General features: G+C 70.5%; 51 protein-coding genes and 1 tRNA gene (1 of these 52 running past the window's edge). 18 read left to right on the forward strand and 34 right to left on the reverse strand.

What is annotated here, in order from left to right:
- Positions 1-154: 154 nt before the first annotated feature.
- The 10 genes from tatC to ABZ642_RS30040 all read right to left on the reverse strand — a co-directional run bounded on the left by tatC (position 155) and on the right by ABZ642_RS30040 (position 8,602).
- Positions 155-1,099: a twin-arginine translocase subunit TatC gene (gene tatC, locus ABZ642_RS29995; protein ID WP_360489567.1), complete on the reverse strand. Its 945-nt coding sequence runs from the start codon at positions 1,097-1,099 to the stop codon at positions 155-157.
- Positions 1,100-1,146: 47 nt separating this feature from the next.
- Entirely contained in the window at positions 1,147-1,431 is a 285-nt protein-coding gene (gene tatA, locus ABZ642_RS30000) for a Sec-independent protein translocase subunit TatA (protein WP_360489568.1), read from the reverse strand.
- A 260-nt stretch (positions 1,432-1,691) separates the two neighbouring features.
- Complete coding sequence (locus ABZ642_RS30005; protein ID WP_360489569.1) at positions 1,692-1,886, reverse strand: hypothetical protein; 195 nt, start codon at positions 1,884-1,886, stop codon at positions 1,692-1,694.
- A 10-nt stretch (positions 1,887-1,896) separates the two neighbouring features.
- Positions 1,897-2,130, reverse strand: a complete 234-nt coding sequence (locus ABZ642_RS30010) for a hypothetical protein (RefSeq protein WP_360489570.1) — start codon at positions 2,128-2,130, stop codon at positions 1,897-1,899.
- Between the two features lie 86 nt (positions 2,131-2,216).
- Entirely contained in the window at positions 2,217-3,239 is a 1,023-nt protein-coding gene (locus tag ABZ642_RS30015) for a WYL domain-containing protein (RefSeq protein ID WP_360489571.1), read from the reverse strand.
- A gap of 19 nt (positions 3,240-3,258) precedes the next feature.
- A complete protein-coding gene (locus tag ABZ642_RS30020) occupies positions 3,259-4,212 on the reverse strand; it encodes a WYL domain-containing protein (RefSeq protein ID WP_360489572.1) in 954 nt (317 codons plus the stop codon).
- Positions 4,213-4,419: 207 nt separating this feature from the next.
- A complete protein-coding gene (locus ABZ642_RS30025; protein ID WP_360489573.1) occupies positions 4,420-4,791 on the reverse strand; it encodes an FKBP-type peptidyl-prolyl cis-trans isomerase in 372 nt (123 codons plus the stop codon).
- A gap of 74 nt (positions 4,792-4,865) precedes the next feature.
- Positions 4,866-5,867 carry an FKBP-type peptidyl-prolyl cis-trans isomerase gene (locus ABZ642_RS30030; RefSeq protein WP_360489574.1) on the reverse strand — a complete coding sequence of 334 codons (1,002 nt, stop codon included), beginning with the start codon at positions 5,865-5,867 and terminating at the stop codon, positions 4,866-4,868.
- Between the two features lie 104 nt (positions 5,868-5,971).
- Complete coding sequence (pafA, locus tag ABZ642_RS30035) at positions 5,972-7,333, reverse strand: Pup--protein ligase (RefSeq protein WP_030795508.1); 1,362 nt, start codon at positions 7,331-7,333, stop codon at positions 5,972-5,974.
- A gap of 9 nt (positions 7,334-7,342) precedes the next feature.
- A complete protein-coding gene (locus ABZ642_RS30040) occupies positions 7,343-8,602 on the reverse strand; it encodes an MFS transporter (protein WP_360489575.1) in 1,260 nt (419 codons plus the stop codon).
- Positions 8,603-8,690: 88 nt separating this feature from the next.
- Here ABZ642_RS30040 and ABZ642_RS30045 point away from each other — a divergent pair, with 88 nt between their 5' ends.
- Complete coding sequence (locus ABZ642_RS30045) at positions 8,691-9,761, forward strand: LacI family DNA-binding transcriptional regulator (protein ID WP_360489576.1); 1,071 nt, start codon at positions 8,691-8,693, stop codon at positions 9,759-9,761.
- A 78-nt stretch (positions 9,762-9,839) separates the two neighbouring features.
- On the opposite strand, the gene prcA is transcribed toward ABZ642_RS30045, so the two are convergent.
- The 6 genes from prcA to arc form a co-directional block, all read right to left on the reverse strand.
- Positions 9,840-10,598, reverse strand: a complete 759-nt coding sequence (gene prcA / locus ABZ642_RS30050; RefSeq protein WP_360489577.1) for a proteasome subunit alpha — start codon at positions 10,596-10,598, stop codon at positions 9,840-9,842.
- 71 nt (positions 10,599-10,669) lie between these two features.
- Positions 10,670-11,515, reverse strand: a complete 846-nt coding sequence (gene prcB / locus ABZ642_RS30055) for a proteasome subunit beta (protein WP_360489578.1) — start codon at positions 11,513-11,515, stop codon at positions 10,670-10,672.
- Positions 11,467-11,700: an endonuclease VII domain-containing protein gene (locus tag ABZ642_RS30060; protein WP_360489771.1), complete on the reverse strand. Its 234-nt coding sequence runs from the start codon at positions 11,698-11,700 to the stop codon at positions 11,467-11,469. Before ABZ642_RS30060 ends, prcB begins: the two co-directional genes overlap by 49 nt.
- A gap of 196 nt (positions 11,701-11,896) precedes the next feature.
- Positions 11,897-12,115, reverse strand: coding sequence for a ubiquitin-like protein Pup (locus ABZ642_RS30065; protein ID WP_351739822.1), 219 nt, complete (start codon positions 12,113-12,115; stop codon positions 11,897-11,899).
- Positions 12,116-12,310: 195 nt separating this feature from the next.
- Positions 12,311-13,822 (reverse strand): depupylase/deamidase Dop, encoded by a 1,512-nt coding sequence (dop, locus tag ABZ642_RS30070; protein WP_360489579.1) that lies wholly within the window; start codon positions 13,820-13,822, stop codon positions 12,311-12,313.
- Positions 13,823-14,066: 244 nt separating this feature from the next.
- Positions 14,067-15,833, reverse strand: a complete 1,767-nt coding sequence (arc, locus tag ABZ642_RS30075) for a proteasome ATPase (RefSeq protein WP_360489580.1) — start codon at positions 15,831-15,833, stop codon at positions 14,067-14,069.
- A 537-nt stretch (positions 15,834-16,370) separates the two neighbouring features.
- Here arc and ABZ642_RS30080 point away from each other — a divergent pair.
- On the forward strand, positions 16,371-16,676 hold the full coding sequence (locus ABZ642_RS30080; RefSeq protein ID WP_360489581.1) for a ferredoxin: 306 nt from the start codon (positions 16,371-16,373) through the stop codon (positions 16,674-16,676).
- A 47-nt stretch (positions 16,677-16,723) separates the two neighbouring features.
- On the opposite strand, the gene ABZ642_RS30085 is transcribed toward ABZ642_RS30080, so the two are convergent.
- The 3 genes from ABZ642_RS30085 to ABZ642_RS30095 form a co-directional block, all read right to left on the reverse strand.
- Complete coding sequence (locus tag ABZ642_RS30085) at positions 16,724-17,305, reverse strand: hypothetical protein (protein WP_360489582.1); 582 nt, start codon at positions 17,303-17,305, stop codon at positions 16,724-16,726.
- Positions 17,306-17,769: 464 nt separating this feature from the next.
- Positions 17,770-18,672, reverse strand: coding sequence for a tRNA (adenine-N1)-methyltransferase (locus ABZ642_RS30090; RefSeq protein WP_360489583.1), 903 nt, complete (start codon positions 18,670-18,672; stop codon positions 17,770-17,772).
- 50 nt (positions 18,673-18,722) lie between these two features.
- The gene (locus tag ABZ642_RS30095; protein ID WP_360489584.1) at positions 18,723-20,258 is read right to left on the reverse strand and encodes a site-2 protease family protein; all 1,536 of its coding nucleotides are present in this window, start codon (positions 20,256-20,258) and stop codon (positions 18,723-18,725) included.
- A 140-nt stretch (positions 20,259-20,398) separates the two neighbouring features.
- Between ABZ642_RS30095 and ABZ642_RS30100 the strand changes: the two genes are divergently transcribed.
- Both ABZ642_RS30100 and ABZ642_RS30105 read left to right on the forward strand, forming a co-directional pair.
- Positions 20,399-21,340, forward strand: a complete 942-nt coding sequence (locus ABZ642_RS30100) for a RecB family exonuclease (RefSeq protein ID WP_360489585.1) — start codon at positions 20,399-20,401, stop codon at positions 21,338-21,340.
- 15 nt (positions 21,341-21,355) lie between these two features.
- Positions 21,356-22,027 carry a response regulator transcription factor gene (locus tag ABZ642_RS30105; protein ID WP_020939010.1) on the forward strand — a complete coding sequence of 224 codons (672 nt, stop codon included), beginning with the start codon at positions 21,356-21,358 and terminating at the stop codon, positions 22,025-22,027.
- A gap of 104 nt (positions 22,028-22,131) precedes the next feature.
- On the opposite strand, the gene ABZ642_RS30110 is transcribed toward ABZ642_RS30105, so the two are convergent.
- From ABZ642_RS30110 to metH, 3 genes are all read right to left on the reverse strand, one after another.
- Positions 22,132-23,736 carry an ABC transporter substrate-binding protein gene (locus ABZ642_RS30110; protein ID WP_360489586.1) on the reverse strand — a complete coding sequence of 535 codons (1,605 nt, stop codon included), beginning with the start codon at positions 23,734-23,736 and terminating at the stop codon, positions 22,132-22,134.
- Positions 23,737-24,159: 423 nt separating this feature from the next.
- Complete coding sequence (locus tag ABZ642_RS30115) at positions 24,160-24,861, reverse strand: HAD family phosphatase (protein ID WP_360489587.1); 702 nt, start codon at positions 24,859-24,861, stop codon at positions 24,160-24,162.
- A 159-nt stretch (positions 24,862-25,020) separates the two neighbouring features.
- The gene (metH, locus tag ABZ642_RS30120) at positions 25,021-28,536 is read right to left on the reverse strand and encodes a methionine synthase (protein WP_360489588.1); all 3,516 of its coding nucleotides are present in this window, start codon (positions 28,534-28,536) and stop codon (positions 25,021-25,023) included.
- Positions 28,537-28,912: 376 nt separating this feature from the next.
- Here metH and ABZ642_RS30125 point away from each other — a divergent pair, with 376 nt between their 5' ends.
- From ABZ642_RS30125 to ABZ642_RS30150, 6 genes are all read left to right on the forward strand, one after another.
- Positions 28,913-29,677, forward strand: a complete 765-nt coding sequence (locus ABZ642_RS30125) for an IclR family transcriptional regulator (protein ID WP_360489589.1) — start codon at positions 28,913-28,915, stop codon at positions 29,675-29,677.
- Between the two features lie 376 nt (positions 29,678-30,053).
- Complete coding sequence (locus ABZ642_RS30130) at positions 30,054-30,848, forward strand: MIP/aquaporin family protein (protein ID WP_360489590.1); 795 nt, start codon at positions 30,054-30,056, stop codon at positions 30,846-30,848.
- An 81-nt stretch (positions 30,849-30,929) separates the two neighbouring features.
- A complete protein-coding gene (gene glpK, locus ABZ642_RS30135; RefSeq protein WP_360489591.1) occupies positions 30,930-32,468 on the forward strand; it encodes a glycerol kinase GlpK in 1,539 nt (512 codons plus the stop codon).
- Positions 32,469-32,521: 53 nt separating this feature from the next.
- Entirely contained in the window at positions 32,522-34,138 is a 1,617-nt protein-coding gene (locus ABZ642_RS30140) for a glycerol-3-phosphate dehydrogenase/oxidase (RefSeq protein WP_360489592.1), read from the forward strand.
- A gap of 224 nt (positions 34,139-34,362) precedes the next feature.
- On the forward strand, positions 34,363-35,034 hold the full coding sequence (locus ABZ642_RS30145) for a FadR/GntR family transcriptional regulator (protein WP_360489593.1): 672 nt from the start codon (positions 34,363-34,365) through the stop codon (positions 35,032-35,034).
- A 163-nt stretch (positions 35,035-35,197) separates the two neighbouring features.
- Positions 35,198-36,220, forward strand: a complete 1,023-nt coding sequence (locus ABZ642_RS30150) for a PAC2 family protein (protein ID WP_360489594.1) — start codon at positions 35,198-35,200, stop codon at positions 36,218-36,220.
- 133 nt (positions 36,221-36,353) lie between these two features.
- Here ABZ642_RS30150 and mshC read toward each other — a convergent pair whose 3' ends face one another.
- The 4 genes from mshC to ABZ642_RS30170 all read right to left on the reverse strand — a co-directional run bounded on the left by mshC (position 36,354) and on the right by ABZ642_RS30170 (position 39,851).
- On the reverse strand, positions 36,354-37,583 hold the full coding sequence (mshC, locus tag ABZ642_RS30155) for a cysteine--1-D-myo-inosityl 2-amino-2-deoxy-alpha-D-glucopyranoside ligase (RefSeq protein WP_360489595.1): 1,230 nt from the start codon (positions 37,581-37,583) through the stop codon (positions 36,354-36,356).
- Positions 37,584-37,686: 103 nt separating this feature from the next.
- The gene (locus ABZ642_RS30160) at positions 37,687-38,502 is read right to left on the reverse strand and encodes an SCO1664 family protein (protein ID WP_360489596.1); all 816 of its coding nucleotides are present in this window, start codon (positions 38,500-38,502) and stop codon (positions 37,687-37,689) included.
- On the reverse strand, positions 38,466-39,056 hold the full coding sequence (locus ABZ642_RS30165; RefSeq protein WP_360489597.1) for a DUF3090 domain-containing protein: 591 nt from the start codon (positions 39,054-39,056) through the stop codon (positions 38,466-38,468). The genes ABZ642_RS30160 and ABZ642_RS30165 overlap by 37 nt, the downstream gene beginning before the upstream one ends.
- A gap of 108 nt (positions 39,057-39,164) precedes the next feature.
- Complete coding sequence (locus ABZ642_RS30170; protein ID WP_360489598.1) at positions 39,165-39,851, reverse strand: histidine phosphatase family protein; 687 nt, start codon at positions 39,849-39,851, stop codon at positions 39,165-39,167.
- A gap of 173 nt (positions 39,852-40,024) precedes the next feature.
- Here ABZ642_RS30170 and corA point away from each other — a divergent pair, with 173 nt between their 5' ends.
- A complete protein-coding gene (gene corA, locus ABZ642_RS30175) occupies positions 40,025-41,029 on the forward strand; it encodes a magnesium/cobalt transporter CorA (protein WP_360489599.1) in 1,005 nt (334 codons plus the stop codon).
- Between the two features lie 30 nt (positions 41,030-41,059).
- Here the strand turns inward: corA and ABZ642_RS30180 are convergent, their stop codons facing one another.
- Together ABZ642_RS30180 and ABZ642_RS30185 are read right to left on the reverse strand one after the other, a co-directional pair.
- Positions 41,060-41,848, reverse strand: a complete 789-nt coding sequence (locus ABZ642_RS30180) for a ferritin-like domain-containing protein (RefSeq protein WP_360489600.1) — start codon at positions 41,846-41,848, stop codon at positions 41,060-41,062.
- Between the two features lie 224 nt (positions 41,849-42,072).
- Entirely contained in the window at positions 42,073-43,128 is a 1,056-nt protein-coding gene (locus ABZ642_RS30185) for an LLM class F420-dependent oxidoreductase (RefSeq protein ID WP_360489601.1), read from the reverse strand.
- A 254-nt stretch (positions 43,129-43,382) separates the two neighbouring features.
- Between ABZ642_RS30185 and ABZ642_RS30190 the strand changes: the two genes are divergently transcribed.
- Together ABZ642_RS30190 and ABZ642_RS30195 are read left to right on the forward strand one after the other, a co-directional pair.
- Positions 43,383-44,366 (forward strand): aldo/keto reductase, encoded by a 984-nt coding sequence (locus ABZ642_RS30190; RefSeq protein WP_360489602.1) that lies wholly within the window; start codon positions 43,383-43,385, stop codon positions 44,364-44,366.
- Positions 44,363-46,762 carry a helix-hairpin-helix domain-containing protein gene (locus ABZ642_RS30195; protein WP_360489603.1) on the forward strand — a complete coding sequence of 800 codons (2,400 nt, stop codon included), beginning with the start codon at positions 44,363-44,365 and terminating at the stop codon, positions 46,760-46,762. Before ABZ642_RS30190 ends, ABZ642_RS30195 begins: the two co-directional genes overlap by 4 nt.
- Positions 46,763-46,873: 111 nt before the next feature.
- Here the strand turns inward: ABZ642_RS30195 and ABZ642_RS30200 are convergent, their stop codons facing one another.
- The gene (locus tag ABZ642_RS30200; protein WP_360489604.1) at positions 46,874-47,599 is read right to left on the reverse strand and encodes a hypothetical protein; all 726 of its coding nucleotides are present in this window, start codon (positions 47,597-47,599) and stop codon (positions 46,874-46,876) included.
- A gap of 47 nt (positions 47,600-47,646) precedes the next feature.
- Between ABZ642_RS30200 and ABZ642_RS30205 the strand changes: the two genes are divergently transcribed.
- Positions 47,647-47,835: a DUF5703 family protein gene (locus ABZ642_RS30205; RefSeq protein WP_046732800.1), complete on the forward strand. Its 189-nt coding sequence runs from the start codon at positions 47,647-47,649 to the stop codon at positions 47,833-47,835.
- A 103-nt stretch (positions 47,836-47,938) separates the two neighbouring features.
- Here the strand turns inward: ABZ642_RS30205 and ABZ642_RS30210 are convergent, their stop codons facing one another.
- The 3 genes from ABZ642_RS30210 to ABZ642_RS30220 form a co-directional block, all read right to left on the reverse strand.
- The gene (locus tag ABZ642_RS30210) at positions 47,939-49,006 is read right to left on the reverse strand and encodes a chaplin family protein (protein ID WP_360489605.1); all 1,068 of its coding nucleotides are present in this window, start codon (positions 49,004-49,006) and stop codon (positions 47,939-47,941) included.
- 135 nt (positions 49,007-49,141) lie between these two features.
- Positions 49,142-49,375: a chaplin ChpH gene (gene chpH, locus ABZ642_RS30215; RefSeq protein WP_046732802.1), complete on the reverse strand. Its 234-nt coding sequence runs from the start codon at positions 49,373-49,375 to the stop codon at positions 49,142-49,144.
- A gap of 162 nt (positions 49,376-49,537) precedes the next feature.
- On the reverse strand, positions 49,538-50,863 hold the full coding sequence (locus ABZ642_RS30220) for a M20/M25/M40 family metallo-hydrolase (RefSeq protein ID WP_360489606.1): 1,326 nt from the start codon (positions 50,861-50,863) through the stop codon (positions 49,538-49,540).
- Positions 50,864-51,061: 198 nt separating this feature from the next.
- On the opposite strand from ABZ642_RS30220, the gene ABZ642_RS30225 reads away from it, so the two are divergent.
- Positions 51,062-51,149: transfer RNA gene (locus ABZ642_RS30225), tRNA-Leu, on the forward strand.
- Between the two features lie 54 nt (positions 51,150-51,203).
- Here the strand turns inward: ABZ642_RS30225 and ABZ642_RS30230 are convergent.
- Positions 51,204-51,440 carry a DUF397 domain-containing protein gene (locus ABZ642_RS30230; protein ID WP_360489607.1) on the reverse strand — a complete coding sequence of 79 codons (237 nt, stop codon included), beginning with the start codon at positions 51,438-51,440 and terminating at the stop codon, positions 51,204-51,206.
- Positions 51,441-51,443: 3 nt separating this feature from the next.
- The gene (locus ABZ642_RS30235; RefSeq protein WP_360489608.1) at positions 51,444-52,310 is read right to left on the reverse strand and encodes a helix-turn-helix transcriptional regulator; all 867 of its coding nucleotides are present in this window, start codon (positions 52,308-52,310) and stop codon (positions 51,444-51,446) included.
- Between the two features lie 241 nt (positions 52,311-52,551).
- Here ABZ642_RS30235 and ABZ642_RS30240 point away from each other — a divergent pair, with 241 nt between their 5' ends.
- From ABZ642_RS30240 to ABZ642_RS30250, 3 genes are all read left to right on the forward strand, one after another.
- A complete protein-coding gene (locus tag ABZ642_RS30240) occupies positions 52,552-52,995 on the forward strand; it encodes an ATP-binding protein (RefSeq protein ID WP_360489609.1) in 444 nt (147 codons plus the stop codon).
- Positions 52,996-53,375: 380 nt separating this feature from the next.
- Positions 53,376-57,245: a Pls/PosA family non-ribosomal peptide synthetase gene (locus tag ABZ642_RS30245; RefSeq protein WP_360489610.1), complete on the forward strand. Its 3,870-nt coding sequence runs from the start codon at positions 53,376-53,378 to the stop codon at positions 57,243-57,245.
- A 77-nt stretch (positions 57,246-57,322) separates the two neighbouring features.
- Positions 57,323-57,353 carry the start of a M1 family metallopeptidase gene (locus tag ABZ642_RS30250; protein WP_360489611.1) on the forward strand. Its footprint extends 1,343 nt past the window's final position, so the window shows 31 of its 1,374 coding nt (coding positions 1-31); it begins with the start codon at positions 57,323-57,325; the stop codon falls past the right edge of the window.

Here is a 57,353-nt window from a genome sequence, read left to right on the forward strand (position 1 = left end):
AAACACCCCGCCCACCCCCCATAAAAAAACTCCCATCAACACCATCACCCCCCCCCCCCCCCCCAACCCCCCCCCCCCCCCGGCCCGCCCCCACAACATGGGGGCCCCCCCGGGGGGGGCCCCCCCCACCTCTCGATGGCCGGTACGGACCCGGTCAGGTCACGTCGTCGTAGCCGTTGACCCGCTCCGGGGTCTCGGGCAGCGCGCGGCTGGCGGAGACGGTCTCGATCTCGCCGATGTCGTCGGGCGTGAGGTCGAGGTCGGAGGCCTCGTCGTCGCCGGGGGCCTCGGCCTCGCGGCGGCGCCTGCGGCGGTCGTTGACCAGCGAGAAGAGGACCGCGCCGAAGTACAGCACCCAGATCGGCCCGGCCAGCGCCAGCATGGAGAGCGGGTCGGTGCTCGGGGTGGCGACGGCCGCGAAGACCGTGATCCCGAGGATCATCGCCCGCCACCAGCCGAGCATCCGCCGGCCGCTGACGATGCCGGTGAGATTGAGCATGACCAGCAGCAGCGGCAGCTCGAAGGAGAGCCCGAAGACGATCACCATGCGGGTGACCAGCTGGAGCAGGTCGTCCAGCGGCAGCAGGTTGCTCACGCTGTGCGGGGTGAACTGGAGGAGCACCTTCGCGGTGGTCGGCAGGACCTTGTAGGCGAAGTACGCGCCGCCGAAGAAGAGCGGGACGCCGGTGGCGACGAACGCGTAGGCGTACTTCTTCTCGTTCCGGTGCAGACCGGGCGCGACGAAGGCCCACAGCTGGTACAGCCAGACCGGAGAGGCGAAGACCACACCTGCCATCAGCGAGACCTGGAGGGCCAGCGTGAAGGGCGCGAGCAGACCGTTGATCGTGATCTGTGCGCAGGGATGCGAGTCGGACTTGGCCCTGGCCAGTTCCCCGAAGGCCTGCTCACAACCGACCGAGTCGAGGACCGGCTTGGTGAGGAAGTTGATGATGTCGTTGTAGAAGAAGGCGGCGACCACCGTCACGATGACGATCGCCAGCATGGCCTTCGCGAGCCGGTTGCGGAGCTCACGAAGGTGATCTCCGAGAGGCATCCGCCCCTCGGGATCCTTCTCCTGTTTGCGGGCAGACTTGGGCAACCCACGTCCTCATCTCGTGCGGCAGGCCGGGGGTCACCGGCCTTGCGTCAGCGCTGGGTGGTGTCCGACGGCTCGTTGACCGGGCGGGAGCTGGTCACGTCGCCGGGGGCAGCCTGGATGGTGCGCTGGGCCTGGGCCTGCTCGCCGGAGGCAGGCGCCTGGGCGGAGGAGGTCGTGTTGCCCTCTTCCTTCATCGCCTTGGCCTCGCTCTTGAGGATGCGCGCGGACTTGCCGAGCGAGCGAGCCATGTCCGGAAGCTTCTTCGCGCCGAACAGCAGGATGACGACGACAAGGATGAGAATGATCTCGGGAGCTCCGAGCCTTCCGAACATAAGTCTTTACCTTCTCACCGAGGCGGCTGGGTGGGGTGCTGTCCGATCAGTCAGACATGTGTCCGAGTAATCGTGCTGACAGCGATCGTAACGCTCGGGGGTAAACGTCAGGCAATCCCCGTGCGTACGCCCGGTCCGCGGTACGGGCCTCGTTCTCCGCCCCGCGATCGCCAGCGTACCTGCCGGGGTGGTCACCGTGACAGGGCGAAGTGACGCAAACCGCTTACGGCTCACTACTCACATCGGTTCCACAGCAGGTCTCAGAGGGTGTCCACAGCGCGGGCGGCACCGGCCGCCGCCCGCTCCAGGTCCTCGGCGGCCCGGTTGATACGCCGTGCGGAGTCCGTGACCTGCGCGCCGAGGCGCCGCGCCTCCAGGAAGACCCGGACGGCGAGCACGCCGAGTACGGCGAGCCCCACGAAACCCACAGCTACCGCGAACATCGGCCAGAACATGCGGGTGAGCCTAGACGGTGGGGTGCAGCCGCAGGGTCCTGACCCCGCCGCCGGTGAGCAGCTCGATGATCCGCTCGCCCGCGGGCTTGCGGACCAGGACATCGCAGTCGGGGCAGGTGAAGGAGTAGAACGTGGTCTTGCTGGTGGCTCCGATGGCCAGCCGCAGGGCGCTCGCGGTGAGCTCGAAACTGCCCCGGCAGTCCGGGCAGCCGGCCTTGAACACCACGGGGACCACTCTTCTCATCCCGGCGAACGCGGCCGCGACCGTCACGTCCCTCGCGCCTGCGACACCGGAACCCGAAGACTCGTTCAGAACCCCCGAAGACTCGTTCAAATCCCTCGTGCCTGCCCTTCCTCGTCGCCGTGCGCGGCATGGTCGTCGTACGCCGCCAGAGCCTCACGGGCCGCCCGGCGGGCGCTGTCGGCCAGCTCGGGCGGTGACGCGATCCGGCCGTCGCCGCCGAGCCTGAGTGCCAGCCGGCGCAGGGAGGCCGGATCGGGGGTGCGCAGAGTGATACGCAGCCCGCCGTCGGGAAGCTCATCCGCGCTGTCGTGCGGGTAGTACTCGGCGACCCAGCGGCCGGCCGGGCCGACCTCGACGACCACCTCGGGGTCCTCGGCGGCGGGCTGCACCAGGGCCTCGGACAGGTCGCGCAGCTCGATCTCGGGGGGCGCGGACGGCTCGTCGAGGATCTTGATCTCGGCGACGCGGTCGAGGCGGAAGGTGCGCCGGGCCTCGGAGCGGCGGCACCAGGCCTCCACATAGGTGTGGCCGACGCTGACCAGGCGGATGGGGTCGATCTCGCGCTCGGTGACCTCGTCACGGGCCGGCGAGTAGTAGCGGATCCACAGCCGGCGGCGCTCGGAGATCGCCCGGTCGACGTCGGCGAAGACCCCGCCCTCGGACTCGAAGGTCACCGACAGCCGGGCGCTGGCGCCGGCCGCCTCGCCGGCCGCGGTCTCCACCTTGGCGGTGGCCCGCAGCAGCGCCTGCCGGTCGCCCTCGCGCAGTCCGGGCAGGGTGGACACCGCGCGGGCGGCCACCAGCAGCGCGGTCGCCTCGTCGGCGGCGAGCCGGAGCGGCTCGGCGGCCTCCTCGCCGAGCGCGGCGGCGTTGTGCCACCAGATGCGCTCGCCGTCGGTGTCGATGTCCAGCAGATCGCCGCCCCGGAAGCTGGTGCCGCACATGGGCAGCACGTCGAGGTCGGAGACCAGCTCGTCCTCGGTGATGCCGAAGGCACGGGCGACGTCCGCGATCCGGGCGCCGGGGCGCTCGCGCAGATAGGTCACCAGGGAGAGCATCCGCCGGGTCTGGTCGATGGCGTTCACGGGCCTGACCGGTTTGCCTGCCACTGTCTTGCTCCGCTCCCCCTCAGCCCTTGGCCACGGCACGCAGCCGGTCCACCACGTCCGCGCGCAGCTCGGCCGGCTCCAGGACCACCACGTCCGGCCCGAACTCCACCAGCCAGGCGTCCAGGCCGTGCCCGTACGGAATCTCCAACTCGTCCCAGCCGTCGCCGAGTTCCCGCACCGCCGTGGCCTTCGCCCGAAGGGGGTAGCCGGCGCCGGAGCGCAGCCGGATCAGCGCCGAGCGGTCGGCGATCTCACCCGCCCAGCCCGCGACGGTCTCTCGGACGGTGACCACGTCCGGGACGGGCGCGGTGAAGCGGGTGCCCCGGGAGCGGACCCGGCCGGTGATCCGGGACAGCCGGAAGACCCGCTCGGCACCCCGGTCCCGGTCCCAGCCCGCCAGGTACCAGTGGCCGCGCCAGCACTCCAGGGCCCACGGCTCCACGTGCCGGGGCTCGGGGCGGGCGGCGGTGGCCTTGCGGTAGTCGAAGAGGACCGGGCGGCGGTCGCGGCAGGCCAGCATCAGCGGCTCGAAGGCGGCCTCGTGCACCGGGATGCGCGGTTCCAGGGCGCTGTGCGCCTCGTACGGGTCGACGTCCTCGGGCAGTCCGGCGGCGCGCAGCTTCTGCAGGGCGCCGCTGGCCGCGCCGGCGAGGCGGGCCTGCTGCCAGACCTTGGCGGCCAGCCCCAGGGCGGCGGCCTCCTCGGCGTCCAGCGTGATCGGGGGCAGGCGGTTGCTGTCGCGGCGGGCCAGATAGCCGACCTCGCCGTCCAGGTTCTCGACGGTCTCGATCACGAGTCCGAGCTCGCGCAGATCGTCCTTGTCCCGCTCGAACATCCGGTTGAAGGAGTCGTCGGACCCGGCTTCGAGGTAGGCCTCGATGGATTCCCGCAGCTCACGCTTGCTGAGCGGCCGTCTCGTCCCCAGCAGGCACAGCGCCAGGTTCATCAGCCGCTCGGCCTTGGCAATGGCCATCGACGCCCTTCGCCTTCCCTATGGTGCTTCTGACCGATGACCGTACCGCTCCGGAGTGTCACGGCAAAAGCCGGTACGAACAACGAGGACCGAAACGGACAGGACCCGACAAACAACAAGGGCCCGCGCACACGGCACGGGCCCTCGTCCAGCCGGTTTCCGACCGGGACCGATCAGCGCCGGAACGGCGCCGACCAGGCACGGGGCTCAGACCCCGAGCAGGTCCACGACGAAGATCAGCGTCTCGCCGGGCTGGATCAACGGGGTCGGGCTCTGGTTGCCGTAGGCGAGGTGGGCCGGGATGGTCAGCTGGCGACGGCCGCCGACCTTCATGCCCTCCACACCCTGGTCCCAGCCCTTGATGACACGGCCGCCGCCCAGCGGGAAGCGGAACGGCGTGCCCCGGTTCCAGCTGGCGTCGAACTCCTCGCCCGTGCTGAACGCGACACCCACGTAGTGCACGGTGACGGTCTGGCCGGCCTTGGCCACCTCGCCGTCGCCCTCCCAGATGTCCTTGATCTCCAGGTCGGCCGGGGGCTCGCCGCCCGGGAAGTCGATCTCGGGCTTGTCGATGCTCACGTCTCTCGCTCCTGCTTGTGTACGACACGGAACCCGGACAGTCTTTCATCCTCGCCCGGCTACCGCCCGCACGACTACATCGCCGCCAGGATGTCCACCGAGAACACCAGCGTCGAACCCTTCTTCACCACACCGCCGCTCGGCGGGTTGTTCCCATAGGCCAGGTCCGGCGGTACGACGATCAGCAGCCGGCTGCCCACCTTCTTCCCGGTGATGCCCTGCGCCAGCCCCTTGACGACCTCCTGCATCTGCGGGACCGCGAACTGGGCCAGCCGCCCGCTGTCGTAGGTCTGCTCGAAGGCCTTGCCGCTGTCCCAGACCTCGCCCTTGAACTGGCACAGGACCGTCTGCGAGGACTTCACCTCCTGGCCGTCGCCCTCCAGGACGTAGTTCGACACCAGCGTCTTCGGCGGGTCGGCCTTGGGGATGTCGATCGACGGAGCCTTCCCGTCGGTGTTGGTGCCGACCTTGGGCAGCGCGGCGTCGCTCTGCGCGACCACCTTGCCGGTGCTGGAGCTCTTGGAGTTGAAGGAGTTCAGCACATCCACCACGAACACCAGCGTGTCGGTGCCCTTGATACCCGCCTGCGAGTTGCCGGCCGTGCCGTAGCCCCAGGTCGGCGGCACCGCCATCAGCACCCGGCTGCCGACCTTCTTCCCGGCCAGCCCGTACCGCCAGCCGTCGATGATGCTGCCCTGGGCGAGCTGCATGAGCAGCGGCGTACGGTCGTACGACTGGTCGAAGACCTTCGCCGTGGACCAGATCTGCCCGAGGTAGTTGGCCTGGATGAAGTCGTTCTCCGCGACCGCCTTGCCGCTGCCCGCGATCACCGTCTTGACCGCCAGGTCCTTCGACGGCTCCCCGGACCCCTTGGCCACCGTCGGCTTCTCGTCGAACTTCACACCCGCCGTGATGGCCGGCAACGGCCCGTCCACGATCTTCGGCGGCGGCACCGAGGAGGCGGAACCCGACGGCGCCGCGCTGGCCTTGCTGGAAGCGGACTTGTCGTCGCCGCACGCGGCGATCGTGACCAGTCCTGCGGGTACGGCGGCAAGGAGAAGAGAGCGTCGGCGCACGGAAACAGCCTCATAATCGGTCGATCTTGCGGATGCGTGCGCGCAACTCTACGACGTGACACGGGCGCCGTACGGTAAACGTACGGCGCCCGTGTGGCGTTCGCTCACATACCGGCGATGAGCTTCTCCACCCGGTCGTCGACCGAACGGAACGGGTCCTTGCACAACACCGTCCGCTGTGCCTGGTCGTTGAGCTTCAGATGCACCCAGTCGACCGTGAAGTCGCGCCGCTGCTCCTGAGCCCGCCGGATGAAGTCACCGCGCAGCCGCGCCCGAGTCGTCTGCGGCGGTACCGACTTGCCCTCGAAGATCTTCAAGTCATTGCAGATCCGCGTGGCTTGACCCTTCCTCTCCAGCAGGTAATACAGACCCCGACGACGGTGGATGTCGTGATAAGCGAGGTCTATCTGCGCCACCCGCGGATGAGACATGGTCATGTTGTGCTTGGCCCGGTACCGCTCGATGAGCTTGTACTTCATCACCCAGTCGATCTCGGTGCCGATCCGGTCCAGGTCCTCGGCCTCGATCGCGTCCAGGGTCCGGCCCCACAGCTCCAGGACCTGGTCGACCGTGCCGGTACGGATACCGCGGCGCTCGACGAAGTCCACGGCCTTCTCGTAGTACTCCCGCTGCACCTCCAGGGCGGAGGCCTCACGGCCGCTGGCCAGACGCACCTTGCGCCGGCCCGTGATGTCATGGCTGACCTCGCGGATCGCCCGGATCGGGTTCTCCAGGGTCAGGTCCCGCATCACCGTGCCCGCCTCGATCATGCGCAGCACCAGGTCGGTGGCACCGACCTTGAGCAGCATGGTCGTCTCGGACATGTTCGAGTCGCCCACGATGACGTGCAGCCGGCGGTAGCGCTCGGCGTCCGCGTGCGGCTCGTCCCGGGTGTTGATGATCGGCCGGGAACGGGTCGTCGCCGAGGAGACGCCCTCCCAGATGTGCTCCGCGCGCTGGCTGACGCAGTACACCGCACCGCGCGGCGTCTGCAGCACCTTGCCGGCGCCGCACAGCAGCTGCCGGGTCACCAGGAACGGAATGAGGATGTCCGCGAGCCGGGAGAACTCCCCGTGCCGCGCCACCAGATAGTTCTCGTGGCAACCGTAGGAGTTGCCCGCCGAGTCGGTGTTGTTCTTGAAGAGGTAGACGTCGCCCGCGATTCCTTCCTCGTGCAGGCGTCGTTCGGCGTCCACCAACAGTCCTTCGAGAATGCGCTCGCCGGCCTTGTCGTGGGTGACCAGTTCGGTCACGTTGTCACATTCGGGTGTCGCGTATTCCGGATGTGATCCCACGTCGAGATAGAGCCGGGCGCCGTTACGAAGAAAGACATTGCTGCTACGGCCCCATGACACGACACGGCGGAAGAGGTACCGCGCCACCTCGTCAGGCGACAGGCGGCGCTGTCCCCTGAACGTGCACGTGACGCCGTACTCGTTCTCCAGCCCGAAAATGCGGCGGTCCATGACTGAACATTACGCCCGATCCCCTGAGCTGAAACGGGGTTCGGCAGCACGATTTGGATCATTTTCCGATGAAGCCGCAACCACCGCGCCCCCACCGGGAGCTGCGAGGACCCGCCCCGTGGCCATCAGGACCAGCAACGACACGCCCCCCGCCGCACCCGGCACCGCGAAGCCCCACAGCGCCCCGCCCGCCTCGACGACCGGGCCCGCCAGGCCCGTTCCCACCGACGCCCCCACTGTGAACGTCGTCACAAGCCAGGAGAAAGCCTCGGTAACCGTCCCCATCGGCGCATGCCGGTCCACCAGCACGAACGCACATGCGATCGCCGGTGCCAGGAACACCCCCGCCAGCACGGTGAGCAACACCATGGCCACCGCATCCGGCATCGCCATCAGCGGCAGATAACACACCGCCAGAAGCGCCACCAGGACCCGCAGTCGCATCGCCGGCTCCCCCTGCCACCGCCGCGCCCCGTACACCGAGCCACCGAGCAGCGCGCCCAGCCCCACCCCCGCCATCATCCAGCCGTACACCCCGTCACCGCCGTGCGCGTCCGCGTACGGCACCGACGCCACCGTGATGGAACCCATCGCGATCCCGACGAACAGGAACGCGCCCAGCAGCGCCAGCAGCCCGGACGAGCGCAGCGCGCCCAGCCAGTGCGCCTCGCGCGGCGCCGAACGCCACGCGCGCGAAGGCGGCGAGACGACCACGGAGAGGGCTCCGAGCACGCCCAGCGCGTTCACCACCAGCAGCGCCGCCTGCGCCGACCACAGCGACACGCACAACGTCACCAGCAACGGCCCCAGCGTGAACATGACTTCCTGGGCCACCGCGTCCATGGCATACGCCGTGTGCACCTGGTCCTCCTTGCCGAGCACACTCGGCCACAGCGCACGCAGACCGCCCTCCAGGGGCGGCGTGAACAGCCCCGCCGCGGCCACGCACCCGTAGGCGAGCGGCAGCGGATCGGTGCCGGCGAAGGCGAAACCGGCCATGGCGAGAGCCGACGCGACCGCCGCGGGCAACTGGACCCGGGGCTGCCCGTGCACATCCACCAACCGGCCCAGCACCGGCTGGCCGATCGCGTTGGCGACCCCGTACACGGCCGCGAGCACCCCGGCCAGGCTGTACGTACCACCCTGGGCGCGCACGAACAGCACGATCGCGAGCGCGGCCGTGGCATTCGGCAGCCGGCCCACCAAGGTCCCCGTCAGCAGACGGACCGCGTGCCTCGCCCTGAGGATCTCCAGGTATCCCGCGGCCATGATCCGCCTCCAAGTTTTACGTATAACTTCGACTCCCATACGTACCATGTGCGCAGTTCACACGTCCAGACGAAGGAGCCCACCCCCGGTGGCACGCAGCAGCACGCGCCCGACGAGCCGCGACGTCGCCCAGGCCGCCGGCGTCTCGCAGGCAGCCGTGTCACTCGTCCTCGGCGACAAATGGCGCGGCCGCGTCTCCGAGGCCACCGCCGAACGCGTCCGGGAAGCCGCCCGCGACCTCGGCTACCGCCCCAACCTCGCCGCCCGCAACCTCCGCCTCGGCCACACCCGCACCGTCCTCCTCGTGGTCCCGGCCCTCACCACCGAGTTCTTCGCGGGCGTCTACACCGGCGCCGCCCGCGTGGCCGCCGAACACGGCTTCGGCGTGGTCCTCTACCCCTCCCCCGAAGGCATCGGCCCCGCCCGCCCGTCGCCCACCACCACCCTCAAAGGAAGGCCCTTGCGGGCCGCCCCCATTCGCGACCCCTTCGCCTCCGCCCAGGCGGCCCTCGACGGCGTCATCGCCTCCTCCATGGCCGCCGACGCCCTCACCGCCATCCGCGGCGACCAGCTCCCCCTGGTGATGCTCGACAGCGACCCGGACGGCAGCCTCGGAGCCGCCACCGTCAACCTGGACATCGCCGACGGCGTACGCCAGGTGGCCGAACACCTGCTGGGCCTCGGCCACCGCCGCTTCCTCCACCTGGCCGCCGACATCGCCTCCTGGACCTTCGAGGTACGCGCCCGCGAACTGGCCGCACACACGGCCCAGGTGCCCGGCACCTCGGTACGCACCGTCCACGCACCGATCTCCATCGAAGGCGCCCGCACGGCCACCGAAGCCGCCCTCGCCGCACCCGGCCCCCACCCCACCGCCCTCGTCTGCGACGACGACAAACTCGCCGCCGGCGCCTACAAGGCCCTGCGCCGCCACGGCCTGCGCGTCCCCGACGACATCTCCGTGACCGGGCTCGACGACCTCGCCCTCGCCACCGCCATCGACCCCGAACTCACGACCGTCCGACTGGACGCCGAACTCTTCGGCGAACGCGGCATGCACGCCCTCCTCGCCGTCATGGAAGGCCGCGCACCGGAAGGCCGGGACATCCCCGTGGAGCTGGTCGTACGAGGCTCCACAGCGCCCCCACCGCAGCCCTAGCCGCACCTGGCCGCACACACCGGCGCCCCGCCCGGACGACTCACCGGGCGGGGCGCACAGAGCGGGTGGGAACGGGGGCTACTCGACGTCTCCGCCGGACTCCTCCGCCTCGTCGGTGGCCGCGGCCGTGGCCGCACCCTCCGACTCCAGCAACCGGGACAGCTGCGGTCCGCCGATACGCCTGAACTTGCGCTTCTGCGGACGCGTACGGTCCAGCACCGCGACCTCCAGCCGCTCCGACGGAATCTCCCGCTGCGTGCCGTTCGACTCCCGCGACAGAGCCGTCACCGCCAGCTTCAGAGCCTCCGCGAGAGTCATACCGTCCCGGTGCTCCCGGTCCAGATAACTGCTGATCTGCTCCGCATTGCCGCCGACCGCGACCGAACCGTGCTCGTCGACGATCGAACCGTCGTGCGGCAGCCGATAGATCTGGTCACCCTCCGGGGTCTCCCCGACCTCCGCGACCACCAACTCCACCTCGTACGGCTTCTCGGCCGCACTGGAGAAGATCGTGCCCAGCGTCTGCGCATAGACGTTGGCAAGACCACGCGCCGTCACATCGTCACGGTCATAGGTGTAACCACGCAGGTCGGCATAGCGCACACCACCGATCCGCAGATTCTCGTACTCGTTGTACTTACCGGCGGCCGCGAAACCGATCCGGTCATAGATCTCGCTGAACTTGTGCAGCGCACGGGAGGGGTTCTCACCGACGAACACGATGCCGTCGGCGTACTGGAGCACCACCAGACTCCGACCGCGCGCGATGCCCTTCCGGGCGTACTCCGCACGGTCCGCCATGGCCTGCTGAGGTGAGACATAGAACGGCGTCGACACCGGTATCCGTCCCCTTCCTTAGGGTTCCGTCGAAGTCACTGGGATCACCTTCACAACAAGCGCCGAGCGCCTCAGAGCAGCGCCGCGCGCGGGCCGTCCGGCTGCTCCAGACGGCGCGCCAGCACCGCGCGGGCGAGCTCGGAGGACTCGTCGTCGGTGAGCCGGCGGAACCCGTCCTCGGTGATCACGGTGATGATCGGGTAGATCCGGCGGGCGACATCGGGACCACCGGTCGCCGAGTCGTCGTCGGCCGCGTCGTACAGAGCCTGCACCACCAGTGTGGTCGCCTGCTCCTCGCTCAGGTCGTCACGGAACAGCTTCTTCATGGCGCCGCGCGCGAAGACCGAGCCGGAGCCCGTCGCGGAGAAGTTGTGCTCCTCGGAACGGCCACCGGTGACGTCGTACGAGAAGATCCGCCCCTTGCCCCGGTCCACGTCGAAGCCGGCGAACAGCGGCACGACCGCCAGGCCCTGCATGGCCATGCCGAGGTTGGAACGGATCATCGTCGACAGCCGGTTCGCCTTGCCCTCCAGCGACAGCTGCGCGCCCTCGACCTTCTCGAAGTGCTCCAGCTCCAGCTGGAAGAGCTTGACCATCTCCACGGCGAGGCCGGCGGTGCCGGCGATGCCGACCGCCGAGTACTCGTCGGCCGGGAACACCTTCTCGATGTCGCGCTGGGCGATCACGTTCCCCATCGTGGCCCGACGGTCACCGGCGAGCACCACGCCGCCGGGGAACGTCACCGCGACGATCGTCGTCCCGTGCGGCGCCTCGATGACCCCCTGCGTGGGCGGCAACTGCCGCTTGCCGGGCAGCAACTCCGGCTGGTGGTCACCGAGAAAGTCCATGAACGAGGAGGACCCAGGCGTCAGGAAGGCAGCTGGTAGACGCCCGGTGCTACGAGTGTTGGCTTCCACGCGTTTCCTTCCAGGTAGTCGGCTGCTCGGTTGATCGTCTCGGGGTCGTCCCTCAACAGACCGATGGCCGAATTGAAGTTGAAGCACAATACGCCCCGGACCCTACCCGTCTTGTGGCAGTGATCCACATGAACGGCGGGGGCGGATGGGCGGATACGGCAGACGCCCCGTCGCGAGGCGCTCAGGGACGCAAGGCGGTCAGCGACTTGCGCTCGGACTCGGACTCCGACTCGGCGAGGTCGTACAGGCGCCGAGGGTTCGACCGCATGGCTGCGAAGGCTGCGCGCGGCTTGGCGTCACCAGGCCGTGCGCAGCGCTTCACGCTCAGGTCCCCCGACACTTCCGATCTCCATCCACCTTCGATTCGAAGGAGAAAGGGGTCTACTGCCCACCCTTTTGCACGAAGGAGCGCACGAAGTCCTCTGCGTTCTCCTCGAGTACGTCGTCGATCTCGTCCAGCACCGAGTCCACGTCGTCGCTCAGCTTCTCGTGGCGCTCCTTGAGGTCCTCCGACGCCTGCGCTTCCTGCGTCTGCTCCTCGGCCTCCTCGGTGGAACGTGTGGCCTTCTGCTGTCCGCCGCCGGTGTCCTTGGTTGCCATAACCCTCACCCCGCTCAGTTCGCGTTCGCCCGACATGGTCGACAGGTCGGCATTCCTGCCGATCGGTGGTGATCAGACCCTACAAGCCGGGTCCGACATCGGCCCCGCAGTTTCTCCAACGTACGGGGGCCACCTCGATGATTCCCGGGCGGCGGGGTTTTGACCCCGGTCGCCCGGTCCGGTCCGGGTGCCCGTTCAGTTGCCGGAGAGGACCCTGACCAGGTCTTCTGCGGTGCGACAGCGGTCCAGGAGCTCCTTGACATGATTTCGCGTTCCGCGTAGCGGTTCCAGGGTTGGGACGCGCTGGAGGCTGTCCCGGCCCGGGAGGTCGAAGATGACCGAGTCCCAGCTGGCGGCGGCGACGTCGTCGGCGTACTGCTCCAGGCAGCGGCCGCGGAAGTACGCGCGGGTGTCCTCCGGCGGGCTCGTGCGGGCCTTGTCGACGTCGGCCTCGGCGAGCAGCCGCTTGATGCGTCCGCGCGCCGCGAGGCGGTTGTAGAGGCCCTTCTCGGCCCGTACATCGGCGTACTGGAGGTCGAGGAGGTGGAGCTTGGCGGCGTCCCAGTCGAGGTCGTCGCGGCGCCGGTAGCCCTCCATGAGTTCCTTCTTGGCCACCCAGTCGAGTTCACCGGAGAGACTCATGGGGTCGTTCTCCAGGCGGTTGAGGGTGTCCTCCCACCGCTGCAGGACGTCCCGGGTCTGTTCGTCGGCGTCGGCGCCGTAGCGCTCCTCGACGTATTTGCGGGAGAGCTCGTAGTACTCCATCTGGAGCTGGACGGCGGTGAGTGTGCGCCCGCTGCGGAGCGTGACGAGGCGCTTGAGGCTGGGGTCGTGGGAGACCTGGTGGAGGGTCCGTACGGGCTGGTCGACGGCGAGGTCGACCGCGATGAAGCCGTCCTCGATCATCGAGAGGACCAGGGCCGTGGTCCCGAGCTTCAGGTAGGTCGAGATCTCCGAGAGGTTCGCGTCGCCGATGATCACGTGCAGCCTGCGGTACTTCTCGGCGTCCGCGTGCGGCTCGTCCCGGGTGTTGATGATGGGGCGCTTGAGGGTCGTCTCCAGGCCGACCTCGACCTCGAAGTAGTCGGCGCGCTGGCTGAGCTGGAAGCCGTGTTCGTGGCCGTCCTGACCGATGCCGACGCGGCCGGCGCCGGTGACGACCTGGCGGGAGACGAAGAACGGGGTGAGGTGGCGCACGATGTCCGAGAACGGGGTTTCCCGCTTCATCAGGTAGTTCTCGTGCGTGCCGTAGGAGGCGCCCTTGTTGTCGGTGTTGTTCTTGTAGAGGTGGATGGGCTGGGCGCCGGGGAGCTGGGCGGCTCGCTCGGCGGCCTCGGCCATGATGCGCTCGCCGGCCTTGTCCCAGAGGACGGCGTCGCGGGGGTTGGTGACCTCGGGGGCGCTGTACTCGGGGTGGGCGTGGTCCACGTAGAGGCGGGCGCCGTTGGTGAGGATGACGTTGGCGAGGCCGATGTCCTCGTCGGTGAGCTGGCTGGCGTCGGCGGCCTCGCGGGCGAGGTCGAATCCTCGGGCGTCCCGCAGCGGGTTCTCCTCCTCGAAGTCCCAGCGGGCGCGGCGGGCCCGGTGCATCGCCGCCGCGTAGGCGTTGACGATCTGGGATGAGGTGAGCATGGCATTGGCATTGGGGTGGCCGGGGACGGAGATGCCGTACTCCGTCTCGATGCCCATTACTCGCCGTACGGTCATGCGGCCCTCCTTGCCCGGCGGAGCCCTCGGTCGTGGGCTCCGCTCGCGTACCGCTGGCGCTCCGGTGCGTGTGCGGTGCCCGTCCCCGCACTGCGCGACTCGGCGGTAGGAAAGAGCCTAGAACGCCTCTGCGCCGGTGGGGAGATCATTTGCGTCATTGCCTTGCTCGCCTCGGTTCCGGTTTTGGCCGGAAAAACAGTCGGCTGCGGGTACCCGGTGGGGGCACCCGCAGCCGCCCTGTGTTTTACAGGTACTGCCCGGTGTTCGCCACCGTGTCGATGGAGCGACCCGTGTCGGCGCCCTGCTTTCCGGTGATGAGGGTACGGATGTAGACGATCCGTTCGCCCTTCTTGCCGGAGATTCGGGCCCAGTCGTCGGGGTTGGTGGTGTTGGGCAGGTCCTCGTTCTCCTTGAACTCGTCCACGCAGGCCTGGAGGAGGTGGGAGACGCGGAGACCCTTCTGCTTGTGCTCGAGGAAGTCCTTGATCGCCATCTTCTTGGCGCGTCCGACGATGTTTTCGATCATTGCGCCGGAGTTGAAGTCCTTGAAGTAGAGGACTTCCTTGTCGCCGTTGGCGTAGGTGACTTCCAGGAAGCGGTTTTCCTCGGATTCGGCGTACATGTGTTCCACTGCCGTCTGGATCATGCTGGCGACGGTGGTGGCCTTGCTGCCGCCGTGCTCGCCGACGTCGTCGGAGTGCAGCGGGAGGCGCTCGGTGAGGTACTTGCCGAAGATGTCCTTGGCTGCCTCGGCGTCCGGGCGCTCGATCTTGATCTTCACATCGAGACGGCCGGGGCGGAGGATGGCGGGGTCGATCATGTCCTCGCGGTTGGAGGCGCCGATGACGACCACGTTCTGCAGGCCTTCGACACCGTCGATCTCGGCGAGCAGCTGGGGGACGATGGTGTTCTCCACGTCCGAGCTGACACCGGAGCCGCGGGTGCGGAAGAGGGACTCCATCTCGTCGAAGAAGACGATGACGGGGGTGCCCTCGCTGGCCTTCTCACGTGCACGCTGGAAGACGAGGCGGATCTGCCGCTCGGTCTCGCCGACGTACTTGTTCAGGAGCTCGGGGCCCTTGATGTTGAGGAAGAAGCTCTTGCCGGCGGCCTGGCCGGTGACCTCGGCGACCTTCTTGGCCAGCGAGTTGGCGACGGCCTTGGCGATGAGCGTCTTGCCGCATCCGGGGGGCCCGTAGAGCAGGACGCCCTTGGGCGGGCGCAGTTCGTGCTCCTTGAACAGGTCCGGGTAGAGGTAGGGGAGCTCGACGGCGTCGCGGATGGCCTCGATCTGGCCGCCGAGACCACCGATCTGCTCGTAGCCGATGTCGGGGACCTCTTCGAGGACGAGTTCCTCGACCTCGCTCTTGGGAACGATCTCGTAGACGTAGCCGGAGCGGGGTTCGAGCAGCAGGGCGTCGCCGGGGCGGATGTTCACGTCCAGCAGCGGCTCGGCGAGCCGCACCACCCGCTCCTCGTCGGTGTGCCCCAGCACCAGGGCGCGTTCGCCGTCCTCGAGGATCTCCTTGAGGGTGACGATGTCGCCGACGCGCTCGTACTTCATGGCCTCGACCACGTTGAGCGCTTCGTTGAGCATGACTTCCTGGCCGCGCCTGAGGTCGTCCAGGTCAACGCTTGGGCTGACGTTCACCCGCAGTTTGCGACCGCCGGTGAAGATGTCAGCGGTGCCGTCCTCGTTGGCCTGCAGGAAGACACCGAAGCCGGCCGGCGGCTGTGCGAGTCGGTCGACTTCCTCCTTGAGGGCCACGATCTGGTCGCGGGCCTCGCGGAGTGTGTTCGCGAGTCGTTCGTTCTGGGCGGACACGCCGGCCAGGTTCGTCTGCAGCTCGACGATCCGCTCTTCGAGAATCCTCGTGTGTCGCGGAGAGTCGGCGAGCTTGCGTCGCAGGACGGCGATCTCCTGCTCAAGGTAAGCGATCTGCCCGGCCGGGTCGTCGGACCCTCGTCCCGGGCGGATGCCGCGGTTCATGTCGTCGTCGTGGGCTGCCACGGTCCTCACCTCCTCCAAGGGGAGCTGGACGCTTCCAGACCCTACCTGGGTGGGTGTCGATTGAAACCCCTAGATCACAAAGACTGTCAAGGTGTGTCGTCGGTCACCCATTGCTTCTCCCTCGTGCCCGGTGGATACCCACTCAACGCGATTTAGAAGCTGCGTGTTCCGGGCCGGGAGCGGTCAAAACCCTTCGGGACTGACCGGAGTTGTCCGCTCCGATGCCGGTTCAGGGGTTGTGCCCCGGTCAGGGCTTCCTTACACAGAGCAACCGGCCGGGCGGCACGGGTGATCGCGGACCCGTGCCACGGGTTGGCTGAAGTCGATCGATCCGGTGGCCGAGCGCCGTCGTCCCGCGCGGCCGGGTGCGCCGTGTGCGCGGCCGGAAGGGGCGCCGGGGGGGCGGGTGGGTGCGCGGGTGGCGGGCACGGCCGGGGGCGGTTCGGGCGGGGGTAGGGTCGAGGGAGTTCAACACCCGCCGGGGCGGGACCGGGTGACCGCCGGGTCCGGCTGCCGGCGCTTTCGACGGCAGGAGAGATGACCGTGCAGCAGGAGGCCCTGGCCGGCGCGGAGGCGCTTGAGGTCTGGATCGACCAGGATCTTTGTACCGGTGACGGGATCTGTGCCCAGTACGCCCCGGAGGTGTTCGAGCTGGACATCGACGGCCTGGCCTATGTGAAGGGCGGGGACGACGAGCTGCTGCTGGCGAAGGGGGCGACGGTGCCGGTGCCGTTGCCGCTGCTGACGGACGTGGTGGATTCGGCGCGGGAGTGTCCGGGCGAGTGCATTCATGTGCGCCGGGTCACGGACCGGGTCGAGGTGTACGGGCCGGACGCGGAGTGACTTTCCGGCCACCCCGCGTGGCCTGTGGGTCGTGCGGGTGCGGCGGTTCAGACGCTGTGGGTGGCCGCGGGGGTGGAGCGGACGAACGTGTGGCCGTTCCACTGCCAGGTGGCGGCGGTCTTCACGTCCGGGCAGCAACTGGGCACATTGTCCGTGGAATAGCCGAGCAGGGTCGCGGTGACCGTTTTGGCGGCGAGGGTGAAGTCGGTGACCGTGAGCCGGTCCTTGGGGTCGACGAGCGTGGCGACGACACGGGGCCGGGTGGCGTCGGCGGCCTGGGTGAGGACGTAGACGCCGTCGGGCGGGGTGCCCATGGCCGCGTCGCAGTGGACCACCGCCACGGTTTCCGGTCTGCCGTCGCCGTCGAGGTCGCCGGTGGCTTTCTTGACGACCAGCTCCTTCACGGGGCCGCAGTCGAGGGGGAAGTCCACGCCGGTGGTGCTGGGCGGCGCGGTGGCCGCGGGGGTGGGCTTCGTCTCGGTGCCGGCCGTGGGCTGGGCGGCTTTGGCCGCGCCCGGCTGGAAGAGCGATGACAGCGCGATGACACCGGTCACGGCAGTGGCCGTGGCGAGCCAGTGCATGGGGCGGGTGTCGGTGTGAGCGAGCTCCGGGACCACGGATTGCTGCACTAGGAGTGTCTCCTGTGAGGCCTGTGCCGGTGGGGGATGGCCTGCATAGTGCCACACGTCACAGCGGGTGGGGAACGGCGGGGTGGGCTTCCGACGCCGAACGGCTTCCGCCGTGGCCGAGGAGGCTTCCCTGACGACGGAACCACCCCGCCACCGGGCGGCTGTCGCCCCGGACGAGGGGCCTCCCTGACGGCACGGAACCACCCCGCCACCGGGCGTTTACCGCCACAGACGGGGGGGCTTACGTGACGGCACGGAACCACCCCGCCCCGGGCGGCTACCGCCACAGACGGGGGGCTTACGTGACGCCGGGGAGCCACCGCGGCAGTGGGGTCCGGTCCCCTCCCTGACGATCGGCATCCTGCCGTGTCAACGCGTGAGCGTCGCCGCCGAGTTCCGGTCGGGTCGGGGGAACTCGGCGGCGACGCTCGTACGTTGATGCGGCGAGGGGATGACGGGACGGCTCAGCGGCCGGCGCCGCCGTCGGCGTTGGGACCCTCGTAGTCCTCGCCGTAGGCGCCCTTGGCGGGGCGGCGGCGGCGCATGGGCGGCTCGACGCCGTCGGCGAGGCGGCGGGCGGTGAGCAGGAAGCCGGTGTGGCCGATCATCCGGTGGTCGGGGCGGACGGCGAGGCCTTCCACGTGCCAGTTGCGGATCATCGTCTCCCAGGAGGTCGGCTCGTTGAAGCAGCCGATCTCGCGGATGGACTCCACGGTCCGCGCGAGCTGGGTGGTGGTGGCGACGTAGCAGCACAGGATGCCGCCGGGCACGAGCGCCTTGGAGACGGCCTCCAGGCACTCCCAGGGGGCGAGCATGTCGAGGATGACACGGTCGACGTCGGTGTCCGAGAGGTTGTCCTGGAGGTCGCCGACGGTGAGCTGCCAGGCGGGGTGCGGGCCGCCGAAGTAGCGCTCCACGTTCTGCTGGGCGATCTCGGCGAAGTCCTCGCGGCGCTCGTAGCTGTGCAGCATGCCCTGGTCGCCGATGGCGCGCAGCAGGAAGCTGCTGAGCGAACCGGAGCCGACGCCGGCTTCGACGACGCGGGCGCCGGGAAAGATGTCGGCGAAGGAGAGGATCTGCCCCGCGTCCTTGGGGTAGACGACGGCTGCCCCGCGGGGCATGGACAGGACGTAGTCGGGGAGCAGGGGGCGCAGCGCGAGGTAGGCCACGTTGCCGGTGGTGCGGACAACGCTGCCCTCGGGAGCACCGATCAGTTCGTCGTGCGGGAAGGAGCCCTTGTGGGTGTGGAAGTTCTTCCCTGCTTCGAGCGTGAACGTGTAGTGGCGGCCCTTGGGGTCGGTCAGCTGTACCTGGTCCCCGACCTTGAAGGGCCCGCGCCTGCGGGCGGCACCGGTCGGTTCGGACATGTGAACAGCCTACCGGGGTTTGTGGAGGGGTCCGACCACATGGGGCTGCCCTAGGACGGCCGCGCCATGGCCCTGACGAAGGCCCGTTCCACGTCCGCTGCCGAGAGGACGCCGTAGATCTCGCCGGTCTCCTCGACCACCAGGTACTCGGTGGCGGGGGTGGCGCGCAGCACGTCGAGGAGCTCCTCGCCCGCCAGTTCCGCGGAGACGCGCATGCCGTCGGTGAGGTCCTGGGCGAGGCCGCTGACGGCGACCCAGGGGCGGCGGTGCTCGGGTACGCCGACGATGGCGGCCTCGCGGACCAGGGAGAGCGGGGTGCCGTCGGCGTCCACGACGACCAGGGCGCGGGCCCCGGCGGCGTTGGCGCGGCGCAGGGCCTCGGACAGGGGGGTCCCGGTCTCGACGGGGACGGCGCGGCGGGTGAGGGTGCGGGCGCGCAGCTCCGGGAGGTGTTCACGCAGTCGTGCCACGCGCAGGCTGTTGCCGGCGCCGGTCCAGATGATCGCGGCGAGGACGGCGGCGAGCAGGCCGTCGGTGAGGGCGTCCATGCCGTTGGCGTTCTCGGTGCCGCCGCCGAAGGTGCCCGAGTAGTTGAGCAGCGGGAGGCCGATCAGGACGGAGACGGCGAGGGCGCGGCCGACCCAGGCGGCGGCGACGGTGCCGCTCATGGGTTTGCCGGTCATCTTCCAGACGACCGCGCGGAGCATCCGGCCGCCGTCGAGGGGCAGGCCGGGCAGCAGGTTGAAGATGGCCACGATGAGGTTGGAGACCATCAGGCCGGCGAGCAGGACGCCGGGGACGGTGCCGGGCTCGACGGTCTGCATGGCGAGGTAGAAGAGGCCGGAGAGGACGAGGGAGAGCAGGGGGCCGACGAAGGCCAGCACGAACTCCCGTCCGGGGGTCTCGGCTTCCTTCTCGATCTCGGAGACGCCGCCGAAGAACTGCAGCTGGATGCGGCGGACGGGGAGTTTGAAGCGGATCGCGGCGACCGTGTGGGCGAGTTCGTGGACCAGGACGGAGGCGTAGAAGGCGATGGCGAAGAAGAGGGAGACGAGGTAGCGGGCGGCGCCCAGTTCGGGCAGCACGCGGTCGAGCTGGCCGCCGAAGACCCAGGTGATCAGTGCGGCGACGACGAACCAGCTGGGGGCGACGTAGACGGGTACGCCGAAGGGCCGTCCCATGAGCAGGCCGCCGCCGGGTTCCTTGGGCCGCTGCGGCGGCCGCCCCTTGGCCATGCCGGAGTGCGCGAGGCCGCGCCCGCCGCTGTGGTCGGGGCCGCCGGCGCCGGTGTGATCGGGGCCGGGAGCGCCGCTGTGGTCGGGGCCGGGAGCGCCGGTTCCGTCAGGGCCGGAGGCCGGTGGCCCGGGAGGTGTCTTGGCGTTCTCGTTCTTAGGCGTGGGCGGTTCCGCGGACGGCTCCGGCTCCGGTTTCCCGGTGCCGGCGGGTGTCTCCGCCTGTGGGGGATCCGTCGGGGCGTCGGTGGGGTCCGGGCCTCCGTCGTTGGTCGGGGCCGTAGGACCTGCGGGCTGCTCGGCCGGTTCGGCGTCGTCCGACCGGGGCTGCCCGCTCCCGCCGCTCACGTCCACGGTGTCCCCTCGTTAGAAACGTCGTCTCCGGTCGATGGTATGCGGCCGTCGTGACGCGTTCCGCCCCGGCACCCCTTGTGTTGGCCGGGGCGTCGCGCGGGTTGGGTGACTGTCAGTGGCGGGCCGTATGGTCTGTGGTCATGGAGAGCAGCATCGAGGACGCCTCGCAGGCTCAGGACACGGCCGTCGCGCAGGGGGAGGAACCGGTCACGGCGGTGCGGGCGGCGCCGGCCGGTCCGCCGGCGTCGCTGTCGCCGTCGCGGGCCAGTGACTTCATGCAGTGTCCGTTGCTGTACCGGTTCCGGGTGATCGACCGGCTGCCGGAGAAGCCGAGCGAGGCGGCGACCCGGGGGACGCTGGTGCACGCGGTGCTGGAGCGGCTCTTCGACGCGCCCGCCGCGGAGCGGACGGCGCCGCGGGCCAGGTCACTGGTTCCGGGGCAGTGGGACCGGCTGCGGGAGAGCAGGCCGGAGGTCGGTGAGCTGTTCGCGGACGATCCCGAGGGCGAGCGGCTGGCCCGCTGGCTGGGCGAGGCGGAGCAGCTCGTCGAGCGCTGGTTCACGCTGGAGGATCCGGCGCGGCTGGAGCCGGTGGAGCGGGAGCTGTTCGTCGAGACCGAACTGGAGTCCGGCCTGCGGCTGCGCGGGATCATCGACCGGGTCGACGTGGCGCCGACGGGCGAGGTGCGGATCGTCGACTACAAGACCGGCAAGGCGCCGAGACCCGAGTACGCCGAGGGCGCGCTGTTCCAGATGAAGTTCTACGCCCTGGTGGTGTGGCGGCTGAAGAACGTGGTGCCGAGGCGGCTGCAGCTGGTCTATCTCGGCAGCGGGGACGTGCTGACGTACGACCCGGTGCTCGCGGATCTGGAGCGGGTGGAGCGCAAGCTGCTCGCACTGTGGGAGGCGATCCGGCAGGCGACGGAGTCCGGGGTCTGGCGGCCACGTCCGACGAAGCTGTGCGGCTGGTGCGACCACCAGGCGCACTGCCCGGAGTTCGGCGGTACTCCCCCGCCGTATCCACTGCCGGTGAGGTCGGCCGAGTCCGGGGACGCCGCGCAGGGCAGAATGGGCGCGGACTAGCGAAGGAGACTCACCGTGGCCATCCGCGTCCTACTGGTCGACGACCAGCCACTGCTGCGAACCGGGTTCCGGATGATCCTGGAGGCCGAGCAGGACATCGCGGTCGTGGGCGAGGCCGGAGACGGTCTGCAGGCTCTCGACCAGGTGCGCGCCCTCCAGCCGGATGTGGTGCTGATGGACATCCGGATGCCGCGGATGGACGGCGTGGAGGCGACCCGGCAGATCACCGGGCCCGGCCGGGACGGCCCGGCGAAGGTGCTGGTGCTGACCACGTTCGATCTGGACGAGTACGTGGTGGAGGCGCTGCGTGCGGGGGCCAGCGGCTTCCTGCTGAAGGACGCGCCGGCCAATGAGCTGGTGCAGGCGATCCGGGTGGTGGCGGGCGGCGAAGCGATGCTGGCACCGAGCATCACGCGCCGGCTGCTGGACAAGTACGCCACGCATCTGCCGTCCGGTGAGGAGCCGGTGCCCGACACCCTGCACACCCTCACGGACCGTGAGGTGGAGGTGCTGAAGCTGGTCGCGCGGGGACTGTCGAACGCGGAGATCGCCGCCGACCTGTTCGTCAGCGAGACCACCGTGAAGACGCATGTGGGGCATGTGCTGACCAAGTTGGGGCTGCGGGACCGGGTGCAGGCGGCGGTGTACGCGTACGAGAGCGGCCTGGTGCGTCCGGGCGCCCAGTAGGACGCGCCACGCGAAGCCCGGCAGGACGCGTTACGACGGGAAGGGCGCCCCACTCCACCGAGTGGGGCGCCCTTCCCGTCGTATGAACAGCGGGTGACCGGACGTCAGCTGCTGGAGCCGCGGCCGAGCTCCCACAGCTGGAGGCTGGAGGAGGAGTTGAGGGCGTAGGAGACGCCCGTGATGTCGTCGCGGGCGGCGACGTACTGCTTGCCCTGCCACAGCGGGAGCACCGGGACCTCGTCGGCGACGATGTCCTGGATCTCGGTGAGGCTGCCGGAGGCGCTGGCCCGGTCGGCCTCGCGGCGGGACTCGGGGATCAGCTTGTCGTTGATCTTGCTGTTGGTGTACGGCGAGGCGAGGAAGTTGTCCTTGCCGAGGAACGGCGCCAGGAAGTTGTCGGCGTCCGGGAAGTCGGGGAACCAGCCCATGCCGTAGACGTCGTACGCCTGCTTGCGCTCGGCGGTCTGGTACGTCGACCAGGGGGTGCCCTTGATGTCGACGTCGAACAGGCCGCTGTTGTTGAGCTGCTGCTGCAGGACCTCGAACTCCTCCTTGGTGGCGGAGCCGTAGTGGTCGGTCGTGTAGTGCAGCGTCAGCTTCACCGGGGTGGTGATGTTCGCGGCGGTCAGCAGGTTCTTGGCCTTGGCGACGTTGGGGTCGCCGTACTTGTTGAAGAAGGAGTTGGAGTGGCCGGTCACGGAGGCCGGGACCAGCGAGTACAGCGGCTCGGCCTGGGAGCCGTACACCTTGGCGACGAGTGCGGCGCGGTCGATGATCTGGGCCATCGCCTGGCGGACGGCCTTGGTCTTGACCGTGGGCGCGTCGGTGTCGAAGCCGAGGTAGCGGATCTCCAGGCCGGACATCTCGACGAGGTCGACGTTGGAGTCGTCGCCGGCGTCGAGCTTGTTGATCTGGGACGGCGACATGGTGCGGGTCATCACGTCGATGTCGCCCTTGTCGATCGCCTCGCCCATGGCGTCGGCGTCCTTGAAGGAGCGCATGACGACCTTGTCGTTGTTCACCGTCACGCTGCCCTTGTAGTTCGGGTTCTTGGTGAAGGTGGCGGAGACGATCTCGTTGTTCTGGACGTCGGCCTTGAAGGTGTAGGGACCGGAGCCGTCGACGTCGAAGCCGTCGCGGAGCTTGTCCTTCGCGTAGTCCTTCGGGTTCAGGATGCCCGCGACCGGAGTGGACAGCTTGTACGGGAAGGTGGCGTCGGCCGACTTGAGGTGGAAGATGACCTCTCGGTCGCCCTGGGTCTCGATGGTGTCGATGTTCGAGAGCAGGGCGAAGACACCGCTCTCGGACTTGATGCGCAGGGCGCGCTCCATGGACCACTTGACGTCCGCGGCGGTGACGGCGTTGCCGTCGGAGAACTTCAGGCCCTCACGCAGCTTGCAGGCGTAGCGCTCGCTGCCGCTGTCGGTGAAGGAGCAGCTCTCGGCGGCGTCGGGAACCGGGTCACCGTCACCCTTGGGCTGGGACATGAGGGTCTGCACGGTCTGGCGCAGGATGTTCCAGCCGCCGACGTCGTAGGAGTAGGCGGGGTCGACCGGCGCCGGTGCGTCCTTCGTGGCGGTGAACCGGTCGGTGGTGCCGACGACGATCGCGCCGTCACTGTTGCTCCCACTGTCGGATCCACCGCACGCGGCGAGAACCGGAGTGAGCAGACCGATGACGGCCGGCAGCACCAAAGTCTTGCGGTTCATGCTCGAAGTTCTCCAGAGCTGTTCGTGTCCGTGTATCCGGCATGCAGGGGTGTCGAAGCGGATCACGGGGGTAGCGGCGATGTTCTCGCGACGAGATTAGTCCGCACCCGCAGGAGGGCTCGCAGGCGCCTGAGTTGAGGTCCCATCACGCAGCGGAACCGGCTGCGGACAGACCGAAAACCCGACGGCGGCAGGATTAGTGCAGCCTCTCCCCAATCGGGACACAAGGGCGCCTGAATTCCCCCCGATCAGGGGGGAAGCGGCACACCCGGGCAACGTTGTCGACCCCCGTGCACGTGGGGAACGTCACACACGCAATCACCGGGAGCGGCAACGCAATTCAGCCGGTTGAACACTTGCGAATTCCGTTGAATGAGCTCCGCCGGGATTTCGCCCAATGCCCTTTGCACGCTGGGTGAACGGCTAGCGCATTTCCGTCATCAGCCCGCGCAGAAATGCCAGGTCGACCTCTTCCAGGGAGCTGACCACGGTGCGCCGCTCGGCCGGGGCGATGGGCGCGACGGACGGTACGGCGACCACCTGGCAGCCGGCGGCCTCGGCGGCGGCGACACCGGTCGCGGTGTCCTCGACCACCGCGCACCTGGCCGGATCCGCGCCAAGTCCCGCGGCGGCGAGCAGATACGGGTCCGGATAGGGCTTGGTGCGGGAGACCTCGTCGCCGGCGACGGAGAGGGCGAAGTGGTGGGGGCCCAGTGAGGTCAGGACGCGGTCGATGATGCGCCGGTGCGAGGCGGAGACCAGGGCGGTGGGGATCTGCTGTTCGTGGAGTTCGGCGAGCAGCCGCTTGGCGCCCGGCATCAGCGGCAGGGCGGTGCCGATGCGCTGTTCGAAGCCGTCGTTGAGGAGCACGCTGAGTTCGGCGAGCGTGATGGCCGCGCCGGTGGCCTCGATGAGGAACCCGGCGCTGCGGGTCATGGGGCCGCCGACCACGACATGCCGCCAGGACTCGTCGAGGGTGTGGCCGAGGCGGGCGAAGATCTCGACCTCGACGTCCCACCAGAAGCCCTCGGTGTCCACCAGGGTGCCGTCCATGTCGAGGAGCACCGCCTGAAGCGCCGAGCCTTCCGCCGTACGGGTTCCGAGCGCGGGGACCGTACTGGTCATCCGGGCGCACCTCCTTGAGGGACGACCAGGCCGGTTCCCATGCGGGAACCGGCCTGCTGTGGACCGACCAGTGTACGACTTATCCGATCAGTGTGCTCTGTGGCACGCGTCTCGGCGCCGCACCGCACACGTACGGCTCAGTGCCGCACGTCCACGGGCTCAGCGCGCGTTGAAGTACTTCGCCTCCGGGTGGTGGATGACGATGGCGTCGGTGGACTGCTCGGGGTGCAGCTGGAACTCCTCGGACAGCTGGACGCCGATCCGCTCGGGCTGCAGCAGGTCGGCGATCTTGGCGCGGTCCTCCAGGTTGGGGCAGGCGCCGTAGCCCAGCGAGAACCGCGCGCCCCGGTACTTCAGGGCGAACATGTCCTCGACGTCGCTCGGGTCCTCGCCGGCGAAGCCCAGCTCCGCACGGACGCGCGCGTGCCAGTACTCGGCCAGCGCCTCGGCCAACTGGACGGACAGGCCGTGCAGTTCGAGGTAGTCGCGGTAGGAGTTGGCCTCGAAGAGCTTGGCGGTCCGCTCGCCGATGCGCGAGCCGACGGTGACGACCTGGAGGCCGACCACATCCGTCTCCCCCGACTCCTCCGGGCGGAAGAAGTCGGCGAGGCACAGCCGGCGGCCGCGGCGCTGGCGGGGGAAGGTGAACCGGGTGCGTTCGTTGCCGCGTTCGTCCAGGATGATCAGGTCGTCGTCCTTGGAGACGCACGGGAAGTAGCCGTAGACCACGGCCGCTTCCAGCAGGTTCTCGGTCTGGAGCTGGTCCAGCAGGCCGCGCAGCCGGGGGCGGCCGTCGGTCTCGACGAGTTCCTCGTACGACGGTCCCTCGCCGGTGCGGGCCTGCTTGAGGCCCCACTGGCCCTTGAAGAGGGCGCCCTCGTCGAGCCAGCTCGCGTACTCCTTGAGCTGGATGCCCTTGATGACGCGGGTGTCCCAGAACGGCGGGGTGGGCACCGGGTTGTCGACGGCGACGTCGGAGCGGACATGGCCCTCCTCGGGCCGTTCCTCGACCTCGGCGGTGGCGGTGGGCCGCACCCGGCGCTGCTTCAGCTCCGGCAGGCTGGCGCCGGGCACTCCGCGCTTGACGCCGATGAGCGCGTCCATCAGGCGCAGGCCCTCGAAGGCGTCGCGGGCGTAGCGGACCTCGCCCTCGTAGATCTCGTGCAGGTCCTGCTCGACGTAGGCGCGGGTGAGGGCCGCGCCGCCCAGGATCACCGGGTAACTGGCCGCCAGGCCGCGCTGGTTGAGCTCCTCCAGGTTCTCCTTCATGATCACCGTGGACTTGACCAGCAGGCCGGACATGCCGATGACGTCCGCCCGGTGCTCGTCGGCGGCCTCCAGGATCGCGGAGACGGGCTGCTTGATGCCGAGGTTGACGACGTTGTAGCCGTTGTTGGACAGGATGATGTCGACGAGGTTCTTACCGATGTCGTGGACGTCGCCGCGCACGGTGGCGAGCACGATGGTGCCCTTGCCCTCGGCGTCCGACTTCTCCATGTGCGGTTCGAGGTGGGCCACCGCGGACTTCATGACCTCGGCGGACTGGAGGACGAACGGCAGCTGCATCTGGCCGGAGCCGAACAGCTCGCCGACGACCTTCATGCCGTCCAGCAGGGTCTCGTTGACGATGTCGAGGGCGGGGCGGTCCTGGAGGGCCGCGTCCAGGTCGGCCTCCAGGCCGTTCTTCTCGCCGTCGATGATGCGGCGCTTGAGCCGCTCCTCCAGCGGGAGGGCGGCCAGTTCCTCGGCCTTGCCGGCCTTGAGGGACTTGGCGGTGGCGCCCTCGAAGAGGGCCATCAGCTTCTGGAGCGGGTCGTAGCCCTCGGCGCGGCGGTCGTGAACGAGGTCGAGGGCGGTCCGCACCTCCTCCTCGGAGAACCGGGCGATCGGCAGGATCTTGCTCGCGTGCACGATCGCCGAGTCCAGGCCCGCCTTGACGCACTCGTCGAGGAAGACGGAGTTCAGCAGGATGCGGGCGGCCGGGTTGAGGCCGAAGGAGATGTTGGACAGGCCCAGGGTGGTCTGGACGTCCGGGTGGCGGCGCTTGAGTTCGCGGATCGCCTCGATGGTGGCGATGCCGTCGCCCCGGGACTCCTCCTGGCCGGTGCAGATGGTGAAGGTCAGGGTGTCGATGAGGATGTCCGACTCGTGGATGCCCCAGTTCCCGGTCAGGTCCTCGATCAGCCGTTCGGCGATCTCGACCTTCTTCTCCGGGGTGCGGGCCTGGCCCTCCTCGTCGATGGTCAGCGCGATCAGCGCGGCACCGTGCTCGCGCGCCAGCGCGGTGACCTTGGCGAAGCGGGACTCCGGGCCGTCGCCGTCCTCGTAGTTGACGGAGTTGATGACGGCGCGGCCGCCGAGCTTCTCCAGGCCGGCCCGGATGACGGGGACCTCGGTGGAGTCCAGGACGATCGGCAGGGTGGAGGCGGTGGCGAAGCGGCCGGCCAGCTCCTGCATGTCGGCGACGCCGTCCCGGCCGACGTAGTCCACGCAGAGGTCGAGCATGTGGGCGCCCTCGCGGATCTGCTCGCGGGCCATCTCCACACAGTCGTCCCAGCGGGCGTCCAGCATGGCCTCGCGGAACTTCTTGGAACCGTTGGCGTTGGTGCGCTCGCCGATGGCCAGGTACGAGGTGTCCTGGCGGAACGGGACGGTCTGGTAGAGGGAGGCGGCGCCGGGCTCGGGGCGCGGGCTGCGCTCGGGCGGGGTGACGCCGCGGACCCGCTCGACGACCTGGCGCAGGTGCTCGGGGGTGGTGCCGCAGCAGCCGCCGATGAGGGAGAGGCCGTAGTCCCGTACGAAGGTCTCGTGGGCGTCGGCCAGCTCCGAGGGGGTGAGCGGGTAGCTGGCGCCGTCCTTGCCGAGGACGGGCAGGCCGGCGTTGGGCATGCACGACAGCGCGATACGGGAGTGCCGGGAGAGGTAGCGCAGGTGCTCGCTCATCTCGGCGGGGCCGGTGGCGCAGTTCATGCCGATCATGTCGATGCCGAGCGGCTCCAGCGCGGTGAGCGCGGCGCCGATCTCGGAGCCCAGCAGCATGGTGCCGGTCGTCTCGACGGTGACGGAGACGATGATCGGGACGTCCAGGCCGGCGATCTCGCGGGCGCGGTGGGCGCCGATCACGGCCGCCTTGGTCTGGAGCAGGTCCTGGGTGGTCTCCACGATCAGCGCGTCGGCGCCGCCCGCGATCAGGCCCTCGGCGTTCTGCTGGAAGGCGTCGCGGATCGTGGTGTACCCGATGTGGCCGAGGGTGGGCAGCTTGGTGCCGGGGCCGATGGAGCCGAGCACCCAGCGCTGGCGGCCGTCGCGGGCGACATAGCCGTCGGCGGTCTCCCGGGCGATGCGGGCGCCCGCCTCGGACAGCTCGTAGACGCGCTCGGGGATGTCGTACTCGGCCATCGCCGCGTAGTTGGCGCCGAAGGTGTTGGTCTCGACGCAGTCCACGCCCGCGTCGAAGTACGCCTCGTGGACCGAGCGGACGATGTCGGGGCGGGTCAGGTTCAGGATCTCGTTGCAGCCCTCGAGCTGCTGGAAGTCGTCCAGGGTGGGGTCCTGGGCCTGGAGCATGGTGCCCATGGCTCCGTCGGCGACCACCACACGGGTGGCCAGCGACTCTCGGAGCGCGGACACACGGGTCCGGCTGTCGGCGGAAGGGGACGGTGGCGACGAGGCCATGAAGGGCTCCCTTGGATGCGACGGCTGTCGGCTATGCGGTCCGCCGGGCCGGGCCCGGACATGGACGCACTGCGCCAGCCTAACCGGGGGTGGGCTTGGATGTGCAGGGCGTCCATGTGGCGGACGGGTGAGGGGCTGGTGAGGCGGTGGATGGGCGAGTATGTCGCCCACCACGGCAGCCGCGCCGGGCACGGGAACCGCACGTGACGTGAGCCACGGGGACCACACCTGCGGTGAGCGCGGACCACGCCTGGCGTAACAGGTGTCGACCAACCATTAGCGGAGAGTCGACACGGACCGGTAGTGTTCGGCATTGCCGAACGATGGTTACGGCAGTCTTACGGCGAGGGTCGTAGGGGACGGAGGCAGGACTGCGATGGCACGGAACATCCAGTCGCTCGAACGGGCGGCCGCGATGCTGCGGCTGCTCGCGGGCGGCGAGCGACGGCTCGGCCTGTCCGACATCGCCTCGTCACTGGGTCTGGCCAAGGGCACCGCGCACGGCATTCTGCGCACCCTCCAACAGGAGGGGTTCGTCGAGCAGGACGAGGCCTCGGGGCGCTACCAGCTGGGCGCCGAGCTGCTGCGGCTCGGCACCACCTATCTGGACGTGCACGAGCTGCGGGCCCGGGCGCTGGTGTGGACGGACGACCTGGCCCGGTCCAGCGGGGAGAGCGTCTACCTGGGCGTTCTCCACCAGCAGGGCGTGCTGATCGTGCACCACGTGTTCCGGCCCGACGACAGCCGGCAGGTGCTGGAGATCGGGGCGATGCAGCCGCTGCACTCCACCGCGCTCGGCAAGGTGCTGTCCGCCTACGACCCGGTGGCGCACAGCGAGGCCCTGGAGGCCGACCGCAAGCCCTTCACGGACCGCACGACCTGTGACCTGGACGCTTTCGAACACGTCCTCGACATCACCCGCGCGCGGGGGTACGCGGCGGACGTGGAGGAGACCTGGGAGGGCGTGGCGTCGATAGCGGCGCCGATCCACAACCGGCGCCGCATGCCGGTGGGCGCGGTGGGCATCACGGGCGCGGTGGAGCGGCTGTGCAAGGACGGGGAGTTGCAGCCCGAGCTGATCGCCGCGGTGCGGGACTGCGCCCGCGCGGTGTCGCGGGACCTGGGCGCGGGACGGTTCTGACCGCGTACCACTGATCACCACCTGAGGCCGGTCCGCCTGTCGGCGGACCGGCCTCAGCCGTACCCTGATCTGGACAAAACAGAACAAAAGTGGAGTTCAGTGGGCTACCGCAGCACATCCGACCCACGATCCCGACAAAGATCGATAACTCACAGCAATCAATAACGATCGCACTTTCGATAACAGAACTCTTGACGCACACGTAACGCCGGGGCGAGACTCCCGTCCATCGGTCGGCATTGTCGAACACCTACCGGCAATACGCGCTAGAGTGTGGCAACGCCAAGGGCCGGATTCGCTCTCACCCACGAGGGCGCCAACACCCCGACGGGACTCGGGGTTCGGCTTCCCTGGACGAAGGACAAAGGAGTCGCGGGTGTCCAGCTCCGACATCTTCATCGGCGAGACCATCGGTACCGCCGTACTCATCCTGCTCGGCGGCGGTGTGTGCGCCGCCGTCACGCTCAAGGCCTCCAAGGCCCGTAACGCCGGCTGGCTCGCCATCGCCTTCGGTTGGGGCTTCGCCGTCATGACGGCGGTCTACATCTCCGGACCGCTGTCCGGCGCCCATCTCAACCCGGCCGTCACCGTCGCCCTCGCGATCAAGAACGACGACTGGAGCAACGTTCCGGTCTACTTCGCCGGCCAGCTGCTCGGCGCGCTGATCGGCGCGACCCTGGTATGGGTCGCCTACTACGGCCAGTTCCACGCGCACCTGACCGACAAGGAGATCGTCGGCGGTCCGGGCGCGCAGGCCACCAAGGTCAAGGCCGTCGAGGCGGAAGAGACCGGCGCCGGCCCGGTCCTCGGCATCTTCTCCACCGGTCCCGAGATCCGGAACGTGGTGCAGAACCTCGCCACGGAGATCATCGGCACCATCGTGCTGATCCTGGCGGTCCTCACGCAGGGCCTCAACGACAAGGGCAACGGCCTCGGTGTGCTGGGCGGCCTGATCACCGCCCTGGTGGTCGTCTCCATCGGTCTCTCGCTCGGCGGTCCGACGGGCTACGCCATCAACCCGGCCCGTGACCTCGGTCCGCGTATCGTGCACGCGCTGCTCCCCCTGCCCAACAAGGGCGGTTCCGACTGGAGCTACGCCTGGATCCCGGTGGTCGGTCCGCTGATCGGCGGAGCGATAGCCGCGGGCATCTACAACGTCGCTTTTGCTTAGAAGCAGACCTCCGCTACCGGCAGAACTCCGCTGAAGCAGCAGACGTACCGCCACACACCACGGATCTTCGAGGAGCACACAGTGACCGACGCCCACACCGCAGGCCCGTTCATCGCCGCGATCGACCAGGGCACGACCTCCAGCCGCTGCATCGTCTTCGACAAGGACGGCCGTATCGTCTCGGTCGACCAGAAGGAGCACGAGCAGATCTTCCCCAAGCCGGGCTGGGTCGAACACAACGCCAACGAGATCTGGACCAACGTCCAGGAAGTCGTCGCCGGGGCCATCCAGAAGGCCGGCATCACCCGCGACGACATCAAGGCCATCGGCATCACCAACCAGCGCGAGACCACCGTGCTGTGGGACAAGAACACCGGTGAGCCCGTCTACAACGCCATCGTCTGGCAGGACACCCGCACCGACGCCCTCTGCCGGGAGCTCGGCCGCAACGTCGGCCAGGACCGCTTCCGCCGCGAGACCGGCCTCCCGCTGGCCTCCTACTTCGCCGGCCCCAAGGCCCGCTGGCTGCTCGACAACGTCGACGGCCTCCAGGAGCGCGCCGAGGCGGGCGACATCCTCTTCGGCACCATGGACACCTGGGTCATCTGGAACCTGACCGGCGGTGTCAACGGCGGCAAGCACGTCACCGACGTCACCAATGCCTCCCGCACCCTGCTCATGAACCTGCACACCATGCAGTGGGACGACAAGATCGCGGAGTCCATCGGCGTCCCGCTCCAGATCCTCCCCGAGATCCGCTCCTCCGCCGAGGTCTACGGCGACGTCACCGGCGGCAAGCTGGGGGACCTGCTCGGCGGCATCCCGGTCGCCTCCGCGCTCGGCGACCAGCAGGCGGCCCTGTTCGGCCAGACCTGCTTCGCCGAGGGCGAGGTCAAGTCGACCTACGGCACCGGCACCTTCATGGTGATGAACACCGGTGAAAAGATCATCAACTCGTACGCGGGCCTGCTGACCACGGTCGGCTACAAGATCGGCGACCAGCCGACGGTGTACGCGCTGGAGGGCTCGATCGCCGTCACCGGCTCGCTGGTGCAGTGGATGCGCGACCAGATGGGCCTGATCTCCACCGCCGCCGAGATCGAGACGCTCGCGCTCTCGGTCGAGGACAACGGCGGCGCCTACTTCGTGCCGGCCTTCTCCGGTCTGTTCGCCCCGCACTGGCGCTCCGACGCCCGCGGTGTGATCGCCGGCCTGACCCGGTACGTCACCAAGGCGCACCTGGCCCGCGCCGTCCTGGAGGCCACCGCCTGGCAGACCCGCGAGATCGCCGACGCCATGGTGAAGGACTCCGGCGACGAGCTGGTGGCCCTCAAGGTCGACGGTGGCATGACCGCCAACAACCTGCTGATGCAGCAGCTCGCCGACGTCCTCGACGCACCGGTGGTGCGCCCGATGGTCGCCGAGACCACCTGCCTCGGCGCCGCCTACGCCGCCGGCCTCGCCGTCGGCTTCTGGTCCAACACCGACGAACTGCGCGCCAACTGGCGCCGGGCCGCCGAGTGGACCCCCCGCATGGACGCGGAGACCCGCGACCGTGAGTACAAGAACTGGCTCAAGGCCGTCGACCGGACCATGGGCTGGATCGACGACGAGAGCTGACGAGAGCGCGCACGCTCTCACGATCGAGCTCTGACGAGGAGTAAGAACCCGACATGACCAGTCAGTCCACCCTGCAGTCCGTGCCTGCCCTGGGAACACACCCGGCCTCCGGCTCGCTTCCGAGCCGTGCCGAGACCAGGGAGCAGCTTTCCAAGGCGTCGTACGACCTTCTCGTGATCGGCGGCGGCATCCTGGGCATCTCCACCGCCTGGCACGCCGCGCAGTCCGGCCTCAGGGTGGCCCTGGTCGACGCCGGCGACTTCGCCGGTGCCACCTCCTCCGCCTCCTCCAAGCTCCTCCACGGCGGTCTGCGCTACCTGCAGACCGGCGCGGTGAAGCTGGTGGCGGAGAACCACTTCGAACGCCGTGCGGTCTCCCGCCAGGTGGCTCCCCACCTGGCGAACCCGCTCACGTTCTACCTCCCCGTGTACAAGGGCGGTCCGCACGGTGCGGCGAAGCTCGGAGCGGGCGTCTTCGCCTACTCCGCGCTCTCCGCGTTCGGTGACGGCGTCGGCCACCTGCTCTCGCCCGCCCGGGCCCAGCGGGACGTGCCGGAGCTGCGCACCGAGAACCTCAAGGCCGTGGCCGTGTACGGCGACGACCAGATGAACGACGCGCGCATGGCGCTGATGACGGTCCGCGCGGCCGTCGAGGCGGGCGCGGTCGTCCTGAACCACGCCCAGGTCAGCGGTCTGCGCTTCACCAACGGCCGGGTGACCGGCGCCGACCTGAAGGACGCGGTCTCCGGCGAGGAGTTCGGCGTCAACGCCCGTCTGGTGCTCAACGCGACCGGCCCCTGGGTCGACCACCTGCGCCGGATGGAGGACCCGAACGCGGCCCCGTCCATCCGCCTGTCGAAGGGCGCGCACCTGGTCCTGAAGCGGACGGCCCCGTGGAAGGCCGCCCTCGCGACCCCCATCGACAAGTACCGGATCACCTTCGCCCTCCCCTGGGAGGACATGCTGCTGCTCGGCACCACCGACGAGGAGTACGAGGGCGACCCGGCGGATGTCTCCGTCACCGAGAAGGACATAGCCCAGATCCTGGACGAGGCCGCGTTCTCCGTCCGGGACCAGCAGCTCCAGCGCGATCTGATCACCTACGCCTTCGCGGGCCTGCGGGTGCTGCCGGGCGGTCCCGGCAGCACCGCCAAGGCCAAGCGGGAGACCGTGGTGACCGAGGGCAGGGGCGGCATGCTGTCCGTCGCGGGCGGCAAGTGGACCACTTTCCGGCACATCGGCCGTACGGTGATGGAGAAGCTGGAGGCGCTGCCGGGGCACCCGCTGGGCGACGACTTCGAACCGATCTCCTCGCTGCCGAAGAAGCTGCCGCTGCCCGGTGTCGCCAACCCCCGCGCGGTCGCCCACCGCCTGCTGGTGGACAACCCGGCTCCCGGCCCGCGCATGGCCGCCGACACGGCCAAGCACCTGGCCACCCACTACGGTTCGCTGGCCTTCGACATCGCCCGCCTCGCCAACGAGGACCCGCAGCTCGCCGAGCGCGTCCACCCGGACGCCCCGGAGATCTGGGCCCAGGTCGTCTGGGCCCGCGACCACGAGTGGGCCGAGACCACGGACGACGTGCTGCGCCGCCGTACCACCCTGACGATCCGCGGCCTGGCCACGGACGACGTCAAGGCGAAGGTCCAGGACCTGCTCGACAAGAAGTGAGCCAGGCGGCTCCTCTCCCCTGGGGAGCCGCCCCTTCCGCGCGCCCGTTGTCAGGGCCGGGTGCGGACCCTGACCTGGTCCCTGGAGGCGCTGCGGCTGCCGGCGGCGCGGAGCGGAGCGCGCACCGGTCCCGGCCGGTGCCCGGCACCACGGTCTGCCCCCGGCCTGACCAGGTCGCATAATGTGGCTGAGACATCGGATGTCTCAGCGACAAGGAGGCCGGTATGGCAGTCACCGATGAGGCGATCGAGAAGATCAAGGACATGATCGTCTCCGGTGCGCTGCGCCCCGGTGACCGGTTGCCGAAGGAGAGCGAACTCGCCGCCGAACTCGGCCTGTCCCGCAACTCGTTGCGGGAGGCGGTGCGCGCCCTGTCACTGATCCGGATCCTGGACGTACGGCAGGGCGACGGCACCTACGTCACCAGCCTGGACCCGCAACTGCTCCTGGAGGCGATGAGCTTCGTCGTCGACTTCCACCGCGACGACACGGTCCTGGAGTTCCTCGCGGTGCGCCGGATCCTGGAGCCGGCCGCCACCGCGATGGCCGCCGCCCGGATCAGCGAGCAGCAACTGGACGCACTGGCCGCCCAGTTGGACGCCCTGGGCGCCGCGCCCTCGGTGGAGGAACTGGTCGCCTGTGACCTGGAGTTCCACCGGGGCATCGTGCAGAGCTCCGGGAACTCGGTGCTCTGCTCGCTCCTTGACGGGCTGTCCGGGCCGACCACCCGGGCCCGGATCTGGCGCGGGCTGACCCAGGAGGACGCGGTCGCCCGGACCCTGCGCGAGCACCGGGCGATCGTGGCCGCGCTGCGCGACCGGGACGCGGAGGCGGCCCGTTCCTGGGCGACCGTGCACATCGCGAGCGTGGAGCAGTGGCTGCGCAGCAGCCTGTGAAGCGCTTACTACCGGTGAGCGGTTCCTTGTCGAATCGGGGTGTTCGAGGAGGGTGAACGGGGCAGTGATCCGTTCACTCCCCCGTGCAAGGGGGCTGCGGGCGCCCCCGCCGGACGCCGTAAGGTTGGGGCGTACGCGAGGGTACGTCGGAAGGAGGCGCTGGGTGATCGAGCTGGAGGGGGTTCCCGAGCTGATCGACCCAGTCATGGTGGCCGCGTTCGAGGGCTGGAACGATGCCGGCGACGCCGCCTCCACCGCGGTCGCGCATCTGGAGCGGGAATGGAAGGGCGAGGTGTTCGCGGCCCTTGACGCCGAGGACTACTACGACTTCCAGGTCAACCGCCCCACGGTGTGGATGGACGCCGGCGTGCGCAAGATCACATGGCCGACGACACGCCTGTCGGTGGTCCGGGTCGGCGGCGACAAGCCGCGCGATCTGGTGCTGGTGAGGGGCATCGAACCGTCCATGCGCTGGCGCTCGTTCTGCAACGAGCTGCTCGGCTTCGCCCACGAGCTGGGCGTGGAGCTGGTGGTCGTCCTGGGCGCCCTGCTGGGCGACACCCCGCACACACGTCCGGTGCCGGTCAGCGGAGTCACCTCCGACCCGGACCTGGCCCAGCGGATGGACCTGGAGGAGACCAAGTACGAGGGTCCGACGGGCATCGTCGGCGTCCTCCAGGAGGCCTGCACGCACGCGGGCGTCCCGGCGGTCTCGCTCTGGGCGGCCGTTCCGCACTACGTCTCCCAGCCGCCCAACCCGAAGGCCACGCTGGCGCTGCTGAACCGCCTGGAGGACCTGCTCGACCTGCGGATCCCGCTGGGCGAGCTGCCCGAGGACGCGCGTGCCTGGCAGGTGGGCGTGGACCAGCTGGCCGCCGAGGACACCGAGGTCGCGGAGTACGTGCAGACGCTTGAGGAGGCCCGGGACACCGCCGAGCTGCCGGAGGCGTCGGGCGAGGCGATCGCCCGTGAGTTCGAGCGCTATCTGCGGCGCCGGGACGTGAATCCGCCGCCCGGCGGCCACGCCACGGCGGACGGCACCGATAGCGCCTCCTACCTGCGGGACAACCCGAGCGGCAAGACCCGGCCGCCCCGACCGCCGAAGCCCGACACGCCCGGGAGCGCCGGCAATGCCGGGGAGGGCGAGGACTCCGGGCCGGACGGCGAGGACACCTCCGAGGACTGAGACAGGGGCGGTACGCGTAGTGCGTACCGCCCCTGTTCGTCGGGTGTCGGCCGTCGGGTGTCGGTCTCGCGCCGGTGGGGCTTGGCGCGCGGTTTCCCCGCGCCCCTTTCGGGGCGCGGGTGCCGACGTCTGTCTACAGGGCCACGCCCATCAGCGCGTCCACCGCTCGTGACACGACCCCGGGCGCGCCCGTGTCCGTGCCGCCCTCGGTCTGCTGGAGTGCGGCCCAGCGGTCCACCGCCGCCAGGGCCGCCGGGGCGTCCAGGTCGTTGCTCAGGGCCTCGCGGATCTCCTCCACCAAGGCCTCGGCCGGCGGGCCGTCCGGGCGGGAGACCGCTGCCCGCCAGCGGTCGAGGCGGGTCACCGCGTCCGCCAGGACCTGGTCGGTCCACTCCCAGTCGGCGCGGTAGTGGTGGGAGAGCAGGGCGAGGCGGATGGCGGCCGGGTCGACGCCGTCGCGGCGCAGTTGGGAGACGAAGACCAGGTTGCCCTTGGACTTGGACATCTTCTCGCCGTCCAGGCCGACCATGCCGGCGTGCACGTACGCCTTGGCCATCGGGAACTCGCCCGTGAGCACCTGGGCGTGCGAGGCGCCCATCTCGTGGTGCGGGAAGGCGAGGTCGGAGCCGCCGCCCTGGACGTCGAAGGTCATGCCGAGGTGGTCGAGGGCGATGGCCACGCACTCGATGTGCCAGCCCGGCCGGCCGCGGCCGAGCGAGCCGCCGTCCCAGCTGGGTTCGCCCTCGCGGGCGGCCATCCACAGCATCGGGTCGAGGGGGTTCTTCTTGCCGGGGCGGTCGGGGTCGCCGCCGCGCTCGGCGGACAGCAGCCGCATGGCGGCGGCGTCGAGGCCCGAGACCTTGCCGAAGTGGGGGTCGGACTCGACGGAGAAGTAGACGTCGCCGTCGAGTTCGTAGGCGGCGCCGAGGTCGCGCAGCCGCTCGACCAGCGGCACGATGCCGGGTATCGCCTCGACCGCGCCTATGTAGTGCCGCGGGGGCAGCATCCGCAGGGCGGTCATGTCCTCGCGGAAGAGGGTCGTCTCCTGCTCGGCGAGGGCGACCCAGTCGACGCCGTCGCGCTCGGCGCGCTCCAGGAGCGGGTCGTCGACGTCCGTCACGTTCTGGACGTAGTGCACCTGCCGCTTGGTGTCGAGCCACACGCGCTGGACCAGGTCGAACGCGTTGTAGGTCGCCGCGTGCCCCATGTGGGTCGCGTCGTACGGGGTGATGCCGCAGACATAGATACGGGCGACGGGACCGGGGTCGAGGGTGACCGGACCGCCGGTCGCGGTGTCGTGGATCCTCAGGTCGCGGCCCTGACCAGGCAGGGCGGGGACCTCGGAAGCGGGCCAGGCATGCATGTACATGAGCGTAACCGGACCCGAGTTCGGTATACGAACCGGACCAGGCCAGATGGCCGGGAAGGCACTCTTGATCTTGCGTCCGCGATGTGCTGCGGACCGGTCACACGGGCGGCCAGGGGATGGCCGGCCACTCTCCGCTCGGTTCCGGGTGCTTTCCGGTGGTCAGCAGCGCGTCGACCCGCGCGCGCGTGGCGTCGAGTTCGGCCGCGGTGATCAGCTCGGCCAGCCGGACCCCCAGCGCCCCGCCGAGGGCCTCCCGCAGCCCCTTGAGGGCCTCCACGGCCTCACCGGTGAGCGGCTCCCCCGCCCAGCCCCACAGCAGGGTGCGCAGCTTGTTCTCGGTGTTGAAGGTCACCCCGTGGTCGATGCCGTAGAGCCGCCCGTCGGCGGTGGGCAGCAGATGGCCGCCCTTGCGGTCGGCGTTGTTGATCACGGCGTCGATGACGGCGAGCCGGCGCAGCCGTGCGTCGTCGGCGTGCACGAGCAGCGCGGTCTTTCCCTCGCCGACCTCGGCGAACCCGATCGCCTTCCAGCCCGGCTCCGGCTCCTCGGCGTCGACCAGGGCGAGCAGGTCGGCGCTCTCGGGGTCGACGTCGATCCAGAGCTGGCACATGCCCTCGCCGTAGGGCCCGTCGCGCAGCACGGTGGGCGGGACGAGGTCCCAGCCGGTGGCCGCGGCGACCTCGTAGGCGGCCACCTCGCGCTGGGCGAGGGTGCCGTCGGGGAAGTCCCAGAGCGGGCGTTCCCCGGCGACCGGCTTGTAGACGCAGGACGCTTCCTCGCCGTCGTACGCGACCGTGCAGAACAGGGCCGCGTTGGAGGCGTCGCGGATGCGTCCGCGTACCTTCAGCTCACCCTGGGAGAGCAGTTCGGCGGCGGTCACGCTCCGCGGCGGTATCCGTTCTGGCGCGGACATACGTGTCCTTCCGGGTCGAGCGGGAGGCTGCACAGCGGGCACGGCGGCCGCCCGGCGTTGACGACGTCCAGGGCGCGCTTGGCGAAGGCCCTGGCCTGCGCGCCGGTCAGCCGGACCCGCAGCATCGGGGGTCCGTTCTCCTCGTCCTGGAGGAGCCGCTCCTCGGCCTCGGCGAGGTCCTCCTCGGAGTCGGCGTCCAGCTCCACGAGCGCCTGCGCCTCGACGATCATGCGCTCTTCCTCGCCGTCCCAGGCGAGCGCCATGGTGCCGACGCGGAACTCCTCCTCGACGGGGGTGTCCAGCGGGGCGCTGTCGGCGATCTCGTTGGGTGCGACGGCGGGGACGGCCGCGTTGCCGCCGCTGCGCCGGACGACCTCGTCGAGGAGTTCGTCCATGCGTTCGGCGAGCGCGGCGACCTGGGTCTTCTCCAGGGCCACGCTGGTCGTCCGGGGGCCGGCCGTGGCCTGGAGGAAGAACGTACGGCGTCCGGGCAGTCCGACCGTGCCCGCGACGAAGCGGTCCGGCGGATCGTAGAGGAACACCTGACGGGACACGTCCTGTCTCCATGGGAATCGAGAGTGCGTGGGCTCGGAAGGGCGACTGACCGCGCGGGTTGCCGGTCGGCGACTACGTGGATCGCTTCACCCTACTGCGGCTGACGATCACGGCGCGCCGGCGCCGCCACCGACCGCGGCGTCTTCCCCGGGAGGTTCCTCGCGGGGGGCGAGGGAGGCGAAATCCCCGGTGTCCCCGAGACGAACGAGAAATGGCCGCAGACGGGTGTAACGGATCGCGGTGATGGAACACGGTTCGACGGAGATCCGCTGGAAGAGGTCGAGATGCAGACCGAGCGCGTCCGCGACGAGCGACTTGATGATGTCGCCGTGCGAGCACATCAGGTAGACGGCGTCGGCGCCGTGGTCGCGCTCCACGCGCGCGTTCCACTCGCGTACCGCCTCGGCGGCGCGGGTCTGCATGGCCCGCATGGACTCCCCGCCCGGGAAGGCGGCCGCCGACGGGTGCGCCTGCACCACCTCCATCAGCGGCTCGTCCTTGAGCTCGGCGAGCTTGCGGCCGGACCAGTCGCCGTAGTGGGCCTCCCCGATCCGCTCGTCGGTGTGGGCGGTGAGGCCGGGACGGGCGTCCAGCAGCGGGCGGATCGTCTCCTGGCAGCGCTGCAGCGGGCTGGCGACGACCTCGGAGATCGGCAGCCCGGCGAGCCTGCCGGGGAGCGCGGCGGCCTGGGCGGCGCCGCGCTCGTCGAGGGCGACACCGGGCGTCCAGCCGGCGAGCAGCCCGGAGGTGTTGGCGGTGGACCGTCCGTGCCTTACGAGGATCAGCGTGGGCATGCGGCCCAGGGTAGGCGTTTGCCCGCCCGAGGAGTGCGCCGGTGTCGAGGGGCCGCACGCGCGCAGACCCGAAGCGGCGGGCGCGTGCGGCCCCTCGGCACCGGCCGGGGCGGCCCGGAGGTGAAGAACGTCACGGAATGCGGTGCGGGCCGGGCGACGGGAGAATACTCTCCGTGATCGTCGACTGCGCCATCTACCGGGACGGGGAGCGGACGGAGACCCCGCAGGACTTCTCCGACGCCCTCGCGGAGGCACGCGCGCGTGGCGACAGTTTTCTCTGGATCGGTCTGTACGAGCCGACGGAGCACGAGTTCGACCTGGTCACCGATGAGTTCGGGCTGCATCCGCTGGCCGTCGAGGACGCCCTGACCGCCCACCAGCGGCCCAAGCTGGAGGTGTACGACGACTCGCTGTTCGTCGTCCTGAAGCCGGTGACGTACGAACCGAAGAGCGACACGGTGACCTCAGGCGAGCTGATGATCTTCATCGGGGACTCCTTCGTGGTGACGGTGCGCCACGGGACGCCCTCGCCGCTCGGGGACATCCGGCGGCACCTGGAGGAGCAGCACGAGCTGCTCAAGCACGGGCCGACAGGGGTGCTGTACTCCATCTCCGACGCGGTCGTCGACAACTACCTGGAGGTCGCGACCGAGTTGCAGAACGACCTGGAGGAGCTGGAGGCCGGGGTGTTCTCGCCGAGCGGCGGCGGCTCCCGGCACACCGCGTCGCGGATCTACACCTTCAAGCGGCAGATCCTGGAGTTCCGCCGGGCCACCGTGCCGCTGGCCATGCCCATGACCAAGCTGGCGGGAGTGGGCCCCTACGGCAGCGGCATGACGGTGCCCTTCGTGCGCGAGGACGCCCGCCCGTTCTTCCGGGACGTCAACGACCACCTGCTGCGGGTGAACGAGGGCGTGGAGGCCCTGGACCGGCTGGTGTCGGACGTCCTCAGCGCCCATCTCGCGCAGATGAGCGTGCGGCAGAACGACGACATGCGGAAGATCTCCGCGTGGGCGGCCATGGCGGCGGTCCCCACGCTGATCGCGGGGATCTACGGCATGAACTTCGACCACATGCCCGAGCTGCACTGGCTCTGGGGGTATCCGGCGGTGATCCTGGTCATGGCCTCCCTGGAGCTGGTGCTGTACCGGCTGTTCAAGCGCCGCGGCTGGATGTGAGGCGCGCGGCGGCCGGGGCCTCGCTCCCGCTCAGGCGAACTCGGGGGCGGAGGAGGCGGGGCCGCCCAGGGCGTTCCTGCGCTCCGGCATCCGCAGCGAGACCATCCGGCGCCAGCCGGCGGCGCGCTCATAGGCGTAGACGGCGTGGACGGCAACCGCGAGGAGCGCGGACCTGCCCTTCGGCCAGCCGAGGATGCGGCCCATGTGGGCCATGACGGCGAGGCTGACGTCCCGGTAGATCCGGATCTCGGCGAGCGCGCACGCGCGCAGGGTGCGCTGGATCGCGCGGCCGTGCCCGGCGGCGGCGTACCGCAGCAGTTCCTCGTGGCAGTAGGCGAGGTGGTTGTCCTCGTCGTCGGAGATCATCCGCACCGCGCGGCCGACGTCCGGGTGGTCGGCGAAGTGCCTGCGCAGCAGCTCCATCTGCTCCGAGGCGCGCTGCTCGGTGACCCGGCTGTGGGCGAGGTAGGTGACGATGTCCCGCACCGTGAGCGGCCGGTCGGCCCGGAGCTTGTCGTGGGCGAGCCCGATGCCGTGCCGCTCCAGGAGCATCGTGTAGTCGGTGTCGGGCGGGACCGGGACGGGGGTGAGCCCGCGCTTGTTCATGAGGGCGTGGAAGATTCGCCCGTGCTTGTCCTCGTCGGCGCCGTGACGGGTGATCTTGGGGGCGAGGTCGCGTTCGCTCTTCGGTACCAGTGCGGCGATCCGCGCGTTCTCCCAGCCGCCCTGCGACTCCCCGCTGGCCGCGATGGAACAGAAGAGCCGGAAGGACTCGTCGTTGTCGAGGATCTCCAGGAACAGACTCTTCGCCGAAAGCATCGTGGGCACCCCTCCGGAGAACTCACCAGACCCGCAGAGAACGAGTCAAATGCCGCATCCGGACGGCTGCAACAGCTGTGTGGACGGACTCGGCCGAAAGGAGGAGCACCGGGGTCACACCGAGGGCGTAACCGGGCGGGCGTGGGCGCGTTGTTCCGCGTGACGGCCGTGGCGGGGAAGACCCCCGAGCCCCCACCACGGCCGCGGACTTCTCTCGCCGGGGCTTACGCGAGTCCGGCACGCTCCAGGGCCTCGGCGCCGGCCCGCAGCGAGGCGAGCCGCTCGTCCAGGGCGAACCCGGCGGGCGCGAGCGACAGCGTGGTGACCCCGGCGGCCGCGTAGGCCTTCATCCGGTCGGCGATCCGGTCCACGGAACCGAGCAGCGTGGTCTGGTCGATCAGCTCCTGCGGTACGGCGGCGGCGGCCCCGTTCTTGTCCCCGGACAGGTACTTGTCCTGGATCTCGGCGGCCTCCTGCTCGTACCCCATGCGCTGGGCGAGCTGGTTGTAGAAGTTCTGCTTGCGGCTGCCCATGCCGCCGACGTACAGCGCGGTGTACGGCCGGAAGGTGTCGGCGAGCGTGGCCACGTCCTTGTCCTCGCCGACAGCGAGCGGCAGCGTCGGGCAGATGTCGAACCCGTCGAGGCTCTGGCCTGCCTTCTCCCGCCCCGCGCGCAGGTACTTGACGGCCGTCTCCTCCAGGTGGTCGGCGGAGGGGAAGATCAGCAGCGCGCCGTCGGCGATCTCGCCGGTCTGCTCCAGGTTCTTCGGCCCGATGGCGGCGATGTAGACCGGGATGTGCTCGCGCTCCGGGTGCACGGTCAGCTTGATCGGCTTGCCGGGACCGCCCGGCAGCGGCAGCGTCCAGTGCTCGCCCTCGTACGACAGCCGCTCGCGGCTCATCGCCCTGCGCACGATCTCTACGTACTCGCGGGTGCGGGAGAGCGGCTTGTCGAACTTGACGCCGTACCAGCCCTCGGAGACCTGCGGCCCGGAGACGCCGAGGCCGAGGCGGAAGCGGCCCTTGGAGAGCGAGTCGAGCGTCGCGGCGGTCATCGCGGTCATCGCGGGCTGCCGGGCCGGGATCTGGAAGATGGCCGAGCCGACGTCGATGCGCTCGGTCTGGGCGGCGACCCAGCTGAGTACGGTGGCGGCGTCGGAGCCGTAGGCCTCGGCGGCCCAGCAGACGGCGTACCCGAGCCGCTCGGCCTCCTGCGCCACGGCCAGATTGTCCCCGTCCATCCCGGCACCCCAGTAGCCGAGGTTGATCCCGAGCTTCATGGCCGATCCCCTTACCGATCAGTAACGTCGCTGTTGCGGAGACCTTAGCGCGGTCATCGGCGGGTGGGAGATCGGTCGTGGTCCGACTGCGCGTCGTGGGGGCCGGTCGCGCCCACGCGGCGGAGCCGCACATCGGCATTGCCCCGCGCCCCTGGCCAGGTCGGCTCCCGCCTCCTGCAACGCACCGCTGCCTTGTGAAATCGGTTATCCACAGGCAACCCAACGCACCAGCTCTGGCCAGTAATCTCGCGGGCATGGAGCAGAGGCATCTCGGCCGTACCGGCCTGCGCGTGTCCCGCATCGGGCTCGGCACCCTCACCTGGGGCCGGGACGTCGACGAGCACGACGCCGCGGACATGCTGAAGGCGTTCTGGGAGGCCGGCGGAACCCTCGTCGACACCGCGGACGTGTACGGCGACGGAGAGGCCGAGTATCTGCTCGGGCAACTCATGGAAGGGCTGGTGCCGCGCCGGGACCTGGTCATCTCGACGAAGGCGGGCAGCGTCCCCGACCCCGACCGCCGTTTCGACGGCTCCCGCGGCCATCTGCTCGCCGCGCTCGACGCCTCCCTGGCCCGCCTCGGTACCGACTACGTCGACGTCTGGCACGTGCACGCCTACGACCCGGACACCCCGCTGGAGGAGACCCTCCAGGCCCTCGACCTGGCCGTGAGCAGCGGCCGCGCCCGGTACGCCGGGGTCTCCAACTTCTGCGGCTGGCAGATCGCGAAGGCGGCGACCTGGCAGCTCGCGGCGCCGGGCACCCGCACCCGGCTGGCCAGCACCCAGCTGGAGTACTCGCTGCTCCAGCGGGGCGTGGAGCGCGAGGTGCTGCCCGCCGCCCTCGACCTCGGCATCGGTCTGCTGCCGTCCTCCCCGCTGGGCCGGGGCGTACTGACCGCGAAGTACCGCCACTCCACTCCCCCGGACTCCAGAGGCGCCTCGGAGCATCTGGCGCCGTTCGTCGCGCCGTATCTCGACGACACCGCGACCCGGATCGTGGACGCGGTGCAGACGGCGGCGGACGGGCTCGCCGTGACACCGCTCCAGGTGGCGCTCGCCTGGGTGCGGGACCGGCCGGGCGTGGCCGCGCCGATCGTCGGCGCGCGCAACGCGCAGCAGCTCACGGGGGCATTGTCAGTGGAGGCGCTTAGTCTTCCTGACGAGATCTGCCGGGCGCTCGACGACGTGTCGGCGCCCGTGCACCGCTATCCCGATCACGACTGGAGCACGCTGTGAGCACGGAGCCGGGGCTGGGCGCCACGCCCGAGGCCGACGAGGGCACGACGTCCGGGGGCACGACGGAGACCGAGGCCCTCGCCACCACCACCGCCGCGGCAAGCGACACGCAACCCGGCAACTCCCGCGCGGGCGACGGCAGCGAGCGGGCCGAGGGCGGCAGCGCGAGCGCGGGCGGTGGCCCGGAGGGCGACGCGGGCGACGGCAGCGACCGGGCCGAGGACGGCATCGCGGGCGTGGGCGGTGGCGCGGAGGCCAGTGCAGGCGGAGAGGGCGAGACGGGCGACGGCGGCGATCAGGCCGAGGACGGCATCGCCGGCGCGGGCGTAGGCCCGGAGGGCGGCGCGGAGGTCGGGGAGGTCGGCTCGGGGGGTGGTGCGCGGCTGTCCGAGGCCGAGGCCGAGCTGGCCGCCCAGCGGGTCGAGCGGGAGCGGATCGAGCGGCGGAAGGCCGAGAAGGCGGGGCCGGTCGAGGCCGGGACCAAGCTCAGTGGCAAGGCGGCCGACCTGCTCGCGGCGATCCGGGCGGTGGAGAGCGGCGAGAAGCCCGCGGCCACCGTGTTCGCCGCCCCGGAGCCCGCCCCGCGGCCGGCGTCCGTACCGGAGCCGGCCCACCGGCCCCAGCCCGCACCTGTCACCGCCGCGCCCGCGGCACCCGTGGCACCCGCGGCACCCGCCGTGGAGACGGTCGCGGCGGTACGGGCGGTGCTGGCCGAGGGCGGTGCGCCCGAGTCGCTCGCCCCCCAGGTCGCCGCCGCCCTCGGTGAGGGCGCGGACACGCTGCTGCGGGAGGACCCCTGGCAGTTGCTCCGGGTCACCGGCGTACGGCCGGACCACGCGGACGGGTTCGCGCGGGCGCTGCTGGGCGCGGAGTGCGGTCCGGACGACGAGCGGCGCGGCCGGGCGGTGACCGGCTGGCTCCTGGAACAGGCCGCCCTGGCCGGGCACACCGCGCTGGAGATGCCGGCGCTCACCGCCGCCCTGGCCCAGCGGGCGGTGCCCGACCCGGAGGCGGCCGTGCAGGACGCGCTCGCCGAGGGAGACGCACTGGTCTTCCAGGACCTGCTGGATCCGGGCGCCCCCGAGCCCGAGGACGACGAGGAGGAGCGGCCGGTCCGGGTCCTGGTCGGTCTGGAGCGGTACGCGCTGGCCGAGGAGAGCCTCGCCGACGGGCTGGCCCGGTTGGTCAACTCGCTGTCCAAGGACGCCTCGCAGCCCTGGGAGGCGGCCGCCGCGGCAACCTCCGGCGGTGTGGCCGAGCTGGCGGCGGCGGTCGCCGGACACGGCCTGGTGCTGCACACGGGCGGCGAGGCGGCCCGCGCCGAACCGGCGGGCCTGCTGACCGCGGCCCGGGGCGCCGGACTGCGCGCCTTCGCCGCCGTCCACACCCCGGAGGGACACCGCCGCCTGGCCGCCCTGGCGGCGGACGGCGAAACGGCCGTCGCCACGGTCGCCGGTCTGCTCTCCGGCACCGAGGGGCCGGGCCGGGACGCGGAGGGTGCCCTCGATCTCGACCTGCTGATCGTGCTGGACGCGCCCCAGCTGGACGTGGAGGGCGCGGCGATGCTCGTGGAGGCGCTGCCCGACGGGGCCCGGCTGGTGCTCAGCGGAGATCCGGCGGTGCTGTGGTCGGCGGGCCCCGGGCGGGTCTTCGCCGACCTGCTGGCGGCCCGGGTGTGCCCGCAGATCGCCTCGCGCACGCCCGACCCCGGACCGCTCGGTGAGCTGGTCTCCGGGATCGGTGCCGGTGAGCTCAGCCAGGTCGAGGCGCCCGGCAAGGAGATCGTGATCGTGCCGGTGCGGGACGCGGGCGAGGCGGTGCACCGGACGGTGCAGCTGGTCGCCGACTCCGTCCCGCGCGCCATCGGCGTCCCCGCCGAGCAGACCGTGGTGATCACCCCGGGCCATGGCGGCGCGGTCGGCACCCGTGCCCTCAACACCGCCCTCAAGGAACGGCTCAACCCGGGCCCCGGCCGCTTCGGCGGCTTCGACCCGGGTGACCGGATCGCCTACTCCCCCACGCCGGGCCGTACGGTTCCGGGCCGGGTGGTGAACGCCGACGCCGACGGGCTGCACCTGTCGTGCGCGGGTACGCCCGTGGTCGTCCCGAAGGAGCGGGTGGAGCAGGCCGTACGGCACGGCTGGGCGCTGACCGCCCACCAGGCGGTCGGCGGCCGCTGGCCGGCGGCGGTCGTGGTGCTCCCCGGCGACGCGGCCCAGTCGCTCAGCCGCCCCTGGGTGTACACGGCGTTCAGCCGGGCGGAGCGGCATCTGTCCGTGGTCCACGGCGTGGACCAGGCCCTGCCGAAGGCGGTGGCCGAGAGCCTGCCGAAGCCCCGGACGACCCGCCTTCCGCTCCTGCTCAAGACACAGGTACCGCCGACGGCCGGAGCCTGACCCGGCGCTGCCTCTCTGCTCCGCTGCCTCTCCGCTGTCACCCCGTCTCCGCCGCCCGGCGGTGCCGAACCGGCCGCAAGGCCCGCAAGGCACCGCCGGGTGGCCGGAGGGTCAGCGCTCGGCGTCCAGCGGCTCCAGGTCCTCGTCCTCGTCGAGGTCGAGGTCGAGGTCGTCCGCGTCCTCGCCGCGCGCGGTGTCAGCACCGTCCTCGCCGTCCTCGCGGTCCTCGTCGTCGAACACCGCGCTGACGTCGAACCGGCACACGACCCGCTGCGGATCGACCCCCTCGAACGGGGCCTCCAGCCACTCTCCGGGCTCGGCCGGCTCGTCCGCCGCGGTCACCCACAGTGTGGAGTCGCCCTCCTCCAGGCCGAACTCCTTGTGCCGGGAGGCGATCTCGTCCGGCTCGAACTCGCCGAACAGGATCCCCAGCGCCCCGTGGATCGTGCCGGCGGCGTCCTGGTCCGCGCCGGGGCCGTCGTCGTACTCCGCCGCCTCGACCCGCTGGGCCTGCGCCAGTAGCCGCTGAGGTTCCGCCACGGCGTAGTCGCGGCGGATCAGCACGCTGATCGCGTTCGGTTCCTCGGGCCCCGCGTACGGTGGCAGCGAGTCCTCGGTACCGGGGATCTCGAAGGGGGTGACCTCGTCATAGCGGTCGTAGAGCAGCTCGTCGTAGACCTCGGCGGCCGCGGCGAGCTGGTTGAACGCCTCGTAGACAGCCGGGTCGTCCTCCCCCGACCTGCGTTCGACCGCGGCCAGATGGCGGTCGAGCGCGGTCTTGACCGCCTCGGCGGCGGCGCGTACCTCGGCAGCGGTGGGCTGCGCAGCATCAGACATAGTGCAGACGCTATCCGTACCGGGCACCAGCCCGCACAATAGATGCGATGCCGGAATACGAATTTGTCGACGTGTACGTGCCTCGCGGGGTCTCCCGCAAGGAGGCGACGCGTCTGCTGACGGACCATGCCGAGTACGGACACTGGGAGTTGGACCGACTGAGCCTCATGCGCGACGGCAGCCGCAGGGTGCGGTTGCGCCGGCGGATCATCCGCCAGGTGCGTGCCACATGGTGAGACTCTCCGAATGACGGAAGGGGCCCCGCATCGACGGGGCCCGCTCCGTTCCACGCACCGCTGCCGGGGGCGCCCCCACTGGGGGAGCGTCACCGCCTGTGCACTACGCCGAGGCGCGCGCCTTGCGGTACAGCACCGCACCCGCGAGCAGCGCGCCGGCGCCCGCCGGAAGCGCGAGGCCCAGCGGGAGATCACTGCCGGTGTGCGCGAGCTGCGCGGTGGCCGGGCCGGGCTGGGTCACCGACGGGCTGCCCAGCGGTTCGACGAGGCTGGAGCCGTGAGTACCGGTCGTGACGGTCCGTCCCCCGGAGTGACCGGGCGGCGTACCGGTGTGCTGGCCCGGGTTGCCCGGATGTCCCGGGTGTCCCGGCTGACCCGGGTGTCCTGGCTGGCCCGGAGTCCCGGGGTGACCCGGCTGGCCCGGGTGTCCCGGCTGCCCCGGAGTCCCCGGGTGTCCCGGGTTGCCTCCGTGCCCTCCGTGCCCTCCGTGCCCTCCGTGCCCTCCGTGTCCCGGAGGCGTCCCGTGTCCCCCGTGCCCGGGAGGGGTCCCGTGGCCGTGCCCCCCGTGCCCCGGAGGTGTGCCGTGGCCGTGACCTCCGTGACCCCCGTGTCCGGGCGGCTGCGTGCAGTGATCGCCACCGGAACCACCAGAGCCACCGGAATGTCCGGAACTCCCCCCGTTGGCGCACTCGTCGCCCACGGCGGCGTTGCCGATCCCGATGACATTGACGCTGTTCCCGCACACGTTGACCGGAACGTCGATCGGTACCTGCACGGTGTTGCCCGAACCGACCCCGGGCGAACCCCCGGTGTGCCCCCCGGCGTGCGAGCCGCCGTGGCCTCCGTGTCCGCCACCGTGCCCCGTGTGCCCCGCGTGTCCCGTCTGTCCCCCATACCCGCCGTGGCCCGTGGAAGCACCGCCCCCGCCGCCGTGGTTGGCACACTTGTTGCCCATGGACGGGTTGAGGGCGCCGACGACGTTCACGGTGTTGCCGCAGACGTTCACCGGCACGTGCACCGGCGCCTGCACCGTGTTGCCGGACAGCACGCCGGGTGAGTCGGTGGCGGAGCCGACGGCCCCCGAGTCGGCGTGGGCGTAGCCGCTCGCCGCGGCGATCACGCCGGTCGCCGCGGCCACTGTCATAAGGCCCTTACGGGTGCCCTGTCGCATTTCTGAATTCCCCCCTGCCTTGGATCCTGACCGTTGCATTTCTCGCGGAAAGAGCCCGCGGAAAAACCGGTCGGCCCCGGAGCGCATGGCGCGCACTCCGGGGCCGACGGAAAGACGCCCCTCAGGGAGTCGGCGTCACTTGTTGATGCAGGTGTTGCCGAAGGCGGGGTTCAGCAGCCCGATCACCGAGATCGTGTTGCCGCAGACGTTCACCGGGACGTGCACGGGAACCTGGATCACGTTGCCGGAGATGACACCCGGGGAACCCACGGCAGCACCCTGAGCACCCGAGTCGGCGACGGCCAGGCCCGCACCCGCGAGAACCAGACCACCAGTGGCAGCCGCAGCAGCGACGACCTTCTTGAGCATTATTCCTCCTTGTTGGCAATGCGATCCCAAGTAGCGGATCGCATTAGATGTAACGAGGAGGGAGTAATCGAGCTACGAGCTTATCGTCGCATTCACTCTTTTCAGTCGGTCTCGTACAGCCGCCCGATTACCTGAAGCCAGGACTTCACGACGCGTACCGCTTCACGACGCGTCGATGAACCGGTCCAGCACCCGCACGCCGAACTGCAGACCGTCCACCGGCACCCGCTCGTCCACGCCGTGGAACATGCCCGCGAAGTCCAGCTCCGGCGGCAGCTTCAGCGGTGCGAAACCGAAGCCCCGGATGCCGAGGTCGTCGAAGGACTTGGCGTCGGTGCCGCCGGAGAGCATGTAGGGGATCGCCTTGGCGGTGGGGTCCTCGGCCAGCAGCGAGGACTGCATGGCCTCCACCAGCGCCCCGTCGAAGGAGGTCTCCAGCGCCTTGTCGGAGTGCACGTCCGCGCGGACCACGTGCGGGCCGAGGATCCGGTCGACGTCGGCGAGGAACTCCTCCTCGTGGCCGGGCAGGAAACGGCCGTCCACGTGCGCGGTGGCCTCACCGGGGATGACGTTGACCTTGTAACCGGCGTTCAGCTGGGTCGGGTTGGCCGTGTTGCTGAGCGTCGCGCCGATCAGCTTGGCGATGCCGCCGAGCCGGGCCAGCGTCGACTCCATGTCCTCCGGGTCCAGTTCGGTGCCGAGCGCGTCGCCCAGCTCGTCCAGGAAGGCCCGGGTGGTCTTGGTGACCCGCACCGGGAACTTGTGCCGGCCGAGCCGGGCGACGGCCTCGGACAGCTCGGTGATCGCGTTGTCGCGGTGGATCATCGAGCCGTGCCCGGCGGTACCGGCCACCTTCAGCTTCATCCAGTGCATGCCCTTCTCGGCCGTCTGGATCAGGTAGAGCCGGCGCTCCTCGTTCACCGTGAAGGAGAAGCCGCCGACCTCGCTGATCGCCTCGGTGACGCCCTCGAAGAGGTCCGGGTGGTGGTCGACGAGGTGCCGGGCGCCCCAGGTGCCGCCGGCCTCCTCGTCGGCGAGGAAGGCGAGCACGATGTCCCGGGGCGGCTTCCGGCCGCTGCGCAGCCGGTCACGCACGACCGCCAGGGTCATCGCGTCCATGTCCTTCATGTCGACCGCGCCCCGGCCCCACACGCACCCGTCCGCGATCTCGCCGGAGAACGGGTGGTGGGTCCAGTCGTCGGCGTTGGCCGGCACGACGTCGAGGTGGCCGTGGATCAGCAGAGCGGGCCGGGTCGGGTCCGCGCCCTCGATGCGGGCCACCGTCGAGGCGCGGCCCGGGTGCGACTCGAAGATCTTCGGCTCGAGGCCGACCTCGGCGAGCTTCTCGGCCACCCACTCGGCGGCCTTGCGCTCGCCGGGCCCGGAGTGGTCGCCGTAGTTGCTGGTGTCGAAGCGGATCAGCTCGCGGCAGAGGTCCACGACCTCGTCCTCGCCGGTGACGCTCCTGGCCGTGTCCGTCTCGCTCACGCTGCTTCCTTCCGCTGTCCCTACCGGCCGGTCCCTGTCATCCTCTCTCCCTTCCCGCCCGAGCCCAAGACCGGTCCAGGTCCGTCACACGCCGTTCACGCCCGCCCGTCCCCGGAACGGGGTGTGATCGGCCACCTCCGAAAGCCTGGTAATGTTTCCTTCGTCGCCGCGAGGGAGACTCCGCGCGACAGACACCTTGTCCGGGTGGCGGAATGGCAGACGCGCTAGCTTGAGGTGCTAGTGCCCTTTATCGGGCGTGGGGGTTCAAGTCCCCCCTCGGACACCACGAAGAAACCCCTGCTGAGCAGGGGTTTCTTGGCTTTCGGGGGAGGTGCGGGGGTCAGCCGAGGCGGCCTATTCGGCCGTACCCGAGGTTTCCGTGGGGCACGGCCGAGGTGAACGCGGAGAGTGCCGCCCGGCCCAGCAGCAGCGCGGGACCCGAGGGTCGCTTGCTGTCGCGGACGGCCACCGTCGCCTCGTCGACGATCCCGCATTCCACGCAGTCGGACTGTGATGCGGACGCCGAGGACTTCCACCAGGTCACCGGCAGAGTCGACGCGTCGTCAACGTGCTTCATTCGCTATTCGTTCTTCCTTATCTGGGTGATCAGTTCCACCGACGCCTCGACGGACTCGGCGGCAGACGTGAGGCGTTGCCACGCGGCCCGGTGCGTGGAGACCCGATCACGTTCCTCGATGTACAGGGCGGAGGTCAGCCCTTCCTGGTGGACGACGTCCAGGTCCGCGTGCGGACCGAAGCCCAGGATGCTGAAGGTGCCGGTCAGCCCGGCGTGGAGGGGGGCGTCCGAGCGCAACACCTGGATGTTGATGTTCGGACGCCGCCCCATCGTAAGCAGGCGCCCCAACTGCTCGTACATCAGGGCGGGATCCTCGGTGGTGCAACGCAGGGCCTGTTCGGAGATGATCGCCCAGAGCGCCAGCGGGTCACTGTCGCGGGTGAGCACGGCCTGACGTGCCAGCCGTACCTCGACCAGCGCGTCGACCCGTGCCTCGACCGCCTCGGACATGGCGGTCGCCCGGATGATCTCGCGGGCGTACTCGGCGGTCTGGAGCAGTCCGGGGATCATCCCCAACTGCCAGGTGGAGACCGTCTCTGCCTCGGCCTCCAGACTGATCAGGTCCTCGTACACCGGAGTGAGGACACCCCGGTACGAGTGCCACCAGTCGCGGCGGCCTGCGTCCTTGGTGAGTGTGATCAGGGCCGCGCGCAGTTCGTCGCTCACGTCGCGGCCGAGTGCGGTGTACAGATCGAGCAGCGCCTGGATGTCCGCTGCCTTGGGGGCGGTCTTGCCGGTCTCCATCCGGGACAGCTTGGAGGAGACGAACGCGCCTTCGGAGTGCTCCGCGACCTCGTCGAGGGTGAGTTCGCCGCGCAGTTCGCGCAACTTCGCACCGAGTCGTCGCCGGCGCACCGTGGGCGTGCTCACGGGTTCCCCCTTCTGTCCGGTGAACTGCCCGACAGTCTGCCGTGCCGCCCCAACCCTCGCCACCGGCTGGCGGCTTGTGCCGCAAGACTCTCGCAGAGGTGCGCAATTTTTCACATCACGTGGGACGTATTGCGATCGACTGTGCTGTGAAGGCACCATGAATCCGGGAAATACGAAAGTGACCGCACTCGCATGGCGAACCACCGTGCCTGCGTTGGGACATGCCCGTGAGGGGATCTACATGATCGAACGCCAGCGGAGCACCACGACCGAAACCCGTGCACTGCAAGTCGCCCCGCCGCCCGTCCTGTTACTGGCGAGCGAGCCCCAGTCGGCCAGGGCGGCACGGATGTTCGTGAGCGACTTCATCACCCATCACACCCCGGACGCCTCCCGTGACCACATCGAGGCCGTCGCGCTGGTCACCTGCGAGCTGGTCACCAACTCCCTGCGTTACGAGACCGACCCGGACGACCCGGTCAGACTCCTCATCGACACCGACGGCTCCCGGACCCGGGTCGAGGTGCACGATCCGCTCAACCACCGTCCCCGGCTGCGCCCCATCTCCGTCGAACGTGACCGCGGGCGCGGTCTGCTGATCCTGGACGCACTGTGCTCGGGCCGCTGGGGAGTGGGCAATCTGCCCTGGGGCAAGTCCATCTGGGCCGAGGTCACCGCCGCCTGATCCACACCCCTCCCCCCACGACGACGGCCGGTTCCGTGGCGTGCTCCCCTCCCTGCCACGGCACCGGCCGTCGCCGCGCGCGCCGTCGGGCCCGTGGAGTCGGCCCGCCTCACGCCGCGTTGACGTTTCTCACACTGCGTTGGCCGGCCTCACGCTGTGTGTCCCATCTCTCGTCACACTCGGAGAAGGCCTGGTCAGAGGTGCCTTAAAATTCAAGCGACTGCCCCGAACGGCCGCTTCCGAGTGGCCACAAGATGATCGGGAGCCTAGCGTCGTACTAATATTTCCGGCTTGTTACCCAGCCGGAGCCGGACAACCCCAGGCAGACCTGGGGACCCGCCGGCGCCCCGGATGTTCCGGGAACGAGACGCGAGGACCGGATGGCAGCGATTGACGAGAGCAGTGCTCTCGGCCTGCTCGACGAGGAGATCCGCGAGGAGTTCGGGGACACGGCACGCTTCTCGGCGGGAGCGGCGGCCTCGCCGCGCACGCTCGTGGACGTCTTCGAAGCAACGGTACGGACCCACCCCGACGAGCCCGCACTGGACGACGGCACCGCCCAGCTCACCTACCGCGCCCTCGCGGTAGAGGTCGGGCGGCTGCGGCGACGGCTCCACGAGGCCGGGGTGGGGCTCGGCGACCGCGTGGGCGTACGGGTGCCGTCCGGGACCAACGACCTGTACATCGCCGTGCTCGGCGTGCTCGCGGCCGGTGCGGCCTATGTCCCCGTGGACGCCGAGGACCCCGACGAGCGGGCCACACTGGTGTTCGAGGAGGCGGAGGTCGCGGCCGTCCTCGGCGCCGGACTGGAGATCGACGTACGGAACCCCGAGGCGCACCACGCCGCCCGGCGGCCCGGCGTCGAGCACGACGCCTGGATCATCTTCACCTCCGGTTCCACCGGCAGGCCCAAGGGCGTCGCCGTCACCCACCGCAGCGCCGCCGCCTTCGTGGACGCCGAGTCAGCGCTGTTCCTGACCGAGGACCCGATCGGCCCCGGCGACCGGGTCATGGCGGGCCTCTCGGTGGCCTTCGACGCCTCCTGCGAGGAGATGTGGCTGGCCTGGCGCTACGGGGCGTGCCTGGTGCCCGTGCCCCGCTCCCAGGTCCGCAGCGGCGCCGACCTCGGCCCCTGGCTGGTCGAGCAGGAGATCACCGTCGTCTCGACCGTGCCGACCCTGGCCGCGCTCTGGGAGCCCGAGACCCTCAACGACGTCCGGCTCCTCATCTTCGGCGGCGAGGCCTGCCCGCCCGAGCTGGCGCAGCGGCTGGTCACCGAGGGCCGCGAGGTCTGGAACACCTACGGGCCCACCGAGGCCACCGTCGTCGCCTGTGCGGCCCTGCTGAGCGGCGAGGAGCCGATCCGCATCGGGCTGCCGTTGAACGGCTGGGAACTCGCCGTCGTGGACGACGCGGGCGAGCCCGTGGCGCTGGGCGAGAGCGGCCAGCTGGTGATCGGCGGGGTCGGCCTGGCCCGCTACCTCGACGCCGAGAAGGACGCGGAGAAGTACGCGCCGCTTCCGTCGCTGGGCTGGGACCGGGCGTATCGCAGCGGTGACCTGGTGCGCGCGGACCGCGAGGGACTGGTGTTCCTCGGGCGCGCGGACGAGCAGATCAAGCTCGGCGGCCGCCGTATCGAGCTGGGCGAGGTCGACGCGGCCCTCCAGGCGCTCCCGGGCGTCGCGGGCGCCGCGGCGGCCGTACGGACCGCGCGCGGCGGCAACCAGCTGCTTGTCGGCTATGTCGTCACCCAGGACGGCTGGGACCACGCGGCCGCCGTCGAGAAGCTGCGCGCCGAGCTGCCCGCGGCCCTCGTCCCGCTGCTCGCGCCCGTCGAGGAGCTGCCCACCCGCACCTCCGGCAAGGTCGACCGCAACGCGCTGCCCTGGCCCCTGGAGGGCCTGGAGACGGCCGGCAAGGCCGAGCAGCTGTACGGCACCGAGGCCTGGCTCGCCGAGCAGTGGACCGAGGTCCTCGGCATCCCGGTGGGCAGCGCCTCCGACGACTTCTTCGCGATCGGCGGCGGCAGCCTGTCGGCCGCCCAGCTCACCACCCGGCTGCGCACCCGCTACCCGAGCGCGGCCGTCCTCGACATCTACCAGCAGCCGGTGCTGCGCAAGCTCGCCCGCCACCTGGAGGAGTCCGCGCAGGACGACAGCGCGCAGCGGACGATCGCGCCGGTGCCGCGCGCCGCCCAGCTGGTGCAGCTCATGGTGCTGTTCCCGCTGTTCACCCTGCTCGGGCTGCGCTGGACGGTCGTCCTGGCCGCGCTCGGCAACGTACTGAACGGCTACGGCTGGCTGCCCACCGCACCCTGGTGGCTGGTCGCCCTCGGGGCCCTGGTCCTGTACACCCCGCCCGGCCGGATCGCGATCGCCGCCGGTGGCGCGCGGCTGCTGCTGCGGGACGTGAAGCCGGGCCGGTACCCGCGCGGCGGCTCGGTCCATCTGCGGCTGTGGACGGCGGAGCGGCTGGCCGAGTTCACCGGGGCGACCGCACTGACCGGGTCCTGGCTGGAGCGGTACGCGCGGGCGCTCGGCGCCAAGATCGGCCCCGAGGTGGACCTGCACTCGCTGCCGCCGGTCACCGGCCTGCTCAGGGTGGGGCGCGGCGCGGCCGTGGAGTCCGAGGTGGACCTGTCCGGCCACTGGCTGGACGGCGACCGGCTGGTGATCGGTCCGGTCCGGATCGGCGCCCACGCGGTGGTCGGCACGCGCGGCATCCTCTTCCCTGGCGCCCGGGTCGGCAAGCGCGCCGAGGTGGCCCCCGGCTCGGCGGTCACCGGGCAGATCCCGACCGGCCAGCGCTGGGCCGGCGCCCCGGCCATCAAGCTGGGCAAGGCCAAACGGAACTGGCCCAAGCAGCGGCCGCAGCGCGGCACCTACTGGCGGGTGATGTACGGCCTGACGGGCGTCGGGCTCAGCGCACTTCCGGTGCTGGCGGGCGCCGCCGCACTACTGGTCGCCGGGCGTTTCGTGGCTCCCGGAGACGGCCTGGCCACGGCCCTGCGGGGCGCGGTGGTCGCGCTGGTCCCGGCCACGCTGGCCTTCGGGCTGGCGTACGCGCTGCTGATCCTGGTCTCCGTACGGCTGCTCAGCCTGGGCCTGCGGGTCGGCACGCATCCGACGCACAGCCGGATCGGCTGGCAGGCCTGGACGGTCTCCCAGCTGATGGACCGCTCCCGCGACACCCTGTTCCCGCTGTACGCCGGTCTGGTCACGCCCGTGTGGCTGCGGCTGCTCGGGATGCGGATCGGGCGCGGTGCCGAGGTGTCGACCGTGCTCGCGCTGCCGAGCCTGACGACGGTCGGCGAGGGCGCGTTCCTGGCCGACGACACGCTGACCGCGCCGTACGAGCTCGGTGGCGGCTATGTGCGGATCGGGCGCGCGGAGATCGGGCGGCGGGCGTTCCTCGGGAACTCCGGGATGACCGCGCCGGGCCGCAGCGTGCCGGACGGCGGTCTGGTGGGCGTGCTGTCCGCGACGCCGAAGAAGGCGAAGAAGGGCACGTCGTACCTGGGGCTGCCGCCGGTGAAGCTGCCGCGCAGCGCGTCGGACGGTGACCAGAGCCGGACCTACGAGCCGCCGGCTCGGCTGCTGTGGGCGCGCGGTCTGGTGGAGCTGTGCAGGATCGTGCCGGTGCTGTGCTCGGTGGCGCTGGCCGGGCTGACGGTCGCCGCGCTGTGCGCGCTGGGCGGCTGGGCGCCGGTGCTGTCGGGGCTGGTGCTGCTCGCCGCCGGTGCGGTCGCGGGCGGGGTGTCGGTGCTGGCCAAGTGGCTGCTGGTCGGGCGGCACCGCAGTGGGGAGCACCCGCTGTGGAGTTCGTTCGTGTGGCGCAACGAGCTGGCGGACACCTTCGTCGAGGTGCTGGCGGTGCCGTGGCTGGCCGGCTCGGTTCCGGGTACTCCCCTGATGACGGCCTGGCTGCGCGGCCTCGGCGCGCGCATCGGCAAGGGTGTCTGGGTGGAGAGCTACTGGCTGCCGGAGACGGATCTGGTCACACTCGAGGACGCGGCCACCGTGAACCGCGGCTGTGTCCTGCAGACTCACCTCTTCCACGACCGGATCTTGCGGACGGATACTGTGGTTCTCCGTGAGGGCGCCACACTGGGTCCTGGCGGGATCGTGCTGCCCGGCAGCACGATCGGGGCCCGTACCACCCTGGGTCCCGCGTCGCTCGTCATGGCGGCGGAGTCGGTTCCCGACGACACCCGCTGGCTCGGCAACCCGATCGAGGCATGGCGTCCCTGAGCGCGGGCCGTTCGGTGGCCGCGGGCATCGGCGCGCCGAGAGACGGTTCGAGCACAGCGCAGGGAGCGAACGCGGAAGTGGCAGTGCAGCAGTCAGCGGGTCCGGACC

Source organism: Streptomyces sp. NPDC007157 (assembly GCF_040634235.1).
In the GTDB taxonomy this organism is placed as follows: Bacteria; Actinomycetota; Actinomycetes; order Streptomycetales; family Streptomycetaceae; genus Streptomyces.

Excerpts from the sequence above, each read along its gene's own strand:
- ABZ642_RS30065 (WP_351739822.1), bottom strand. The coding sequence starts at position 12,115 with ATGGCAACCAAGGACACCGGCGGCGGACAGCAGAAGGCCACACGTTCC.
- ABZ642_RS30080 (WP_360489581.1), top strand. The coding sequence starts at position 16,371 with ATGACCGTGCAGCAGGAGGCCCTGGCCGGCGCGGAGGCGCTTGAGGTC.
- ABZ642_RS30180 (WP_360489600.1), bottom strand. The coding sequence starts at position 41,848 with ATGCTTTCGGCGAAGAGTCTGTTCCTGGAGATCCTCGACAACGACGAG.
- ABZ642_RS30170 (WP_360489598.1), bottom strand. The coding sequence starts at position 39,851 with ATGCCCACGCTGATCCTCGTAAGGCACGGACGGTCCACCGCCAACACC.
- dop (WP_360489579.1), bottom strand. The coding sequence starts at position 13,822 with ATGACCGTACGGCGAGTAATGGGCATCGAGACGGAGTACGGCATCTCC.
- ABZ642_RS30240 (WP_360489609.1), top strand. The coding sequence starts at position 52,552 with ATGATCGAACGCCAGCGGAGCACCACGACCGAAACCCGTGCACTGCAA.
- ABZ642_RS30040 (WP_360489575.1), bottom strand. The coding sequence starts at position 8,602 with ATGGCCGCGGGATACCTGGAGATCCTCAGGGCGAGGCACGCGGTCCGT.
- ABZ642_RS30245 (WP_360489610.1), top strand. The coding sequence starts at position 53,376 with ATGGCAGCGATTGACGAGAGCAGTGCTCTCGGCCTGCTCGACGAGGAG.
- metH (WP_360489588.1), bottom strand. The coding sequence starts at position 28,536 with ATGGCCTCGTCGCCACCGTCCCCTTCCGCCGACAGCCGGACCCGTGTG.
- chpH (WP_046732802.1), bottom strand. The coding sequence starts at position 49,375 with ATGCTCAAGAAGGTCGTCGCTGCTGCGGCTGCCACTGGTGGTCTGGTT.
- ABZ642_RS30115 (WP_360489587.1), bottom strand. The coding sequence starts at position 24,861 with ATGACCAGTACGGTCCCCGCGCTCGGAACCCGTACGGCGGAAGGCTCG.
- ABZ642_RS30140 (WP_360489592.1), top strand. The coding sequence starts at position 32,522 with ATGACCAGTCAGTCCACCCTGCAGTCCGTGCCTGCCCTGGGAACACAC.
- ABZ642_RS30190 (WP_360489602.1), top strand. The coding sequence starts at position 43,383 with ATGGAGCAGAGGCATCTCGGCCGTACCGGCCTGCGCGTGTCCCGCATC.
- ABZ642_RS30020 (WP_360489572.1), bottom strand. The coding sequence starts at position 4,212 with ATGGCCATTGCCAAGGCCGAGCGGCTGATGAACCTGGCGCTGTGCCTG.
- ABZ642_RS30145 (WP_360489593.1), top strand. The coding sequence starts at position 34,363 with ATGGCAGTCACCGATGAGGCGATCGAGAAGATCAAGGACATGATCGTC.
- tatA (WP_360489568.1), bottom strand. The coding sequence starts at position 1,431 with ATGTTCGGAAGGCTCGGAGCTCCCGAGATCATTCTCATCCTTGTCGTC.
- ABZ642_RS30090 (WP_360489583.1), bottom strand. The coding sequence starts at position 18,672 with ATGTCCGAACCGACCGGTGCCGCCCGCAGGCGCGGGCCCTTCAAGGTC.
- ABZ642_RS30110 (WP_360489586.1), bottom strand. The coding sequence starts at position 23,736 with ATGAACCGCAAGACTTTGGTGCTGCCGGCCGTCATCGGTCTGCTCACT.
- ABZ642_RS30185 (WP_360489601.1), bottom strand. The coding sequence starts at position 43,128 with ATGAAGCTCGGGATCAACCTCGGCTACTGGGGTGCCGGGATGGACGGG.
- ABZ642_RS30010 (WP_360489570.1), bottom strand. The coding sequence starts at position 2,130 with ATGAGAAGAGTGGTCCCCGTGGTGTTCAAGGCCGGCTGCCCGGACTGC.
- mshC (WP_360489595.1), bottom strand. The coding sequence starts at position 37,583 with ATGCATGCCTGGCCCGCTTCCGAGGTCCCCGCCCTGCCTGGTCAGGGC.
- ABZ642_RS30160 (WP_360489596.1), bottom strand. The coding sequence starts at position 38,502 with ATGTCCGCGCCAGAACGGATACCGCCGCGGAGCGTGACCGCCGCCGAA.
- ABZ642_RS30210 (WP_360489605.1), bottom strand. The coding sequence starts at position 49,006 with ATGCGACAGGGCACCCGTAAGGGCCTTATGACAGTGGCCGCGGCGACC.
- ABZ642_RS30100 (WP_360489585.1), top strand. The coding sequence starts at position 20,399 with ATGGAGAGCAGCATCGAGGACGCCTCGCAGGCTCAGGACACGGCCGTC.
- pafA (WP_030795508.1), bottom strand. The coding sequence starts at position 7,333 with ATGGACCGCCGCATTTTCGGGCTGGAGAACGAGTACGGCGTCACGTGC.
- ABZ642_RS30005 (WP_360489569.1), bottom strand. The coding sequence starts at position 1,886 with ATGTTCTGGCCGATGTTCGCGGTAGCTGTGGGTTTCGTGGGGCTCGCC.
- ABZ642_RS30230 (WP_360489607.1), bottom strand. The coding sequence starts at position 51,440 with ATGAAGCACGTTGACGACGCGTCGACTCTGCCGGTGACCTGGTGGAAG.
- ABZ642_RS30200 (WP_360489604.1), bottom strand. The coding sequence starts at position 47,599 with ATGTCTGATGCTGCGCAGCCCACCGCTGCCGAGGTACGCGCCGCCGCC.
- ABZ642_RS30125 (WP_360489589.1), top strand. The coding sequence starts at position 28,913 with ATGGCACGGAACATCCAGTCGCTCGAACGGGCGGCCGCGATGCTGCGG.
- ABZ642_RS30205 (WP_046732800.1), top strand. The coding sequence starts at position 47,647 with ATGCCGGAATACGAATTTGTCGACGTGTACGTGCCTCGCGGGGTCTCC.